55 protein-coding genes and 1 pseudogene (2 of these 56 running past the window's edge) are annotated in these 55895 nt (G+C 69.0%); 21 read left to right on the top strand and 35 right to left on the bottom strand.

What is annotated here, in order from left to right:
- From LK409_RS01370 to LK409_RS01360, 3 genes are all read right to left on the bottom strand, one after another.
- On the bottom strand, window positions 1-897 hold the 5' portion of the coding sequence (locus tag LK409_RS01370) for a LysR family transcriptional regulator (RefSeq protein ID WP_010925920.1). It extends 54 nt beyond the left edge of the window; the window shows 897 of its 951 coding nt (coding positions 1-897); the start codon lies at window positions 895-897; its stop codon lies off the left edge, out of view.
- 68 nt (window positions 898-965) lie between these two features.
- On the bottom strand, window positions 966-3317 hold the full coding sequence (locus tag LK409_RS01365; protein WP_010927639.1) for a xanthine dehydrogenase family protein molybdopterin-binding subunit: 2352 nt from the start codon (window positions 3315-3317) through the stop codon (window positions 966-968).
- Window positions 3314-3778 carry a (2Fe-2S)-binding protein gene (locus LK409_RS01360; protein WP_003808116.1) on the bottom strand — a complete coding sequence of 155 codons (465 nt, stop codon included), beginning with the start codon at window positions 3776-3778 and terminating at the stop codon, window positions 3314-3316. The genes LK409_RS01365 and LK409_RS01360 overlap by 4 nt, the downstream gene beginning before the upstream one ends.
- Window positions 3779-4016: 238 nt before the next feature.
- On the opposite strand from LK409_RS01360, the gene LK409_RS01355 reads away from it, so the two are divergent.
- Window positions 4017-5252 (top strand): benzoate/H(+) symporter BenE family transporter, encoded by a 1236-nt coding sequence (locus LK409_RS01355; protein ID WP_003808115.1) that lies wholly within the window; start codon window positions 4017-4019, stop codon window positions 5250-5252.
- Entirely contained in the window at window positions 5249-6541 is a 1293-nt protein-coding gene (locus LK409_RS01350; protein WP_010927638.1) for a serine hydroxymethyltransferase, read from the top strand. The genes LK409_RS01355 and LK409_RS01350 overlap by 4 nt, the downstream gene beginning before the upstream one ends.
- 14 nt (window positions 6542-6555) lie before the next feature.
- Here LK409_RS01350 and pdxR read toward each other — a convergent pair.
- The 5 genes and pseudogenes from pdxR to LK409_RS01325 form a co-directional block, all read right to left on the bottom strand.
- A pseudogene (gene pdxR, locus LK409_RS01345) lies at window positions 6556-8041 on the bottom strand (MocR-like pyridoxine biosynthesis transcription factor PdxR).
- Between the two features lie 60 nt (window positions 8042-8101).
- Complete coding sequence (locus tag LK409_RS01340; protein ID WP_003808111.1) at window positions 8102-9226, bottom strand: TRAP transporter substrate-binding protein; 1125 nt, start codon at window positions 9224-9226, stop codon at window positions 8102-8104.
- Window positions 9227-9266: 40 nt separating this feature from the next.
- Window positions 9267-10622, bottom strand: a complete 1356-nt coding sequence (locus LK409_RS01335) for a TRAP transporter large permease (protein ID WP_010927637.1) — start codon at window positions 10620-10622, stop codon at window positions 9267-9269.
- Window positions 10619-11143 carry a TRAP transporter small permease subunit gene (locus LK409_RS01330; protein WP_010927636.1) on the bottom strand — a complete coding sequence of 175 codons (525 nt, stop codon included), beginning with the start codon at window positions 11141-11143 and terminating at the stop codon, window positions 10619-10621. The genes LK409_RS01335 and LK409_RS01330 overlap by 4 nt, the downstream gene beginning before the upstream one ends.
- A 99-nt stretch (window positions 11144-11242) precedes the next feature.
- Window positions 11243-11728: a cupin domain-containing protein gene (locus LK409_RS01325; protein WP_003808108.1), complete on the bottom strand. Its 486-nt coding sequence runs from the start codon at window positions 11726-11728 to the stop codon at window positions 11243-11245.
- A gap of 271 nt (window positions 11729-11999) precedes the next feature.
- Here LK409_RS01325 and LK409_RS01320 point away from each other — a divergent pair, with 271 nt between their 5' ends.
- The gene (locus tag LK409_RS01320) at window positions 12000-12683 is read left to right on the top strand and encodes a GntR family transcriptional regulator (RefSeq protein ID WP_010927635.1); all 684 of its coding nucleotides are present in this window, start codon (window positions 12000-12002) and stop codon (window positions 12681-12683) included.
- On the opposite strand, the gene LK409_RS01315 is transcribed toward LK409_RS01320, so the two are convergent.
- Window positions 12680-13066: a WG repeat-containing protein gene (locus LK409_RS01315; RefSeq protein WP_003808106.1), complete on the bottom strand. Its 387-nt coding sequence runs from the start codon at window positions 13064-13066 to the stop codon at window positions 12680-12682. The genes LK409_RS01320 and LK409_RS01315 overlap by 4 nt on opposite strands.
- A 101-nt stretch (window positions 13067-13167) precedes the next feature.
- Window positions 13168-14073, bottom strand: a complete 906-nt coding sequence (locus LK409_RS01310; RefSeq protein WP_003808105.1) for a LysR family transcriptional regulator — start codon at window positions 14071-14073, stop codon at window positions 13168-13170.
- A gap of 141 nt (window positions 14074-14214) precedes the next feature.
- Between LK409_RS01310 and LK409_RS01305 the strand changes: the two genes are divergently transcribed.
- The 6 genes from LK409_RS01305 (at window position 14215) to LK409_RS01280 (ending at window position 19944) form a co-directional block, all read left to right on the top strand.
- Window positions 14215-15261: a TRAP transporter substrate-binding protein gene (locus tag LK409_RS01305; RefSeq protein WP_010927634.1), complete on the top strand. Its 1047-nt coding sequence runs from the start codon at window positions 14215-14217 to the stop codon at window positions 15259-15261.
- Between the two features lie 62 nt (window positions 15262-15323).
- Window positions 15324-15938: a TRAP transporter small permease subunit gene (locus LK409_RS01300; protein WP_003808103.1), complete on the top strand. Its 615-nt coding sequence runs from the start codon at window positions 15324-15326 to the stop codon at window positions 15936-15938.
- A complete protein-coding gene (locus LK409_RS01295; RefSeq protein ID WP_010927633.1) occupies window positions 15938-17230 on the top strand; it encodes a TRAP transporter large permease in 1293 nt (430 codons plus the stop codon). The genes LK409_RS01300 and LK409_RS01295 overlap by 1 nt, the downstream gene beginning before the upstream one ends.
- A gap of 25 nt (window positions 17231-17255) precedes the next feature.
- Window positions 17256-17738 carry an ureidoglycolate lyase gene (locus LK409_RS01290; RefSeq protein ID WP_225665729.1) on the top strand — a complete coding sequence of 161 codons (483 nt, stop codon included), beginning with the start codon at window positions 17256-17258 and terminating at the stop codon, window positions 17736-17738.
- Window positions 17735-18661, top strand: a complete 927-nt coding sequence (locus LK409_RS01285; RefSeq protein WP_003808100.1) for an allantoinase PuuE — start codon at window positions 17735-17737, stop codon at window positions 18659-18661. The genes LK409_RS01290 and LK409_RS01285 overlap by 4 nt, the downstream gene beginning before the upstream one ends.
- A gap of 8 nt (window positions 18662-18669) precedes the next feature.
- Window positions 18670-19944, top strand: a complete 1275-nt coding sequence (locus LK409_RS01280; protein ID WP_010927632.1) for an amidase — start codon at window positions 18670-18672, stop codon at window positions 19942-19944.
- Here the strand turns inward: LK409_RS01280 and LK409_RS01275 are convergent.
- The 17 genes from LK409_RS01275 to amaB form a co-directional block, all read right to left on the bottom strand.
- Window positions 19941-21212: a Zn-dependent hydrolase gene (locus tag LK409_RS01275; RefSeq protein ID WP_010927631.1), complete on the bottom strand. Its 1272-nt coding sequence runs from the start codon at window positions 21210-21212 to the stop codon at window positions 19941-19943. The genes LK409_RS01280 and LK409_RS01275 overlap by 4 nt on opposite strands.
- A gap of 37 nt (window positions 21213-21249) precedes the next feature.
- Complete coding sequence (locus LK409_RS01270) at window positions 21250-22047, bottom strand: IclR family transcriptional regulator (protein WP_010927630.1); 798 nt, start codon at window positions 22045-22047, stop codon at window positions 21250-21252.
- 72 nt (window positions 22048-22119) lie between these two features.
- Window positions 22120-23325: a M20 aminoacylase family protein gene (locus LK409_RS01265; protein WP_010927629.1), complete on the bottom strand. Its 1206-nt coding sequence runs from the start codon at window positions 23323-23325 to the stop codon at window positions 22120-22122.
- Window positions 23322-24098: an amino acid ABC transporter ATP-binding protein gene (locus tag LK409_RS01260; RefSeq protein ID WP_010927628.1), complete on the bottom strand. Its 777-nt coding sequence runs from the start codon at window positions 24096-24098 to the stop codon at window positions 23322-23324. Before LK409_RS01260 ends, LK409_RS01265 begins: the two co-directional genes overlap by 4 nt.
- Window positions 24098-24748: an amino acid ABC transporter permease gene (locus tag LK409_RS01255; RefSeq protein WP_010927627.1), complete on the bottom strand. Its 651-nt coding sequence runs from the start codon at window positions 24746-24748 to the stop codon at window positions 24098-24100. Before LK409_RS01255 ends, LK409_RS01260 begins: the two co-directional genes overlap by 1 nt.
- Complete coding sequence (locus LK409_RS01250; RefSeq protein ID WP_003808093.1) at window positions 24745-25575, bottom strand: ABC transporter substrate-binding protein; 831 nt, start codon at window positions 25573-25575, stop codon at window positions 24745-24747. The genes LK409_RS01255 and LK409_RS01250 overlap by 4 nt, the downstream gene beginning before the upstream one ends.
- A gap of 84 nt (window positions 25576-25659) precedes the next feature.
- Window positions 25660-26895, bottom strand: coding sequence for a pyridoxal phosphate-dependent aminotransferase (locus LK409_RS01245; protein ID WP_010927626.1), 1236 nt, complete (start codon window positions 26893-26895; stop codon window positions 25660-25662).
- Window positions 26896-27786 (bottom strand): 4-hydroxy-tetrahydrodipicolinate synthase, encoded by an 891-nt coding sequence (gene dapA / locus LK409_RS01240; RefSeq protein ID WP_003808091.1) that lies wholly within the window; start codon window positions 27784-27786, stop codon window positions 26896-26898.
- Window positions 27787-28178: 392 nt separating this feature from the next.
- Window positions 28179-28922, bottom strand: coding sequence for an IclR family transcriptional regulator (locus LK409_RS01235; protein WP_003808090.1), 744 nt, complete (start codon window positions 28920-28922; stop codon window positions 28179-28181).
- Window positions 28923-29011: 89 nt separating this feature from the next.
- A complete protein-coding gene (locus tag LK409_RS01230) occupies window positions 29012-29302 on the bottom strand; it encodes a hypothetical protein (protein ID WP_003808089.1) in 291 nt (96 codons plus the stop codon).
- Between the two features lie 2 nt (window positions 29303-29304).
- The gene (locus LK409_RS01225; protein WP_003808088.1) at window positions 29305-30306 is read right to left on the bottom strand and encodes a WD40 repeat domain-containing protein; all 1002 of its coding nucleotides are present in this window, start codon (window positions 30304-30306) and stop codon (window positions 29305-29307) included.
- On the bottom strand, window positions 30303-31325 hold the full coding sequence (locus tag LK409_RS01220) for a CobW family GTP-binding protein (protein WP_003808087.1): 1023 nt from the start codon (window positions 31323-31325) through the stop codon (window positions 30303-30305). The genes LK409_RS01225 and LK409_RS01220 overlap by 4 nt, the downstream gene beginning before the upstream one ends.
- 14 nt (window positions 31326-31339) lie before the next feature.
- Window positions 31340-32452 carry an LVIVD repeat-containing protein gene (locus LK409_RS01215; RefSeq protein ID WP_010927625.1) on the bottom strand — a complete coding sequence of 371 codons (1113 nt, stop codon included), beginning with the start codon at window positions 32450-32452 and terminating at the stop codon, window positions 31340-31342.
- A gap of 24 nt (window positions 32453-32476) precedes the next feature.
- On the bottom strand, window positions 32477-33436 hold the full coding sequence (locus LK409_RS01210; RefSeq protein WP_010927624.1) for a tripartite tricarboxylate transporter substrate binding protein: 960 nt from the start codon (window positions 33434-33436) through the stop codon (window positions 32477-32479).
- A gap of 302 nt (window positions 33437-33738) precedes the next feature.
- Window positions 33739-34089 (bottom strand): RidA family protein, encoded by a 351-nt coding sequence (locus LK409_RS01205; protein ID WP_010927623.1) that lies wholly within the window; start codon window positions 34087-34089, stop codon window positions 33739-33741.
- Window positions 34090-34119: 30 nt separating this feature from the next.
- On the bottom strand, window positions 34120-35283 hold the full coding sequence (gene metC, locus LK409_RS01200; protein ID WP_010927622.1) for a cystathionine beta-lyase: 1164 nt from the start codon (window positions 35281-35283) through the stop codon (window positions 34120-34122).
- Between the two features lie 16 nt (window positions 35284-35299).
- Window positions 35300-36823: an L-piperidine-6-carboxylate dehydrogenase gene (amaB, locus tag LK409_RS01195; protein ID WP_010927621.1), complete on the bottom strand. Its 1524-nt coding sequence runs from the start codon at window positions 36821-36823 to the stop codon at window positions 35300-35302.
- 219 nt (window positions 36824-37042) lie between these two features.
- Here amaB and LK409_RS01190 point away from each other — a divergent pair, with 219 nt between their 5' ends.
- Both LK409_RS01190 and LK409_RS01185 read left to right on the top strand, forming a co-directional pair.
- Entirely contained in the window at window positions 37043-37735 is a 693-nt protein-coding gene (locus tag LK409_RS01190; RefSeq protein WP_226376497.1) for a GntR family transcriptional regulator, read from the top strand.
- 142 nt (window positions 37736-37877) lie between these two features.
- Complete coding sequence (locus tag LK409_RS01185; protein WP_003808080.1) at window positions 37878-38864, top strand: tripartite tricarboxylate transporter substrate binding protein; 987 nt, start codon at window positions 37878-37880, stop codon at window positions 38862-38864.
- A gap of 45 nt (window positions 38865-38909) precedes the next feature.
- Here LK409_RS01185 and LK409_RS01180 read toward each other — a convergent pair whose 3' ends face one another.
- A complete protein-coding gene (locus LK409_RS01180) occupies window positions 38910-39875 on the bottom strand; it encodes a Bug family tripartite tricarboxylate transporter substrate binding protein (RefSeq protein WP_003808079.1) in 966 nt (321 codons plus the stop codon).
- 37 nt (window positions 39876-39912) lie between these two features.
- A complete protein-coding gene (gstA, locus tag LK409_RS01175; RefSeq protein ID WP_010927619.1) occupies window positions 39913-40551 on the bottom strand; it encodes a glutathione transferase GstA in 639 nt (212 codons plus the stop codon).
- Window positions 40552-40803: 252 nt separating this feature from the next.
- Here gstA and LK409_RS01170 point away from each other — a divergent pair, with 252 nt between their 5' ends.
- From LK409_RS01170 to LK409_RS01155, 4 genes are all read left to right on the top strand, one after another.
- Window positions 40804-41838, top strand: coding sequence for a WD40/YVTN/BNR-like repeat-containing protein (locus tag LK409_RS01170; RefSeq protein WP_010927618.1), 1035 nt, complete (start codon window positions 40804-40806; stop codon window positions 41836-41838).
- A 40-nt stretch (window positions 41839-41878) separates the two neighbouring features.
- Window positions 41879-42481 (top strand): amino acid synthesis family protein, encoded by a 603-nt coding sequence (locus LK409_RS01165; protein ID WP_003808076.1) that lies wholly within the window; start codon window positions 41879-41881, stop codon window positions 42479-42481.
- Between the two features lie 25 nt (window positions 42482-42506).
- Complete coding sequence (locus LK409_RS01160) at window positions 42507-43364, top strand: alpha/beta fold hydrolase (protein WP_003808075.1); 858 nt, start codon at window positions 42507-42509, stop codon at window positions 43362-43364.
- Between the two features lie 204 nt (window positions 43365-43568).
- Entirely contained in the window at window positions 43569-44540 is a 972-nt protein-coding gene (locus LK409_RS01155; RefSeq protein WP_226376496.1) for a LysR family transcriptional regulator, read from the top strand.
- Here LK409_RS01155 and LK409_RS01150 read toward each other — a convergent pair.
- From LK409_RS01150 to LK409_RS01140, 3 genes are read right to left on the bottom strand one after another with little or no spacing between them, the layout of a single operon-like run.
- On the bottom strand, window positions 44515-45228 hold the full coding sequence (locus tag LK409_RS01150) for an acetate--CoA ligase family protein (RefSeq protein ID WP_003819353.1): 714 nt from the start codon (window positions 45226-45228) through the stop codon (window positions 44515-44517). The two genes, LK409_RS01155 and LK409_RS01150, sit on opposite strands and share 26 nt — an antisense overlap.
- Before the next feature lie 15 nt (window positions 45229-45243).
- Window positions 45244-46686: a CoA-binding protein gene (locus tag LK409_RS01145; RefSeq protein WP_010927617.1), complete on the bottom strand. Its 1443-nt coding sequence runs from the start codon at window positions 46684-46686 to the stop codon at window positions 45244-45246.
- Between the two features lies 1 nt (window position 46687).
- Window positions 46688-47662: a tripartite tricarboxylate transporter substrate binding protein gene (locus LK409_RS01140; protein ID WP_010927616.1), complete on the bottom strand. Its 975-nt coding sequence runs from the start codon at window positions 47660-47662 to the stop codon at window positions 46688-46690.
- Between the two features lie 266 nt (window positions 47663-47928).
- On the opposite strand from LK409_RS01140, the gene LK409_RS01135 reads away from it, so the two are divergent.
- The 6 genes from LK409_RS01135 to LK409_RS01110 all read left to right on the top strand — a co-directional run bounded on the left by LK409_RS01135 (window position 47929) and on the right by LK409_RS01110 (window position 53435).
- Window positions 47929-49113, top strand: coding sequence for an acetyl-CoA C-acyltransferase (locus LK409_RS01135; protein WP_010927615.1), 1185 nt, complete (start codon window positions 47929-47931; stop codon window positions 49111-49113).
- 18 nt (window positions 49114-49131) lie between these two features.
- A complete protein-coding gene (locus LK409_RS01130) occupies window positions 49132-49932 on the top strand; it encodes an enoyl-CoA hydratase/isomerase family protein (protein ID WP_003808069.1) in 801 nt (266 codons plus the stop codon).
- 46 nt (window positions 49933-49978) lie between these two features.
- Window positions 49979-51205, top strand: coding sequence for an acyl-CoA dehydrogenase (locus LK409_RS01125; RefSeq protein WP_010927614.1), 1227 nt, complete (start codon window positions 49979-49981; stop codon window positions 51203-51205).
- Complete coding sequence (locus tag LK409_RS01120) at window positions 51202-51882, top strand: hypothetical protein (RefSeq protein ID WP_226376488.1); 681 nt, start codon at window positions 51202-51204, stop codon at window positions 51880-51882. Before LK409_RS01125 ends, LK409_RS01120 begins: the two co-directional genes overlap by 4 nt.
- Before the next feature lie 102 nt (window positions 51883-51984).
- Window positions 51985-52605: a hypothetical protein gene (locus LK409_RS01115; protein ID WP_226376487.1), complete on the top strand. Its 621-nt coding sequence runs from the start codon at window positions 51985-51987 to the stop codon at window positions 52603-52605.
- A gap of 8 nt (window positions 52606-52613) precedes the next feature.
- Window positions 52614-53435 carry an enoyl-CoA hydratase-related protein gene (locus LK409_RS01110; RefSeq protein WP_042143145.1) on the top strand — a complete coding sequence of 274 codons (822 nt, stop codon included), beginning with the start codon at window positions 52614-52616 and terminating at the stop codon, window positions 53433-53435.
- Window positions 53436-53480: 45 nt separating this feature from the next.
- Here the strand turns inward: LK409_RS01110 and LK409_RS01105 are convergent, their stop codons facing one another.
- The 3 genes from LK409_RS01105 to LK409_RS01095 all read right to left on the bottom strand — a co-directional run.
- Complete coding sequence (locus tag LK409_RS01105; RefSeq protein WP_003808065.1) at window positions 53481-54464, bottom strand: Bug family tripartite tricarboxylate transporter substrate binding protein; 984 nt, start codon at window positions 54462-54464, stop codon at window positions 53481-53483.
- A gap of 62 nt (window positions 54465-54526) precedes the next feature.
- Window positions 54527-55012 (bottom strand): MaoC family dehydratase, encoded by a 486-nt coding sequence (locus LK409_RS01100; protein WP_010927613.1) that lies wholly within the window; start codon window positions 55010-55012, stop codon window positions 54527-54529.
- 9 nt (window positions 55013-55021) lie between these two features.
- A protein-coding gene (locus LK409_RS01095; protein WP_003819337.1) for a cyclase family protein crosses the window boundary here: on the bottom strand, window positions 55022-55895 show its 3' portion. It continues 146 nt past the right edge of the window; the window shows 874 of its 1020 coding nt (coding positions 147-1020); the start codon falls outside the window, past its right edge — the gene reads right to left on this strand; it ends in the stop codon at window positions 55022-55024.

The following is a 55895-nucleotide window of genomic DNA, read 5'->3' as shown; positions in this document are numbered from 1 at the left end:
GGGCGACAGGGCGCGCGCTTCCTTGAACACCACCGAGGTGCTGCGCAGCACCACCGGGCGCACCAGGCGGCGCGCCACCAGGTTGGTGTAGTGGGTATGGGCCAGGATGGACTGCGGCACCACCGCCACGCCCAGGCCGCTGGCCGCCATGGCCAGCGCCGTGGTCAGCAGCGATACCTCGAAGGCCACCTGCAGCTCTACGCCGGCCTGCTGGGCGGCGCGCTCGATGCTGCGGCGCACGCCGTAGCCGGCCTGCACCACGATGACCGGCAGGCCCGACAGCTGCTTCCAGGTCATCGGCCGGCCGTGCCCGAACGCCGCGTCGGTGGCCACCGCGCACAGGTGATCGCCCAGGAACTGATGCTGCTCCAGCCCCGGCACGGCGCTCTCCAGCGTGCCCACGCCCAGGTCCACCTGCTCGCTCAGGACATGCTCGGCGAACATGGCGGGCGCGCAATCGTCCACGCTCAGCTTCACCCCGGGGTGCAGGTCCAGGAAGCGGCGCACCACCTTGGGCAGCAGCGTCTGCGCCACCGTGGAAGTGGCCGCCACCCGCAGGCGGCCGCGCCGCACGTCGGCCAGGTCCGTCATGCTGGCGCTCAGCGCGTCCAGCTCGCCCAGCACGCGCTCGGCGTAGGCGATGGCTTCGAGCGCGGCGGTGGTGCGCCGCAGCGCGCGCGTGGTGCGGTCGAACAGGCGCACGCCCAGTTTTTCCTCCAGCTCCTTGAGCAGGATGGTCACCGCGGGCTGGGTCAGCGACAAGGCTTCGGCGGCGGCCGACAGGGTGCCGGTGTAGTAGACGGCGACAAAGGCGCGCAATTGCCGGATCGACGGCAGGCCCTTGAGCGAAGGCGCCTTCTTGTAGGCCGTGGCGGGAGAACGGGACGGGCTGGGCATCGCAGCATCGTAGCCAAAACGCCCGCGCCACGCCAGGAAGGCGGCGCCGGCCGGCGCCGCCTTCCCGCTCAGGCCTTGAGCTGGTCGCGTATCGGCAGCGCGCGGATGCGCTTGCCGGTGGCGGCGAAGATCGCGTTGCACAGCGCCGGCGCGAAAGGCGGCACCGCGGGTTCGCCCACGCCGCCCAGCGGCACGTCGAAACCATGCTCGACCAGGTGCACCACGATCTCGCGCGGCGCCTCGGGCATGCGCGCCACCTCGTACTGGTGGAAGTTGGTCTGGGTGGCGCGCCCCTGGGCAAACGAGATCTCGCTGCGCGTGGCCAGGCTCAGGCCCATGATGCAGGCGCCTTCCACCTGGGCGCGCACGCGGTCCGGATGCACCTGCGGCCCGCAATCGACCGCCACGTGCACGCGCGGCACCGCGATCGCGCCGTCCTGGCCCACTTCCACCTCGACCACGGTGGCGATGTAGGTCACGAAGCTGTAGCTCACCGCCACGCCCAGCCCCCTGCCCGCCGCCAGCTTGCGCCCCCAGCCCGCTGCGCCGGTGGCCACCTCGATGACATGGCGCATGCGGCCCGTGTCGAGCGGGTACAGCTCGGGCGATTCGCCGTAGTTCCAGCCATCGGACATCGCCGCCGGCGCGATGCGCCGCGGCGGCCCGATCAGCTCCAGCAGGTAGTCGCGCGGATCGCGGCCCAGCGCATGCGCCATTTCCGCCACGAAGCTCTGCACCGCGAAGGCGTGCGGGATGTTCGACACCGAGCGGAACCAGCCGATGCGCGTATGCGCCGGCACCGGCACCGACTCGACGCGGAAATTGGGAATGTCGAACGGGATGTTGATCGCCGACATGCCCAGCTCGAACGGCTGCTGGCCCTCGGCGCCGGCCGCAAAGGTCGAGCCGATGGTCGGCGCCGCCGTGCGGTGCAGCCAGGCCACCGCCTTGCCCTGCGCGTCCACGCCGGCCTCCAACCGCTCGACCGACACGGTATGGAAGTAGTCATTGGCCAGGTCGTCCTCGCGCGACCAGGTCACCTTGACCGGCTTGCCGTCCATGGCCTTGGACAGCAGGGCCGCCTCGACCACGAAGTCCGACTTCGACTTGCGCCCGAAGCCGCCGCCCAGCAGCGTCTGGTGCACCGTGACCGCGCCGATGTCCAGGCCCAGGTGGCGCGCCACGTTCTCGCGCGTGCCGTAGGGCGATTGCACGCAGGCCCAGACTTCGCACTTGCCGTCGGCCAGGCGCGCGGTCGCCGCCGGCGGCTCCATGGTGGCGTGCGCCAGGTGCGGCAGGTAATACTCGGCCTCGATGCGGCGGGCCGCGCCCGCCAGCGCCTGCATCGCGTCGCCGTCATTGCGCACCGGCTTGGCCGGCTTGCCGGCGCCCTCGCTCAGGGTCTTGCGAAACGCCTCGGAGTCATAGGACGCGTGCGGGCCGTCGTCCCATTCGATCTCCAGCGCCTGGCGGCCCTTGAGCGCGGCCCAGGTATCCGAGGCGATCACCGCCACCCCGCCCAGCGGCGCGAACACCGGCGGCGTGGGCCCGGCGGGCAGCTCCACCACCTTGACCACGCCGGGCACCTTGAGCGCCGCCTCGGCCTTGTAGGCCTTGACCTTGCCGCCCAGCACCGCCGGACGCGCCACCGACGCGTACAGCATGCCGTCCAGGCGCGTGTCGATGCCGAAGTGGGTCTTGCCGGTGACGATGTCCTCGATGTCCACGCTGCGCGCGCCCGGCTTGCCGATGTAGCGGAACTGCGCCGGCTGCTGCAGGCGCAGGGCGGCCTCGGCCGGCACCGGCAGCGCCGCGGCGGCCGTCGCCAGCTCGCCGTAGCCCAGCTTGCGGCCGGACTTCTCGTGCACGACCTCGTGCTGGCGCGCGGCCACCTCGGCCACCGGCACGCCCCACTGGCGCGCGGCGGCGGCCTCCAGCATGGCGCGCGCCGCCGCGCCGACCCGCCGCATGGGCAGGAAGAAGTGCCGGGTGCTGCGCGAGCCGTCGGTATCCTGGTTGCCGTAGCGAGGCTCGTCGCCGGGCGCCTGGATCACGCGCACGCGGTTCCAGTCGGCCTCCAGCTCGTCGGCCACCACCATGGGCAGGCTGGTGCGCACGCCGGTTCCCATCTCGGCGCGGTGCGCCACGATGGTCACCAGGCCGTCGGCGGCAATGGACACGAACACCAGGGGATCGTCCACCGTGCCGTGCGGCATGCCGTCGCCGCCATACTTCTTTGCTTCCTTGGCCGCCTCGCCGGCGGCGCGCACCACCCCGCCGGCCCCCACCACCAGCACCAGGCCGGTCAGGGCAGCGGCAGTCCTGAGCCACTCGCGCCGCGCCGGCGAAGCGGGCGCCAGGCCGCAAGGTTCGTCCGCCAGGGCGGCATGCGACGGCGCAAAACGATCGAACGCGTTCATTTGGCCACCCCCTTGACGGCCACCTGCTTGATGGCGGCGCGGATGCGCGGATAGGTGCCGCAGCGGCAGATATTGCCGCTCATCGCCGCATCGATATCCTCGTCGCTGGGTTTGGGATTGCTCTTGATGAGCGCGGTGGCCGACATGATCTGGCCCGACTGGCAATAGCCGCATTGCGGCACACCGATCTCGGTCCAGGCCTGCTGCACGGCGCGGCCGACCTCGTCCTCGCCCACCGCCTCGATGGTGACGATGCGCTTGCCGGCCGCCGCGGCGACCGGCGTGATACAGGAGCGCACCGGCTGGCCGTCCAGGTGCACCGTACAGGCGCCGCACAGCGCCATGCCGCAGCCGAACTTGGTGCCGGTCATGCCGAGCCGGTCGCGGATGACCCACAACAGCGGCATGTCGTCGGGTGCGTCGACATCCTGGGATTTGCCATTGATCGTCAGTGTGGCCATGCGGACTCCTTGCGTGGGGAAGGCGGATCCGCGCGGCGCATCGCACGGCGCGGCGTCAGGCCATACTAGCGCAGGCGCGCCCGCGCCACCACCCCGGCCCCGCGCCGCGCCCCGGCGGGCCGCAAAGTGGTCTGCCACGATCCAACAATGTGGCATGAATCAACCTGCCATCTCGCTCCTAGAATCGGACACCTGCCGCGGCCGTCCGGCCCGGCATGGCTGATAGCAGGAGTCATCGATGCACACGCCCACGGCAGTCCTTCGGCCCGCCGATTTCCTTGCCCCCATCGTCGCCGCGCTGATTTCGGTGCTGGTGAACTACGGCGGCACCTTCGTCCTGGTCTTCCAGGCCGCCGAACTAGCCGGGCTGTCGGCGGCCCAGACCACCTCGTGGGTCTGGGCGGTGTCCATCGGCGTGGGCGTGACCGGCATCGCGCTCAGCTGGCGCTACCGCGAGCCCATCATCACGGCCTGGTCCACCCCGGGGGTGGCCTTCCTGGCCACCGTCATGCCTTTCACGCCGTACGGCGAGGTCATCGGCGCCTACCTGGCGGCGGCGCTGGGCTTTGTCGTGCTGGGCCTGTCCGGCGCATTCGAGAAGCTGGTGCGCATGATCCCCGCCGGCATCGCGGCCGGCCTGCTGGCCGGCATCCTGCTGCAGTTCGGCATCAATGCCTTCGGCGGCGCCTCGGCCGACCCGCTGCTGGTCATCGCGCTGCTGGTCTCGTACGCGCTGCTCAAGCGCTACACCTCGCGCTTTGCCGTGGTGGGCATCCTGGTCATCGGCCTGGGCCTGCTGGCGGCCCAGCAGCGGGTGGACTTCGCCGCGCTGCACCTCAGCCTGGCCGCGCCGGTGTTCGAGATGCCGCGCTTCTCGCTGCACGCGATGCTGGGCGTGGCCCTGCCGCTTTTCGTCATCACCCTGACCGGCCAGTACATGCCCGGCATGCTGGTGCTGCGCAACGACGGCTTCAAGACCAGCGCCAACCCCATCCTGGTGGCGACCGGGCTGGGCTCGCTGGTCATGGCGCCGTTCGGCGCCCATACCTTCAACGTCGCCGCGATCACCGCGGCCATCTGCACCGGCCGCGACGCGCACGAGGATCCGCGCAAGCGCTATATCGCCGGCCTGGCTTGCGGCGTGTTCTACATCCTGGTGGGCCTGTTCGGCGTCACGCTGGCCACGCTGTTCATGGTGCTGCCCAAGACCTTCATCACCACCCTGGCGGGGCTGGCCCTGCTGGGCACCATAGGCGGCAGCCTGGCCAGCGCCATGGCCGACGCGCGCACCCGCGAGACCGCGCTCATCACCTTCCTGGCCACGGCGGCCAATGTCACGCTGCTGGGCGTGGGCGGCGCCTTCTGGGGGCTGGTGGCCGGGCTGGCCGCGCATGGACTGATCCATTTCCGCCAGCCCGAGCCCGCCGCGGCCCGGCCTGCCCTGCTTTCCCCTACGTCCCAGGACACCCGATGAACGACCTGCTTCCCGCCGCCGCCGCGCCCGCCGGCGCGCGCGCGCTGCCCCTGCGGCATGCCGACCCCGAAATCTGGCGCGCCGTCGACGCCGAGCGCCAGCGGCAAATGCACTCGATCGAACTGATCGCCTCCGAGAACTTCGTCAGCCAGGCCGTGCTCGACGCGCAGGGCTCGGTCATGACGAACAAGTACGCCGAGGGCTATCCGGGCCGCCGCTACTATGGCGGCTGCCGCCACGTCGACGTTGCCGAGCGGGCCGCCATCGAGCGCGCCCGGCGCCTGTTCGGCTGCGAATACGCGAACGTGCAGCCGCACTCCGGCAGCCAGGCCAACCAGGCCGTATACCTCGCCCTGCTCGCGCCCGGCGACCGCATCCTCGGCCTGGACCTCAAGGCGGGCGGGCACCTCACCCATGGCGCGCGCGTCAACCTGTCGGGCAAGTGGTTCGAGGCGCTGAGCTACGGCGTCGACCCCGTGTCGCACCGCATCGACATGGACGAGGTCGAGCGCACGGCCCGGCGCGAGCGGCCGCGGCTCATCATCGCCGGCGGCTCGGCCTATGCGCGCGTGCCGGATTTCGCGCGCTTTCGCGCCATCGCCGACGCGACCGGCGCCCTGTTCGTGGCCGACATGGCCCACTATGCCGGCCTGGTGGCCGGCGGCGCGTTCCCCTCGCCGGTGCCGTTCGCCCACGTGACCACGACCACCACCCACAAGACCCTGCGCGGACCGCGCGGCGGCATGATTCTCACCGACGACGCCGACATCGCCCGGCGCATCGACGCCGCGGTGTTCCCCGGCCTGCAGGGCGGCCCGCTGATGCATGTCATCGCCGCCAAGGCCGTGGCCCTGGGCGAGGCGCTGCAGCCCGGCTTCCGCGCCTACGCGCGCGCCGTGATCGACAACGCCCGTGCGCTGTGCGCGCGCCTGGCCGAAGGCGGCCTGTCCATCGTCTCGGGAGGCACCGACTGCCACCTCGGCGTGGTCGACCTGCGGCCGTGGGGGCTAGCCGGCAACGCCGCCGAACGGGCGCTGGAAGAAGCCGGCATCACCGTGAACAAGAACGCCGTCCCGGGCGACGCCGCCAGCCCCGCCGTCACCTCCGGCATCCGGGTAGGCAGCGCGGCCTGCACCAGCCGCGGCATGGGGCCGGCCGAGTTCCGGCAGATCGGCGACCTGGTCCTGGCCGTGCTGGGCGGCCTGCGCGATGGCGGCCAGGCCGGCGGCCGCGACGCCGTGCCCGCGCGGGCGGCCGAGCTGAGCCGGCGCTTTCCGCTGCCGTACTGACGGCAGCGGCGCGTTCAGGCCTTCAGGGCGCGCCGCGGCCGCAGCACGGCCGCCTCGATCTCGTGCGCGGCCAGGCAGGCGTAGCCGAGAATCCATCCCTGCCGGCCGTCCTCGCCCGCGTACAGCCCGCTCAGGCCGGCCAGGCGCATGCCGGCGGCGGCCGCCTGGGCGATGGTCCTGGCCTCCGACCAGCCGCGCTCGAGCAGGCACGGCACCTGCAGGCCGCCGGGCGGGCGCACCGCGGTGGCGATGCCCCGCAGCGACTGGCCAAGCGAGTCCAGCAGCGCGTCGCGACGCCCCGCATACAGCTTGCGCATGGCGCGCACATGCGAGTTATAGTGCCCGTCGTCCATGAAGCGGGCCAGGGTCAGCTGCGTGATCTGCGGCGTATGCCCGTCCATGATGGCGCGCGCCCGCGTGAAGGCCGGCACCAGCTGGCGCGGCAGCGCCATGTAGCCCAGGCGCAGGCCCGGGTACAGCGTCTTGGCGAACGTGCCCAGGTAGATCGTGCGCTGGTGGCGGTCCAGGCCCTGCACGCAGGCCGTCGTAGTGGAACTCGCTGTCGTAGTCGTCCTCGATGATCCACCGCCCTTGCGCGGCCGCCCACGCCGTCAGGTCGAGCCGCCGCTCCAGCGACAGGGTCGCGCCGGTGGGATATTGGTGCGAGGGCGTCACGTAGACGCAGTTCGCGCCGCTGCGGTCGGCCTTGAGCAAGTCGGTGCGCAGGCCGTGCGCGTCGACGTCGATGGGCACGATCCGGGCCTCGGCCGCCTCGAACGCCTTGCGCGCGCCGAAGTAGCCGGGGTTCTCCATCAGGATCGGCTTGCCGGCGTCCAGCAGCAACTGGGCGCACAGGAACAGCGCCTGCCGCGTGCTGCTGAGCACCAGTATCTGCTCGGCGTCCACCTGGGCGCCGCGCTCCAGGTTCAGGTAGGCGGCAATCGCGCGGCGCAACGGCTGCGCGCCTTGCGGATCGCCATGCAGGAGCACGCCGGCGCGATGGTCTTTCAGGGCCTGGCGCTGCAGCCGCTCCCAGACGTCGACGGGAAAGGTGCGGGTTTCGGGCAGGCCGGTGGCGAACGCCCGGACCTGCCGCTGGTCGGGCACCCCGCCGCTGTCGTGGATCTGCCGGCCGCGCCGGCTCAGGCCCGCCTCGGGAGCCGGCTCGGCGCGCGGCTCGCCCGCCGCCATGCTACGCCGGCGCGCCGCGCCCAGCAGGCGCGCGCCCACCGTCTCCGAGACATAGCTGCCCGAGCCCTGGCGACGCACGATGAAGCCGTCGCGGTGCAGTTGCACATAGGCATTCTCGACCGTGTCGCGCGCCACGCCGAGCGAACCCGCCAGCGCGCGGGTCGCCGGCAAGCGCACGCCCGGCCCGAGCGCGCCGTCGAGGATCAGCGCGCGCAGGGCGCGCTGGATGCGCTGGTGCAGGTCGAGGCGTTCGAGGTCCGCGCTGTTGAGCCGGATCTTCAGCGTCGCAAGCTGGAAAGCCTTGGTCACGCGGTCTGCCATAAGCCCTCGAATCCCTGTCTGTCAGCCCGCCATTCTAGGCCCGGCCGCTCAGCCTCCCAGGCGCGGCCGCCCCGACAGGTTCGCCCGGGCCTGCATGAACAGCAGTTCCGAGTACTCCGAATAGGGCGCGGCCGCGCCCAGGAAGGCGCGCAGGCTGTCGCGCAGCTCGCGCGCCAGCGGGTCGCGCTCGTAGGCGCCGGCCAGCAGGTCGTTGGTGATCTCGTGCATGCGCTTGAGCACGTCGTCGGGCAGCAGGCGCGCCGTCACCCCGTGCTCGGTGCGCAGGTCCTCGAAGGCCTTGCCGTTCTTGGCGACCAGTTCGTTGAGCATCACGCCGTTGGCATAGTAGGCGCCCACCCGCACCAGCTCCTTGTACTCGGGGCTCAGCTTGTTCCAGGCGTCCAGGTTGATGAACAGGTCGAACTGCCCTTCCGGCTCGTGCCAGCCCGGAAAATAATAGTTCTTGGCGATGCGCTGGATGCCCAGCGTGGTGTCGATGTACGGCCCGGTCAGCTCGCAGGCGTCCACCGCCCCCGACTGCATGGCCTGCAGCACTTCGCCCAGCGGCATGCCGACCACCGCCACGCCGCACTCGCGCAGCACTTCGCCGGGCAGGCCGCTGACGCGGAACTTCAGCCCCTTGAAGTCGTCGATCGAGTTGATCTCCTTGCGGAACCACCCCATGGGCTGCACGCCGCAATTGCCCAGCGGGAAGAACTTGGCGCCCAGCCGCTCGTACACCTTGTCCGCCAGCGCCTGTCCGCCGCCGTACTGCAGCCAGGCATTCTTCTCCTGGGCCGTGGTGCCGAACGGCATGCTCATCACCAGGTTCATGGCGATCGACTTGCCCGACCAGTAGCTGGCATAGCCGTGGCCGCAGTCGAGGGTGCCGTCGAGCACCGCGTCGAAGGTCTGCATGGCCGGCACGAGGTCGCCGGCGCCGAACACCTCGATCTGGAACGCCCCGCCGGTCGCCTTGTCGAGGAAATCGGCCAGCGCGACGACCGGCGTCGTGTAGCCGGGCGCCGAGCGGGTCCAGGCCATGCCCATGCGCCAGCGCACGCGCGGCTTGGCCAGCGCCGGCGGCGCGGCGCCGGCCAGCACGGCGCCCAGTCCGCCCACGGTCGCGGCCCGCAGCAGGGTGCGGCGCTTGTTGTCCGAATTCGGGTTCATGTTGTCTCCTTGTGCGTTATGGGAAGGCGCGCACGCGCGCTCAGTAAAGAACGGTGGGCAACCAGGTCGCCAGGGCGGGAAAGCTCAGCAAGGCCGCCACCGCGCCCACCTGCAGGGCGATGTAGGGCAACACGCCGCGGTACGCGGTCTCGGCGCCGATATCCTTGTAGACGCCCTGCAGGTAGAAAATCGCGAACCCGAACGGCGGCGTGAGATAGCTGGTCTGCAGCGTGACGGCCAGCAGCACGCCGAACAGCAGCGGGTCCACGCCCAGCGACAGCAGCGGCGGGCCGAAGATCGGAATGACGACGAAAATGATCTCGAACGAATCCAGGAAGAAGCCCAGCACGAAGGCGATCAGCAGCACCAGCAGCAAGGCGCCATAGAGGTCGCCCGGCACGCTGGACAGCAGTTCGCGCGCCAGGTGCTCGCCGCCCAGCCCCTTGAACACCAGCGAGAAGATCGCCGCGCCGATCATGATCGTGAACACCATCGCCACCAGGTGCCCGGTCGCCATGCAGACCTGCTTGAGCACCGGCCAGGACAGCGCCTTGTACAGCAGCGCGATCAGCACGGCGCCCATCGCCCCCACCGCCGCCGACTCGGTCGGCGTGGCGATGCCGGCCAGGATCGAGCCCAGCACGGCGATGATGAGGGCCAGCGGGGCCACCGCGTCCACCAGCAGTTGCCGCAGGCCGACGCGCTGTCCGGCGCTGCGGGGCAGCGGCGGACAGGTATCCGGCCGCAACAGCGCCCGGTACAGCACATAGCCCAGGAACAGCACCACCAGCAGCACGCTGGGCAGCACCACGCCGGCGAACAGGTCGCTGACGGTCACCGGCCCGCCGGGGCGGTCCGGCGGCGTGACGCCGCGCAGCATGTCGCCGATCAGGATCAGCACGGTGGACGGCGGGATGAGCTGCGACAGCGTGCCCGACGCGCAGATCGAACCGGCCATGTACGACGGCTGGTAGCCGGCGCGCCGCATCGCCGGCACGCTGATCAAGGCCAGCGTGGCCACCGTCGCGGCGACCATGCCGGTGGCCGCCGACAGCAGGGTGCCGACCATCACCACCGTGAAAGCCAGGCCGCCGCTGAGCGAGCCGAACAGGCTGGACGTGGTCACCAGCAGGCGCTCGGCCGCCTTGGACTTCTCCAGCATGATGCCCATGAAGACGAACAGCGGGATGGCCACCAGCATCTCGTTGCTCATGATGCCGTACAGCCGCCCCATCACCCCGCCCATGGTGCGCCACTCGAACACGTCCAGCGCCGAACCCAGCAGGGCGAACGCCACTCCCACGCCCGACAGCGTGAACGCCACCGGGAAGCCGAACATCATGGTGCCCATCACGGTGGCGAACATCAGCAGGCAAAGCACGTCGCTCAGGCTCATGGCGAGGCCTCCGGCGCAACGCCGCGCGCGCCGGCCAGCGTGCGCGCCGACTTCAGCAGCAGCGACAACCCCTGCAGGAACAGCACCAGGCAGAAGACGTACACCAGGCTCTTGTGCACATAGGCGAACGACAGCCCGCCGGCGTTGGGCAAGGCTTCCAGGAAGCGCCACGACCGGGCGATCGGCCGCCAGCTCTGCTGCACGGTCACGAACAGCGTCGGCCACAGCAGCAACAGCACGCCCAGCGCGTTGACCAGCGCCCGCTTCCTGGCGGTCATGCGCGAATAGAACAGCTCGACGCGCACGTGGCGGTCATGCAGGAACGTATTGCCGGCCATGCAGATGAAGAAAACACTGGTCAGCCACACATAGCTGTCCTGCAGCCAGATCAGGCCGATCCCGAATACATAGCGCAGGACGACCACCGCGAAAGTGACGAGCAGGACGGGCAGCATCACCATGCTGGCCAGCCGGCCCATCCTGTCGCTGAACAGGTCCAGGACCTGGATCAGCCTTTCCATTACCGTTCTCCCGATTCATTGCGTGGCGCCGCGCCGGCCGCCCCGTGAGCGGCCGCCGGCTGGCGGCCGCGTATGCGCCCGGCGATCCGCCGCGCGCACTCAGGCTGCCGTCGATTCATCCTCCAGCGGACGGCGCGTCTCCATGTTGAAGCGGCCTTCGTAGATCGCGGGCTGGCGCGTGGTCGGCCCCATGTACTGGACGTACAGGATCTCCCCGTCCTCCAGGGTGTTCAGCGCGTACTCGTAGTGCGGGTCGGGATGGAACATCATCGATCCCTCGCCATAGACCTTGCCTTCGATCTCGAACTTGCCGCTCAGCACGTACCAGATCTGGGCGAAGTAATGGTTGTGCAGGGGGTGGCCCGAGCCCTTCTCGTAGCGGACGATGCCGGCGTTCGGAATGGTGCGGTCGTCCTGCACCGGGTGGAACATCATCTTCGAGAACTGCCCCTCGTAGCGCAGGTTCTCCCATTCGATATCGTCGCGGTGCATGGCCCGCATGGGCTGGTGGGCCTCGGTCAGCGGGCCGCCGCGCCCGCCCGGGTTGAGGATCCTGGCTGAAGTGATGGGGTCGATATCGCTCATGTGGTTCTCCGTGTAAGAATTCCGTATGTCTAAAATGGGATCCCATTTATATAAAAACGGATCCTAAATTACGCGGCCGCGGACCGGCATCCGGGATTACCCGCAAGGCGGCAGCCGGACGCCGGCGCATCCATTTCCGGACCGGGGAGCATCCTCACTACAATCAGTGCCTGTGCCGGCGCGCTTTGCCGCGCGCCGCCCCGCCTTGAACCCGCGCGGACGCGACCGGCAGGCATGCCGGCCCGGCTGTCCCGCATAGACAACGAGACCGATGAGCGCAAGATCCGCCCCCAAGAGCCAGACCCGATCGTCGACGGAAATCTCGGAAGAGATCCTGCGGCGCATCCAGTCCGGCCGCTATCTGCCCGGGAACAGCTTGAGCCAGTACGAGCTGGCCAGCGAGTTCGGAACCAGCCGCACCCCGATCCGCGAAGCCCTGCGCTTCCTGGAAGCGCGGCGCGCCATCTCGCTGACCGACACCGGGCGGGCCATGGTCGCCATTCCCTCGGTGCGCGCCATCCGCGAGGCCTTCGAAGTGCGGGCCGAGCTGGAGGGGCTGGCCGCGCGGCTGGCGGTCGACTGGATCGAGGACAAGCATCTCAAGCTGCTCGCCCAGCACCAGAAGCACTACGCCAGCACGCTACGCTCGCGGGTGCGCAACGAGCGCGGGTCGGAGTGGCTGCAGCACAACTTCGACTTCCACCACCTCATCACCGAACTGAGCCACAACGAGCGGCTGCTGGACATGGTCAGCGAACTGCAAAGCAGCAGCGTCTCGGACGTGCTGGGCTTTGCCTCGAAAATGCCGCCGCGGCTGATGGAAGAGAACATCCAGCAGCACGAAGCCATCATTGCCGCGCTGACGCGGCGCGACGGCGCCGCCGCGCGCGAAGCGATGATCGAGCATGTGCTGCGGACCATGCGGCTGGTCATCGACTGGATGGAGTCGCGCTAGGGCCTGGTCAGCGTCGTCCAGCGCCGGCAGCTCACCGAGCCGTGCTCGCCGTGGCGCTGCACGCGGCAGTCCATGCCCGCCCTGGCCTTGCCGCCCTGGAACGGAAACACGAAATCGTATTCGGCCGGGATGACGATGTTGAGCGCCTCATCGTGGAACCCCATCCTGCCGTGCTCGACGAAGCGCGCCAGCCCCTCCTCGTAGTAGTCGGGGCCATTGTCGTAGATGAAAGGCCGCAGCACCGGGCGGTGCGCGCGGTCGATGTAGACCCAGCCCTGCGCGTCGCGCACCAGCGCGTGGCCGTGGCGGTCGAAGTCCTGGGCGGGCGCGGCGGGCGCATGCAGCAGCAGCGCAAGCGCGCCCATGGCCGGCAACAATCTCATGGGGCGGGCTCTCGGCGACAGGGCGGCGCCGGATGGCGCGCCGGCCTTCATTGTCGCCGATGCGCGCCACGATCCCCCCTCGCGGCGGCGCGAGGCAATGATCAGGCCGGCTGGAAGCGCCGGATGGATTTCTGCGTTTCCTCGACCAGCAGCAGCGCCAGACGCGACGGCACGCGGTTCTTGGCCGAGACGGCGAACGCCTCGACCTCGATGGCCGGCTTGAACGGGATGATCTTCAACCCGCCGCCGTGCCTGGCCTGGGCCATGGCCGAGAACAGGTCGACCACGGTCACGCCGACGCCGGCCTGCGCCAGCAGGCAGGCCGTCTCGGAATAGCGCACCTCCACCGCGGTGCGGTAAGGCGTGCCGGCCTGCTTGAAGGCATTGAGCACCAGCGGACTGAGCCGCGAGCCCAGCTCCAGCCCGATCAACGGATACGGCGAGATGTCCTGCGGCGTGACGGACTTGCGCCGGGCCAGCGGATGGTCGGCCGGCGCCAGGCACACCATCTGGACGCGCGCCACCGGCAGCATGTGCAGCTTCTGCTCCAGCTCGGGCTCCAGCGCGATGGCAAAGCCGATGTCGGCCGCGCGCGACTCGATGATCTCGACCACGTTGTACGAACGGCGCACGTCGAAGAACACCTTCACCTTGGGCCGCTGCTTGAGCAGGTCATTGATGGCCGCCGGCAGCACCGAATGCCCCAGCTGCGGCGTGGCGACGATGCGCAACTGGCCCAGCCGCTCGTTCTTGAGTTCCTCGACCGTGTGGTTGAGAGCCTTGGACAACAGGAAGATCGACTCCGAGTCGCGGAACAGGATCTTGGCCTCTTCGGTCGCGCTCAGGCGATTGCCCACGCGATCGAACAGCGTGAACCCCACTTGCGATTCCAGCTGGCGTATCGCGCTGCTGACCGCCGGCTGCGAAATCTGCAGGGCGCGGGCCGCGCCGACCGTGGTGTGGCTTTGCATCACCGCCCGGAATATCTCGATCAGCCGCAGATTCACTATAAGTCCTGTTTATAGAAATGATCCAAAATTTAATAATTGATTATTTCATCGGACTATTCATAATTCAACTGCAACAAGGAGGCGGCAGGACCTCGGGCCTCCATGACACCTATACAGCCACCCAGGGGGAGATTCATCATGAAGGCAATACTGCAACGGTCCATCGCGCTGCTCGCCTTGGCCGCGGGGATGTCGTCGGTCGCGTGCGCCGACGAGGTCAAGATGCGCGTGCTGGGCTGGTACGGCAACCAGCCGCAATCGCAGCAGGTCGAACGGCCCTTCTGGAAGGACCTGCCCAAGCGCAGCAACGGCGCGTTCTCGGCCAACTTCCGCACCATCGACGAGCTGGGCCTGAAGGGCTTCGAATCGCTGCGCACGCTGCAAAGCGGCGCGTTCGACGTGGTGTCGTTCCAGATCAGCTTCGTGGGCGGCGACGCGCCGGTGCTGATGGGCGCCGACCTGCCCGGCGCGGCGTTCGACTTCGACCAGCTGCAGAAGAACCTGGACGCCTACCGCCCCATCCTCGAAAAGGAGCTCAACGACCGCTTCAAGGCCAAGCTGCTGACGGCGTGGTCGTTCCCGTTCCAGATCCTGTACTGCAAGGGCGACATCAAGACGCTGGACGATCTCAAAGGCAAGAAGGTGCGCGTCAGCGGCACCTACACCGCCAAGATGATGGCCGACCTGAACGCCGCCGGCGCCACGCTGGCCGGCCCCGAGGTCTACCAGGGCCTGATGCAGGGCGTGGTGGACTGCGCCATCACCGGCAGCCAGTATGGCAACAGCAACGACTGGTTCGAGGTCGCGCACTCGCTCAGCCCCATCCCGCTGGGCGGCGCCGGCGTGGTGCTGCAGGTGGCGCGCAACGCCTTCTGGGACAAGCTGTCGGCCGACCAGCAGGCCGCCCTGTCGGCCGAAATGAAGCAGCTCGAAACCGCGCTGTGGGACATCAGCCGCAAGGGCCACGAGGACGGCATCAACTGCAACGTCGGCAAGCAGCCGTGCACCGGCAAGCCCGGCAAGATGCAGCTGGTCGAGCCCACCGAGGCCGACGTGCGCGAAGTCAAACAACTGCTCAAGACCTCGATCGTGCCGATGTGGATCGAGGATTGCTCGAAGTTCTCCAAGACCTGCGGCGACGACTGGTTCCGCACCATCGGCGCGGCAGCCGGCATCGCGCGCTAGCGCAACCTGACCTGGCGCGCCGCCCCGGCCGGGCGGCGCGCCGCATTCACCAGGAACCGATCGTGACTAGACTTCTGGAACTGCTGTGCGGCGCCCTGCGGGCCATCACCAACCGGGCCTGCCTGGCGGCCGGGTGGGCGCTGATCGCCCTGTCGGTGGTCATAGCGCTGAACGTGCTGGCCCGCAAGATCTTCAGCTTCTCGCTGCAGGGCGTGGACGAGTATGGCGGCTACTGCCTGGCCATCTGCGCCTCCATCGGCTTCTCGCAGGCCGCCTACGACCGCGCGCACATCCGCATCTCGGTGCTGACCGACCTGCTGCCGCAGCGCCTGCGCGCCTGCAGCGATGTGTTCGCGCTGGCGCTCTTGACCTCGGTCGCGCTCACCCTGGCGGTCAAGGCCACCGGGGTGGCGTACGACTCGTACTCGATGCAGGCGCTGGCCACCAGCGCGCTGCGCACGCCGCTGGCGATCCCCCAAGCCATGTGGGCCGCCGCGCTGTGCTGGTTCGGCCTGGTGCTGGCCACGCAGCTGCTGCACTCCCTGCTGCTGCTGGCGCGCCGCGACTGGGGCGGCATCAACCGCAACTACGGCAATCCCAGCGTCGACGAAGAGGTCGCCGAGGAATTGCGTTCGGCCAACGAGCGCATGGCCGGCAAGCTCGAAGGAGCGCACTGATGCTGCTCGGAGCCCTTTATTTCGGCGGCCTGGTCCTGTTCCTGATGGCCGGCATCCACGTGGCCAGCGCGATCTTCATGACCGCGGTGGTCAGCGACTGGATGAGCATGCAGGTGCTGCCCAGCATGATAGGCAACACCATGTGGAGCACGATGAACAAGTTCCTGCTGGTGGCCATCCCGCTGTTCATCCTGCTGGGCGAGATCCTGACGCGCAGCGGCGTGGCCGACCGCATGTACAAGGCGCTGGCGGCCTGGCTGCAGTGGCTGCCCGGCGGCCTGCTGCACACCAACATCGCCACCTGCGCGCTGTTTGCCGCCACCTCCGGCTCCAGCGTGGCCACTTCGGCCACGGTCGGCACCGTGGCCCTGCCCACGCTGCAGCGCCTGGGCTACCGGGAACGGCTGGTGCTCGGTTCGATCGCCGCCGGCGGCACGCTGGGCATCCTGATTCCGCCCAGCATCAACATGGTGGTGTACGGCGCGCTGGCCGAAGTGTCGGTGGGCAAGCTGTTCGCCGCCGGCATCGTTCCCGGCATCATCGTGCTGCTCCTGATGATGGCGGTGATCGTGATCATGGCCCTGCTGGGCAAGGTCGCCCCGGACAACGAAAAACTGATCATCCCCCTGGCGATGCGGCTCAAGCTGCTGATCGACGTGCTGCCGGTGGTGTTCATCTTCGGCCTGGTGATGGGCGGCATCTACCTCGGCATCGCGACGCCGACCGAAGCCGCCGCGCTCGGCGTGGTGGGCGCCATCGCCATCGCCGCGGCCAACCGCACGCTTTCGGTCGCCATGCTGCACGCGGCCTTCCTGTCGGCGCTGCGCACCACCGCCATGGTGGTGCTGGTGGTGACCACCGCCTTCGTGCTGAACTTCTCGCTCAGCCTGGCCGGCATCCCGCAGGCGCTGTCCGAGTACATCGGCCAGCTCGGCTGGTCGCCCACCGCCACCATCTGGGTGCTGGTGGCGTTCTACCTGATACTGGGCTGCTTCCTGGAGGCCATCGCCATGATGGTCACCACCGTGGGCGTGGTGGTGCCGCTGATCGTCTCGCTGGGTTTCGACCCGCTGTGGTTCGGCATCTTCATGACCATGATGATGGAGCTGGCGCTGATCACCCCGCCGGTCGGCCTGAACCTGTTCGTGGCGCAGAACATCCGCCTGTCGCGCGGCGGCATCAGCGACGTCTACATCGGCGTGCTGCCGTTCGCCTTCGCCATGATGGTTTTCGTCACGCTGCTGATCTACTTCCCGCAGATCGCGCTGTGGCTGCCCAACCGACTCTTCTGACGCCCATCCCCGACGTATGTCTTCCATGTATCTATCCGCCAGCACACTGAGCGCCGACGCCTTCTCGCAGTATGGCGAAGTGGTCGAAAACCGCGGGGACACGGCCAAGCGGCCGCTGTCCACGCCCTTCGGCTCGGCGCGCCAGGGCGTGACGCTGGGCTTTACCGTCAACCGCCTGCACCGCCAGCCGCTCGATGGCATCCGGGTGCGCACGCTGGAGCGGCATCCGCACTCGGCGCAAACCTTCATCCCGCTGGTGCCGTCGCGCCACGTGGTCGTGGTGGGCCTGTCCGGACCGGACGGCGCCCTGGCGCTGCCGACGCTGCGGGCCTTCGTCACCAACGGCCGCCAGGGCGTGTCGTACCGGACCGGCGTCTGGCACTATGCCTTCACCGCCATCGACACGGATTCGCAGGTCGCCGTGATCCTGGGCAAGACCGGCCGGGACGACGACACCGAATACACCGAACTCGACCAGGACGCCCTGGTTGTCTTCCACGAGGAATGACGATGCAGACCGACCGCTCGCTACTCACCCGCCGCGACTTCGTCGGCTACGGCAGCACGCCGCCCGACCCGCAATGGCCGGGCCAGGCCCGCCTGGCCCTCAATATCGTCGTCAACTACGAAGAAGGCTCCGAAGCCTCGTTCGAGGACGGCGACGGCCGCAGCGAGCTCGGCCTCACCGAAGTCACCGGCAGCAGCTTCCAGGGCCGCGACCTGGCGGCCGAATCCATGTTCGAGTACGGCAGCCGGGTCGGTATCTGGCGCGTGCTGCGCCTGCTGCGCGAGCGCGGCATGACCGCCACCTTCTTCGCCTGCGCCCAGGCGCTGGAGCGCAATCCCGCGGTGGCCCAGGCCATCCGCGCAGGCGGCTACGACGTCTGCTGCCACGGCTGGCGCTGGACGCCGCTGCAGGCCCTGTCCGAAGCGCAGGAGCGCGAGGAAATGCAGCGCGCCGTCGCGTCGATCGAACGCACCACCGGCCAGGCGCCGGCCGGCTGGTACTGCCGCTACGCGCCCACCGTGAATACGCGCAAGCTGGTGCTCGAGCAGGGCAGCTTCCTGTACGACTCCGACAGCTACAACGACGAGCTGCCCTACTGGGTGGACGCCGGCGACCGCCACCACCTGGTCATCCCGTACACCCAGGCGCACAACGACGCCAAGTTCGTGCGCAGCGGCATCGCCACCGCCGACGACTTCTTCGCCTTCCTGCGCGACTCGTTCGACATGCTGTACGCCGAAGGCGCCACCCAGCCGAAGATGATGTCCGTCGGCCTGCACATGCGGCTGGTCGGCCACCCGGGGCGGGCCGCCGGCCTGGCGCGCTTTCTCGACCACGTCGCGGCGCACGAGCGGGTCTGGGTGTGCCGCCGCCTGGATATCGCCCGGCACTGGCACGGCCTGCACCGGCCCGCGGCGCGCTGATCCGCGCCATGCAGCCCCTGCACCTGCTTGGCCTGGACGAGGCGCGCGAACGCCTGATGGCGGGCGCCTGCGACAGCGTCGACCTGGTCCAGGCCTGCCTGGACCGCATCGCCGCGCGCGAGGAGCAGATCCGCGCCTGGGCCTGGGTCGACGCCACGGGCGCGCTGCGCAAGGCGCGCGCCATGACCGGCGCCCGGCCCGACCCGCGGCGCCCGCTGGCCGGCCTGCCGATCGCGGTCAAGGACATCATCGACACCGCCGACATGCCCACCGCCTATGGTTCGCCCATCTACGCGGGGCACCGCCCGGCCTGGAGCGCCTATTGCGTGGCGGCCATCGAAACCGCCGGCGGCATCATCCTGGGCAAGACCGCCACCTCCGAATTCGCCCACTCGGCCCCGCCCGCCACCCGCAACCCGCACGCGCCGCAACACACGCCGGGCGGCTCGTCCGGCGGCTCGGCCGCCTGCGTGGCCGACTTCATGGCGCCGGCGGCGCTGGCCACCCAGACCGGCGGTTCCACCATCCGGCCCGCGGCGTTCTGCGGCGTCGTCGGCTACAAGCCCAGCCTCGGCCTGATCGACCGCACGGGCGTCAAGCCGATGGCCGAATCGCTCGACACGGTCGGCCTGATGGCCCGCGCCGTGGCCGACATCCAGCTGCTGGCCGGCGTGCTGGCCGGCGTGCCGGCCGCGCCGCCCGGGTCGGCCGCGCCGCGCATCGGCCTGTATCGCACCCCGCACTGGGAGCGCATCGACGCGCGCAGCCGCGACGCCCTGCTGGCGCGCCTGCGCCACCTCGAACGGCACGGCGCGCGCGTAGCCGAGGTGCCCGACCTGCCGGCGCTGCATCCGCTATACCAGGACCAGCGCGACATCATGAACCAGCAGGCCTCGCGCGCCCTGCTGCATGAGTACCGGCAGCATCGCGAGCAACTGAGCCCGGCGCTGCGCGCCGCCCTGGAGGCCGGCCGGGCCTGCTCGCCGGGCGCCCTACGGGCCGCCTGGCAGCGCACCCGGCGGGCGCGCCGCGCCTACGCCGAGCTGTGGGCCGACTACGATCTGATCGTCACCCCGGCCGCGCTGGGCGCCGCGCCCGCCGGCATCGCGTCCTCGGGCGATTCGCTGTTGAACCGCAACTGGTCGCTGCTGGGCGTGCCCACCCTGAGCCTGCCCAACGGCGCCGACCCGCGCGGCCTGCCCCTGGCCATGCAGCTGGCGGGCAGCCATGGCGGCGACGCCGCCCTGCTGGGCTGGGCGCGCTGGATCGAAGCCGCCGCCTAGCGGCCTGAGCCGCGCGGCGCGAAGCGGCGCAGGAAAGCGGCAAACACCTCGGCGGCCTGCTGCGCGTCCTCGGCGGACAGCGTCTCCAGCGGATTGTGGCTGACGCCGCCATTGCCGCAGCGCACGAACAGCATGGCCACGTCGGCAATCCGCTGCATCACCATGGCGTCGTGGCCGGCGCCGGACGGCAGCTCATGGACCGCCAGGCCCGCCTCGGACAGCGCGGCGCCGAACTGGTCCATCAGCCAGCGCGCGCACGGCACGCTACCCACCGGCGGCACCGCGTCCAGGCTCACCCGCACGCCGCGGCGGCGGGCGATCTGCTCGATGCCCGCGCGCACGTCGGCCACCGCCGCCTCGCGCACCGGATCTTCGGCGGCACGGATATCGATGGAAAACTGGCAGACGCCCGGGATCACATTGCCCGAGCCATTGGGCACCTGCAACTGGCCCACCGTGCCCACCAGCGTCGGAACCTGGCTGCAGCGCGACTCGACCAGCAGCACCATCTCGGCGGCGGCCGCGCCCGCGTCCTGGCGCAGGTTCATGGGCGTGGTGCCGGCATGGCCGGCCATGCCCTCGACGCGGGCCATGAACCGGCTGCTGCCGGCGATCTGCGTCACCACGCCCAGCGGCAGCCCGTGGTGCAGCAAGACCGGGCCCTGCTCGATGTGCACTTCGACGAAACCCAGCAGCGTGGCCGGATCCAGCGCGGCGGCCCGCAGCGCCGCGGGGTCGCCGGCGCCGGGCAGGCCGCTTGCGGCCAAGGCCTGCGCCAGCGTCACGCCATCGGCATCCTGGCGCGCCAGCAGCGCCGGATCGAAGCTGCCGGCCAGCACGCCGCTGGCCAGGAAACTGGTCTTGAAGCGCAGGCCCTCCTCTTCGGCGAAGGCGACCACGTCCAGGTGGTATGGCAGCCGCACGCCGGCATCGCGCAGCGCGCCGGCCACCGCCACCGGCAGCAGGATGCCCAGCCGGCCGTCATAGCGGCCGCCATCGCGCACCGTGTCGAAGTGCGAGCCGGTCATCAGCACGCGCGGCGCAGGCACGGCGGGGTCGGCGGCGTAGCGGCCGATCACGTTACCGATGGCGTCGATGCGCACCGCCATGCCGGCGGCCTCCATCCATTGCGCCAGCTGCGCCTGCGCCGCGCGGTGCGCCGGCGTCAGGTAGGCACAGGTCAGGCCGCCTTCCATGTCGGAGTGGCTGGCAAGCCGGGCGGCCTGCTCGACGATGGTCTGGCCCAGGGATGCGAAAGCAGCGGTCATGGCGGATCTCCGGAAAGGGTTGGGACAGGGGCGGCCATCAGCTTTCGGCCAGCCGGGCGGTGACCTCGCGCGCGGTCGACATGACCAGCGGGCACCAGTCCTGCACCACCTGTTCGACCGCCGTCACTTCGCTGGAATACGACACGCCGATGGCGGCCACGTCGCCCGTGGCGGGGTCGCTGATCGGGCAGGCAATGGTGATGTCGCTGGCGAAATCCTCTTCCACGCCCAGCACGTAGCCGTCGCGGCGCGCCGATTCGACGCGCTCCATGATGCGGTCCATCTGCCAGATGGAGTTGGGCATCAGCGGCTTGAGATCCGAGCGCTCCAGCACCTCGCGCACCGCCTCGTCGGGCATGGCCGAGAAGATGGCTATCCCGGTGGCCGTGCAGTAGGCGGGAATGCGCGCCCGGTCGCCCAGGTCGTTGTTGAGCATTTCCTGGCTGGTATAGCGCACCGGAAAGACCGTGTCCGTGCCATCGAGCATGGCCAGGTTGACCGAGGCGTTGGTCTTGCGGCGCAGGAACTTCAGGTACGGGTTGGTGCACACGACGAGACGATTGGTCTCGAGATAACGCTGGCCGATGTCCAGGCAGCGGCGCGACAGGCGGTACTCGCCGTCGCGGCCCACCTTGTCCAGGTAGCCCAGCCGCCACAGCGTGTGTGCGGCGCGCTGGGCGGCGCTCTTTTCCATGCCGATCTCGCGCGCGGCCTGCGAAAAGCCGCTCATGGGCCTGGATTTGTCGAACGCCTCGAGCAACCGAAAGGCTTTGGCCACGCTATTGACGAACAGATGATCCTTGTCCGCCTCGCCAGCGGCCTTCTTGGACGCCATAGATCCCTCCAAAATTCCGAATGCCGCCCTGTCCAGGCGCGGCAGTGTGTTCCGCAGGCCGGGTAGCCGGCGCTATGCCAGCGGGCCCGCCCCGCCGCGGGGCAGGCAATGGCCGGCCAGCCTGACCCAATAGGCGGCGCCGACGGCGGCGATCTCGTCATTGAAGTCATAGCCGGGGTTGTGCAACCCGCATACCGTCGCCGTTTCACCCTCGCGCCCGCCGCCATTGCCCAGCATCAGGTAGCAGCCGCGCAATGCCTGCAGCATGAAGGCGAAATCCTCCGCCCCCATGGTCGGGATGAACCCGTCATTTAACCATTTCGGCCCCAGCCATTGCACGATCGCGTCGCGGCACAGCGCCGTGGCGCCGGCGTCGTTGATGGTGGCCGGCACCGCGTGTTCGATCTCGATCCGCGCCGCGCAGGAAAACGCCGCCGCCACGCCCTGGGCGATGTCCCGTATGCGCGCGCAGGTCCGTTCCAGCACCGCTGGCGACAGGGTGCGCAACGAGCCCGCCAGCCAGGCCTGGTCGGGAATGACGCAATGATTGTCGCTGCCGCCCAGCTGCGTTATCGACAGCACGACGCTGTCGTGCGCGGCGGTATTGCGCGTCACCACCGTCTGCAGCGCCTGGTGCAGCGCCGCCACGGCGGCCACCGGATCGATGGCCTGCTCGGGCAGGGCGGCGTGGCCGCCCTTGCCGGTATATGTCACCTTCACGCGCGAGGACGACGCCATGATGGGCCCGGCCGTCAGCGCGAATTTGCCCGCCGCCAGGCCAGGCCAGTTGTGCAGGCCGAATACCGCCTGCATGGGATGGTCGCGGAAAAGCCCGGCCTCGATCATGGCGCGCGCCCCGCGGCCGTTCTCCTCGGCCGGCTGGAAGATCAGGTAGATCGTGCCGTCGAAGTCGGGATGGCGCTGCAGGTACCGCGCCGCGCCCAGCAGCATGGCCGTGTGGCCGTCATGCCCGCAGGCATGCATGCGGCCCGCATGGCGCGACGCATGCCCGAACGTATTGGTCTCGTGAATCGGCAAGGCGTCCATGTCGGCGCGCAGCACCCCGACCACGGCCGTCTCGCCCAGCCCGTCGAGCACCGGTATGCCCCACTCCTGCAGGCAGGCGCGCACCCGGCCGGCCGTGCGATGCTCCTCGAAGCTGAGTTCGGGGTGGGCGTGCAGGTCATGGCGGATGCCGCGCATGAGCTCGCCCGTCTCGCGCCCGACCGCCTCGACCAGCGGATCGGCGGCCCAGCCGGGCCGCGCGCCGGCCGTCATTGCACCCTCCGCAGGAATTGCCGGATGCGCTCGCTGGCCGGCGCATCGAAGAAGCTGGCCGAGGGCGCATCCTCGAGCACCACGCCGCCCTCCATGAAGATCACCCGGTCGGCCACGTCGCGCGCGAAACGCACTTCGTGCGTCACCACGACCATGGTCATGCCCTCGTCGGCCAGCTTGCGCATGACGCTGAGCACTTCGTCGCGCAACTCCGGATCCAGCGCCGAGGTCGGCTCGTCGAAGAAGATCACTTCGGGCTTCATGGCCAGCGCGCGCGCAATGGCTACCCGCTGCTTCTGGCCGCCGGACAGGCGGCTGGGGTATTCGTTCTCCTTCTCGGCCAGTCCCACCTGGCGCAGCAGCGCGCGCGCCTGCTCGATGGCCTGGTCCCTGGCTGCGCCCTTGACCTGTACCGGGCCTTCGATGATGTTCTTGATCACCGTCATGTGCGAGAACAGGTTGAACGACTGGAACACCATCGCCGTCTTCTGGCGGATCTCGCGCACCCGGCGGCGCTGCTCGCGCTTGAGGCCGGCGCCGGCCTGCACCGCCACCTGCGTGCCGCAGATCGTGATCGCGCCCTCGTCCGGCACTTCGAGGAAATTCAGGCTGCGGATGAAGGTCGTCTTGCCGGAACCCGACGGCCCCATCACCACCACCTCGCCGCGCCGGATCGTCAGATCCACGCCCTTGAGGACCGCGTTGGCGCCAAAGGACTTGCGCAGCCCTTCGACCTGGACCACCGGCGCCCCGGCTGCTTGGTCGTGTTGCATCATGCCACCCCCTTGCCCAGCTTGCTCTCCACCCAGACCTGGATGAACGTCAGCATCTGGTTGATCACCCAGTACAGCGCGCCGGCGATGATGAACATCTCCATGTAGCGGAACGTATTGGAGCCGATCTGCTCGGCCATCTTGGTCAGTTTGACCACGGTGATGGTCGAGGCCAGCGACGTGTCCTTCATCAGCGCGATGTAGCGCGTGCCCATGGTGGGCGCGGCGATCCGGATCGCCTGCGGCAGGATGATGCGGAACAGGCTGCGCGCCGCCCCCATGCCCAGCGACTGCGCCGCCTCGATCTGGCCACGGTCCACGCCCAGGATGCCCGAGCGGAAATTCTCGCTCAGGTAGGCGGCCGAGCACAGCAACAAGGCCAGGATTGCCGTCGGCACCGGCTCGAGCTCGATGCCGTAGTGCGGCAGGCCGAAATAGATCAGCAGCAATTGCAGCAACAGCGGCGTGCCGCGAAAGATGGACACATACCAGAACGCCAGCCAGCGCAAGGGCGCGACCGGCGACAGCCGGAACAACGCCAGCACCAGCCCCAGCGCGGTGCCCAGCACCGCGGAACTGAGGCCGAGCAGCAGCGTCATCAGCAAGGCGCCCTGGATGATGGGCGCCGCCTTGTGCAGCAATTCGATCATCGCGCGTCCTTGGGCAGCTTCTTGAGCTCCTCGCCCATCTCGATGCCGGCCAGCCACTTGCGGGAGATCTCGTTCAGCGAGCCATCATCCACCATTTCCTGGATGACCTTGTTGACGATGGCCGCCAGATCGTCCTGCCCCTTCTTGTAGGCGATAGCCCCGATGTCCTGCGACAGGTCCGGGCCGGCGATCTTGACCGGGAAGCGCCCTTCCTTGGCCGCCGTCATGCCGGTCACGCGGTCGGTGATGCGCGCATCCACGCGGCCGATGGCCAGATCTTGCAGAGCCAGGAAGAAGTTGTCGTACACGCGGATCTGCGCGTCCTTGACATGCTGGCGCGCCCACGCCTCGTCGGTGGTGCCGGCGGCCACGCCCAGGCGCTTGCCGGCCAGGTCTTCCAGCGAACGGATGGAGGTGTTGTCGTCGCGCACGAAGATATTCTTCGACACGACCATGTACGGATTGGAAAAATCGGCGGATTTGCGGCGCTCCTCGGTGGGCGTGAGGATGGCCACCACCATGTCGTAGCGGTCGGCGTTGAGCCCGGAGATGAAGTTCTTGTACGAGTCGGTCACGAACGTCACCTTCCCGAACCCCATGCGCTTGCCCATCTCGCGCGAGACATCCAGATTGAAGCCGATGGGCTTGTTGGTGTCGTCCATGTAGCCCCAGGGCTTGAGCGAGTCGGACGTGGCGATCCGGATCTCGTTCTTGGCCCGGGCCTTCTCCAGCACGGTCTCGGCATGGGCGTGGGCCAGGCCCAGCGCGAGCGGAACGGCCATCAGCCACTTGAGCATGGCGGGCATCTTGCGGATCACTGCATTCATGTCTGTAACTCCCCGTTGGATGGACGGCCTGGTATGCGGCCGCCCGTGTTTTCAATCACAGTCGCTGCACGATGAAAAGCGCGGCTAGCAATGCGCCGCCGCGTCCAGAAGGCCGGTCAGGCCCCGTTCTATGGTCTGCTCGTCGGTCGCGAAGGAAATCCGCACCGAACCCGGCGCGCCGAACACCGACCCCGGCACCGCCGCCACGTGGCGCGTCTCCAGCAGCCATTCGCAGAAGGCCTGGTCGGGCTCGGGATCGCCGCGAAAGCGCTCGCCGCCGGCCAGCGCCTCGGACAGGTCCAGCATGGCGTAGAACGCGCCGTCCGGGCGCTGCAGCCGCACGCCGGACTGGCCGCCGGCGATCTGCATGACCAGGTCGCGGCGGCGGCGGTAGGCCGCCGCCATCGCATCGATCGATTCGCGCGGGCCATTGAGCGCGGCCACCGCGGCAGCCTGGCTGATCGAGCATGGCGCCAGCGTCGTCTGCGCCTGCAGGTTGGCCATGGCCTCGATGATGTCGGCCGGGCCGCCCGCGAAACCCAGGCGCCAGCCCGTCATCGCATAGGCCTTGGAGACGCCGTTGACCACCACGATCCGCTCGGCCAGGTCCGGGCACAGCTTGCGCAGCGACGCCGGCGGCTCGGCCGTGTAGTTGAGATGCTCGTAGATTTCGTCGGTCAGGATCAGCACGTCGGGCCGCTCGCGCAGCACCTCGCCCAGCGCGCGCAGCTCGTCGCTGCCGTAGACCAGCCCCGAAGGATTGCTCGGCGTATTCAGGATCACCCAGCGGGTACGTGGACCGAGCGCCGCGCGCAGGGCCTGCGGCGTCAGCTTGTAGCCGTCCTCGGCGCGCGTGCCCACGAACGTGGGCACGCCGCCGGCGGCGTAGACCATGCCGGTATAGGCCGCCCAGTACGGCACCGGCAGCAGCACTTCGTCGCCGGTCTCCAGCGTCACGGCCAGGGCGTTGGCGATGACCTGCTTGGAGCCGGTCCCGACCATCACCTCTTCGTCGCGAAACGCCAGGCCATTCTCGCGCTGGAACTTCTGGCGCACCGCCTCCCGCATGGCAAGCGAACCGCGCACCGGCGTGTAATGCGTATCGCCGCCGCGCATGGCCTGCACGGCGGCTTCGATGACGTGCGCCGGCGTGTCGAAATCGGGTTCGCCGGCGGTCAACGATGCCACCTGCATTCCCTGGGCCTGCATATCGGCCACCTTGGCGATGGCCAGGTAGATCTTGGATGTGGTCACCCGCGCCATGCGCGCGGCGACACGCCGCCCGGCGGCAACGGCCGCGCTGTCGGAGATCGTATTCATTCAGGACTCCAGTGCTTCGAATGCCTGCTGCAGGCGCAGCAGGGTTTGCGGGCCGGCCGGCTGCAACGGCAGCCGCGCCTCGCCGAACGCGAAGCCCTTCAGTTGCAGGGCGGCCTTCAGGCCCACGGGGTTCATTTCGGAATAGACCGCATCGGCCAGCGCGCCCTGGCGGTGATGCAACTGCAAGGCCTGCGCCATTTCGCCGGACTCGACCAGCGACTGGATGCGCGCCCAGGGCGCCGGATCCAGGTTGGACATCGCCAGCACGCCGCCGACCGCGCCCAGCGCCACCGCGGCGGGAAACAACGGCTCTTCGCCCGACAGCACGGCCAGCGTGTCGCCGGCCAGGTGGATCAGGCGGGTCAGCTTGGCGAAATCGGAACCGCTGTACTTGATGCCGACGATGGTCCCGTCGCCGGCCATCGCCGCGATGGTTTCGGCGCGCAGCTCCACGTTCGTGCGGCGCGGAATCTCGTACAGCACGATGGGCAGGTCCACGGCCGCGCGGTAGCGCTCGAAATAGGCGCGCACGCCTGCGTCGCCGGCCAGCGCGTAATACGGCGTGACCACCATCAGCGCGTCGGCGCCGGCCTCCCTGGCCGCCAGGCCCGCCTGCACGGCGTCCTCGTAGCCGGTGGCCAGCACGCCGGCGACGACCGGCACGCGGCCCCGGGCCGCCTCCACCGTCCAGCGCACCACGTCGGCGCGCTCCCGCGCGCAGAGGGCGGGATACTCGCCGGTGCCGCCCAGCGGCGCCAGCCCGGCCGCGCCCCGGCCGATGAGGAACTCGATATGCGATCGCAGCACCTCACGATCCACGCCGCCTTCCCGCGTAAACGGGGTGGGCGTGGCCGTGATGATGCCGCGCAAAGTCCTGGCACTGATCAACATCTTCCACCTATCAATGAATTGCATTACAATTTATATGAATCACAATATAATGATAGATGATTGAAATAACCCGCCTCAATGCGGGTTTTCCCTTTTCGTGGGCGCGAGCCGGCGCGCGGACGCGCCATGGCGCATTCCCGCGTCGGGTGCTTGTTCATGAGGGGATCGCGCGCGTGCCGCATGGACGACGGGCGCATCGGGCACGCCCGCCTTCACGCAAGGATTCGCTTCTGGAGCCGGCCCCTGCTTGGGGCCTGGCGCCTGCAAGATTTCATGGCGTCTGTCAGTGCGTGTGCCTGTCCCCGCTGGGACAGGCACACTGCCGTACGCCATCGGCGCTTGATGGCCAAGACGGTATCTGTCCCGCGGGGACAGGCACCGGATGGCATGCCCTACCCCCGGTAGCCCAGCTCGCGCGAGATGATGCGGGCGGTCTCCTGCAGCATGGGCCGCACGCGCGCCACCACGGCGGCGTCCATGCGCGCCAGCGGGCCGGAAATGCCGATGGCCGCCGACACCTTGCCGGTGGCGTCGAACAGCGGCGCGCCCATGCCGTAGACGTCCTCGCGCCATTCGCCTGCGTTCTCGGAGAATCCCTCCTCGCGCACGCGCCGCAGCTCGGCCTTCAGGGCCGCGTGGCTGGCGATGCTGCGGGCGGTATGCTTGACCAGCTTGGCCGGCAGCGCGGCCGCCAGGTCATCGCAATAGGCCAGCAGCATCTTGCCGGTGCCGGTGCAATAAGCCGGCGCACGCCCGCCCACGCGGGTATACGAGCGTACCGGCTGGGGGCTGTCGATCTTGTCGATGTACAGCACGTCGGCGCCGTCCAGGATGGCCAGATGCACGGTTTCCTGGCTCTGCTTGACCAGCGCCTGCATGTGCGGGCGGGCGATGCGCGACAGGTCCATGCGGTCGGCGATCTGCGTGCCCATCTCCCATAAGCGCATGGTGCAGCGGTAGCGGCGCGTCAGCGCGTCCTGCTGCACATAGCCGCTTTCCATCAGCGTCTGCAGCAGGCGATGCACGTTGCTCTGCACCAGATCGAGATCGGCGGCCAGTTCCGTAATACCCATGGGCTCGGGGCTGGCGGCCAGCCGCTCGAGCAAATGCAAACCCTTGACCAGTGTCTTTCCCATAAGATCCCGCAGCGCGCCATGCCGCGCGCCGATGCTCAGTGTCCGGATAGCGGATTCTACAAGATGGAATCGTCTCCCACTTTGGCCCGTCAATCGCCGATGCAGCGCAGCCCGGTGCCGCCGCCGTGCCGGCGCGCATAGCGGGCGCGCTGCATCGCCAGGTACGACAAGGCGATGCGGCGCGCCTCGAACATGCGCTGGAAGCTGCCCATGTCCATCACGCCGCACGACACCGCGAAGAACGTGCCCCAGGCCTGCTCGGGCACGCGCTCGCCGGGCATGCCGGCCTCCACCTGGCGGGTGCGCTCGACCAGCGCCTCCGATGGCGGCGGCACCTTGCGATAGGTGCCGCGGTCTTCATAGTCCACTTCCGCGCACATGTTCAGCCCTCCTCGCCCGTATCGGCCTGGATCACGCCGCACGCCCCCGATGGCGTGCCATAGGCCAGCCGCGCGCCGGCCCGATCCCAGGCCAGGCAGGCGACACGGTCGCGCCCGGCCTGCCCCAGTATGCGCCGCAGCGCGCCGTCGGTGCTCTCCAGCACCATCAGCCCGTCGGCGTAGCCGACCGCGACCCAGGGCCGTGCCGGATGGCAGGCCACCGCGCTCACCTCGCCGTCGGGCCGCTCGCCCAGGGCCAGCGGCGTACTGCCGATGGGTCCTTCCTCTCCCTCGAACGGCCACAGGACCGCCCCGGCCGAGCCGTCGGTGGCCAGCCATTGCCCGCCGGCCAGCCACGACCAGCTGCCCACCGCGCGCGGATAGCCGACCATGCGGAAATGCCGCAAGGTATCCAGCCGCCAGCCATGCAGCACGGCATCGCGCGTGGCCACCAGCACGAAACGGTCGTCCGGCGAGAACGCCACCCGCGTGGGCATGCCTTTCCAGTCCAGGCGCTGCGGCTCGCCGCCGGCCTGGCGGTCGTACAACGCCAGGCCGTCGTAGCCGGCAACGGCCAGCCAGCGTCCGCCATGGCTGAATCGCAGCGCCTGCACGGGCCGCTCCTGCGGCAGGGCCGCCGCCTCCCCGCCGCCCCCGGCCAGCCACACGGTGCGTCCGCTGGCGTAGGCCAGGGCGCCATCGGCGGCCACGGCCAGCGCCGTCACCCATTTGTTCGGCACGCTGGCCACGCAGTCCGGCTCGCCCGCGCCGGCCCGCATCACGCGCCCGTCCTCGCCCGCGCTCAGCAGCCAGGCGGCCGCATCGGCCTGGCCCGGCGCCGCGCACGCCGACAGCACATCGCCGTCATGCAGCGCGACGACGCGGCGCTGGTCGCCTTGCTGCACGTGCAGGCGGCCGTCCATCGCCAGGAAAAACGCCTGTTCGCCGGCGAACCCGGCCCGCAGGCACGGCACGCCGAGGTCCAGGCGGTTGAGCATCTTCATTGCGATCTGCACGCCTCGAATCCGGCGCGCAGCGCCTGGGCGTCCAGGCCACGGCCGATGAAGACCAGCTTGCTGGCGCGCGGTTCGTCGTCGCGCCAGGCGCGCTGGTGCTCGCCCTCGACGATCATGTGCACGCCCTGGATGATGTAGCGGCGCGCGTCGTCATCGAGCGCCAGGATGCCCTTCATGCGCAGGATGTCCGGCCCCTGCTTTTCCACCAGGCTGTGTATCCAGGGAAAGAAGCGCCGCCCATCCAGGGCGCCGGCCTGCAGCGACACCGACATCACCGAGATCTCGTGATGATGGTGGTGGTGGTCGGTCCCGCCCTGGCAATGCGCGTCGTGCTCGTGCTCATGGCCGCAACCGGCCGGCGCGGCCCGCGCCTCCAGCTCGACGCAGCGCTGCAGGTCGAACGCGCCGATGGACAGGATGCGCGCCAGGTCGATCTCGGCGCGCTGCACGCGGTGGCAGGCCGCGTACGGATTGATCGCCGCCACCCGGCGCTGGACCTGGTCCGCCTCGCCGGCCGACACCAGGTCCACCTTGTTGATGAGCACCACGTCGGCGTAGACGATCTGGTCCTCGGCCTCCTGGCTGTCGGCCAGCCGCAGCGGAAAATGCTTGGCGTCGACCATGGTGATGACCGCGTCCAGCTCGGTCTTCTCGCGCACCTCCTCGTCCATCATGAAGGTCTGCACCACCGGCGCCGGATCGGCCACGCCGGTGGTTTCCACCACGATGGCGTCGAAGCGGCCGGGCCGGCGCAGCAGCTTGTGCAGGATGCCGATCAAGTCGCCGCGCACGGTGCAGCAGATGCAGCCGTTGTTCATCTCGTAGATTTCCTCGTCGGATTCCACGATCAGATCGTTGTCGATGCCGATCTCGCCGAACTCGTTGACGATCACGGCATACTTGCGCCCGTGCTGGCCGGTCAGGATGCGGTTGAGCAGGGTCGTCTTGCCGGCCCCCAGGTGTCCCGTCAACACCGTCACCGGCACCTTGCGCGTGGCTTCCGACATGACTGCCCTCCTCCTCAGATGCGCTCGAGAATGTGCATGCCGCGGTTGCGGTCGATGATGTACATCAGCCCCTCCTTGGTCAGGAAGACGTCGTTGGTCTGCGCCCGGTCGAAGCCCGGGATGTCCGGCTCGAAGTGCGCCACCTCGCGCGGCGCGTGCGGGTTCTTCACGTCGACCACGCGCAGGCCCTTGGCGAACCACGCCACCGGGATCTCGGTGCCGTACACCTGCTCGGCCGGCTGGTGGCAGCCCGTGAACTCGGGCATGTTCTTGTCCATCAGCTCTTCGATCTGGTAGGTGGAGATCGGCACCGGCTGGGTTTCGTCGGTAATGTCGAACAGCCACATGAACGGCGGCGGCGACGGGCGCACCTTGCGCACGTCCTCGTCGGCCACGATGGCGATCTTGCGGCCGGCCAGCTCGAACGGCAGCGGCAGCACGGTATGCGTGGGGTGCGCGAAGGCCGGGCTGTACGCGAACTTCGACACCAGCTTGGGCTTGCTCATGTCCTCGATATCGAGGATGACCATCCCGCCGTGCCAGTACGCCACGTACAGGCGGTTGCCGCGTCGCAGCACCTGGTGGCACCACGTCATGCGATAGCCTTCGTCGGGCGTCTCGCCGCCCGCGACCCACTGGCCCGGCATCCACCAGCGCCCCACCTCGCGCGGCTTGGCCGGATTCTCCAGGTCCAGGATCATCGCGATGTTCAGGTGATAGCCCTCGACCTCGGGCGTGATATAGGTGTGGCGGCCGTCGAAGTCGAAGCGGTGCACGCCGGTGCCGGCGGTCTTCCAGAAACAGATCTGGCGCGGATTGGTGGGATCCGACACATCATAGATGGCCAGGCCGCCCTGGAAGTTCTCGCCCAGGATGTACGGCGGCGGACACTCCCAGTTGACCAGCATCAGGTCGTTCTCGACGCGCACCTTGTGCGTGTGCACGCCGTCCGGAATGGGAATGTGCGCCACCTGCCGCGGATGCCGCGGATCGCTGATGTCCACGATCGTCGTGCCCGCCGGGGCGTCCATGTGCGCGATGTAGGCGTAGTTGCCCTGCACGTAGACCTGCCCCCCGCCGGCGCAATCGAAATACGCCACTTCCCGCAACCCCTTGATGCTAGCCATGAATATCCTCCAGGTAACCGTGCATCACTGCTTTGCCAGCAAACCCAGCGAGTCCAGCAGCTTGGTGTGCTGCTTGTACTCCGACCACAGCATGGCCTTGGTCTGGGCGCCGTCCATGTAATCCACTTCCACTTCGCGCGAGGCGATGAACTTCTTGAAATCGTCGTTCTGCATGGCCTGCTTGAAGGCGTCGTGGATGTATTGCTTCACGCCGGCGTCCATGTTCCTGGGGCCGAAGAAGAAGAACTTCAGGCCCACGCCCACGTCGTAGCCGATCTCCTTGAAGGTGGGCACGTCGGGGTGGTAGGGCACGCGCTGGGCCTGGAACACGCCCAGGATGCGCAGGCGGCCCTCGTCGACCAGCGCGCGGCCCTCGCCGGCATTGATGACGATGGCGTCGACATACCCGCCCAGCAGCGCCACGCTGCTTTGCGCCCAGCCCTTGTACGGCACTTCCAGCACGTTCAGCTTGGCGGCCTGCACCAGCTGCGCCATGTTCAGGTGCGAGGCGGTGCCGTTGCCCGTGTGGCCCAGGCTGTACTTGCCGGGCGACTGGCGCACGGCCTTGATGAAATCCTGCGCCGTCTTCCAGTCCGCGTCGCCGCGCACCGCCAGCATCTGGTACGACGAGAACACATTGATGATGGGATCGATGTCATCGGGCGTCTTGTACGCCAGGCCCTTCATCATCTGCGGCGCATCGACCACGGCGCCGGTGGGCGTGAAGCCGATGCTGCTGCCGTCGGGCCGCGCATTGACCACCGACGCGATGCCGATCGACCCGCCCCCGCCGGGCCTGCTCACCACCGCCACGCCGTCGGGAAACTTGGCATGCGCTTTCTCGGCCACCATGCGGGCGACCAGGTCGGTCAGTCCGCTTACCGTGAATGGATTGACGATAGTCATGGTTCCCCTGGGCGCCTGCTGCGCGCCCACCATGCTGGGCAGAACGGCGAACAGCGCCGCCACAATCAGCTTCTTCATACCACCACCTCCTGGTCTTTCGATGATCTTTGCGTGCCGGCGCGCTCGACGATGGACCTGGCCTTGCGTGCACGGGAGTGGTTGCTGCGGGTGCTGCTGCGGGACGGTTGTCGGCCGCCTCGATAATTCTATTTTATGGAATTAAATTCCAAATTAATCGATCGATGCGAGATGATACGAGCCGGTTTTTGCCGCTGTCAAGACGCGGTTTCCACGACTTTCCGCGCGGCGCGGCGCACGCGATGCGCAGCGCCGAAAGCCGCGCTGGGCGGCTGGAAAAAGCAGGCCGCAAGAGGCGGCGCTCAGCGCGCGGCGGTCACCTGCACTTCCACCAGGTAGCCCGGCAAGGCCAGCCGCGCCTCGCTGGGCGTGCGGGTCGGCGCCCGGCCCGGCACCACCCAGGCGTCCCACAGCGGATTGATCGCCTCGAGATCGCGCATGTCCTTGAGCAGCACCATGGCCGACAGCAGGCGCGACTTGTCCGTGCCGCAACGCGCCAGCAGCGCGTCTATCTGCGCCAGGATCTGCCGCATCTGGTCCTGCACCGTACCGCCCGGGTCGTCGGCCACCTGGCCGGCCAGGTACACCGTGTCGCCGTGGATGACCGCCTTGCTGTAGCACGGGCTGGTCTCGACATACTGGATATCGCTCATTTGCTGCATTCCCCTCATCGTTATTGATAGTCAGCCGCGCGCCGCCGCCATATGGCGGTCCAGCGCGCGAGCCAGGTCGGCAATCAGGTCGTCCGGGTCTTCCAGGCCGATGTGCAGGCGCACCAGCGGCCGGCCGCCCAGGGCCGCCGCCGACGTATTGCGCACCGGATGGCTGGGCAAGGCAAGGCTTTCGAACCCGCCCCAGCTCACGCCGATGCCAAAGAGCCGCAGATCGTCCACGAAGCGCGCCAGCGCGGCGTCGTCGCCGGCGCGAAAGGCCACGCCGAACAGGCCGCTGGCCCCGGAGAAATCGCGCCGCCACAAGGCGTGGCCGGGGCTGTCGGGCAGCGCCGGATGCAGCACCTGCTCGACCTCGGCGCGCGTGCGCAGCCACTGCGCCACGCGCAGCGCGCTGGCCTGGTGGCGCTCCAGCCGCACCCCCAGCGTGCGCAGCCCGCGCAGCGCCATATAGCAATCGTCCGGGCTGACGGCGTTGCCATACTGCGCGGCCGCGCGCCGCAGCGCCGGAAACTGTGCCTCGTTGGCCACCGCCACGCCCAGCATCGCGTCCGAATGGCCCACGATGTACTTGGAGGCCGACTGGATGCTGATGTCTATGCCCAGCGCCAGCGGCTGGCAGAACCACGACGTGGCCCAGGTGTTGTCCACCACCGAGACCAGGCCGTGGCGGCGCGCCACCTCGGCCAGCGCGCGCAGGTCCTGCATTTCGAAGGTCAGCGAACCGGGCGCCTCGCCGTAGATCACGCGCGTGGCGGGCCGCACCAGCGCGTCGAGGTCCGCGTCCGGCGCGTACCAGGTGGTCTCGACGCCCAGCCGGGCCAGCTCCTGTTCGCAGAACGCCCGCGCCGGCCCATACACCGTGTCGGCCATCAGCAGATACTGGCCCGGTTCGAGCAGGCTGCCCAGCACGCGCGTGATGGCCGCCAGCCCGCACGGGAACAGCATGGCGCCATGGCCGCCGTCGAGCTCGGTGCAGGCGGCCTCCAGCGCCCGGCTGGTCTGGCTGCCGAAGCGGCCGTAGTACAGGCTGTCCTGCTTGCGCGACGCCGCCGCCTGGTAATCCGCCACCGACGCGTGCAGGAAGGTCGAGGTCCTGCACGGCGGAATGTTCACCAGCCCCTCGAACCGCTCGGGATCGCGGCCCAGGTGCACCAACCGGGTATCGGGTTTCATGGCGCGGGCTTCCCGGTCAGGCCACGTCGAACTTCACGCCCTGCGCCAGCGGCAGCGCATTGCCATAGTTCACCGTATTGGTGGTGCGGCGCATGTAGGCCTTCCAGCTGTCGGAGCCGGCCTCGCGCCCGCCGCCGGTCTCCTTCTCGCCGCCGAATGCGCCGCCGATCTCCGCGCCCGAAGGCCCGATGTTGACGTTGGCGATGCCGCAATCCGAGCCCTCGGCCGACACGAAGCGCTCGGCCTCGCGCAGGTCGTTGGTGAAGATCGACGACGACAGCCCCTGCGGCACGTCGTTCTGCAGCGCGATGGCCTCGTCCAGGTCGCGGTAGCGCATCACGTACAGGATGGGCGCGAAGGTCTCGCGCTCGACCACCTCGCTCTGGGCCGGCATCTCGACCAGGGCCGGCCGTGCGTAATAGGCCTGGTCGTGCCCGCCGACCGGCTCGCGCGCGCCGCCGGTCACCCGGCCGCCCGCCGCGCGCGCATCGGCCAGCGAACGCTGCATGGCGTCGAAGGCGGCCTGGTCGCGCAGCGGACCGATCAGGGTGCCGCTGTCGCGCGGATCGCCGATGGCGACCGATTCGTAGACCTGCTGCAGGCGCGCCACCAGGTCATCGGCGATCTGCTCGTGCACGAAAATGCGGCGCAGCGAGGTGCAGCGCTGGCCGGCCGTGCCCATGGCCGAGAAGGCGATGCCGCACAGCGCCAGGTCCAGGTTGGCCGACGGGCAGATGATGGCGGCATTGTTGCCGCCCAGCTCCAGGATGGAGCGGCCGAAGCGTTCGGCCACCTTCGGCCCCACCTTGCGGCCCATGGCCGTCGAGCCGGTCGCCGACACGATGGGAATGCGGGGGTCGTCGACCAGCGCCTCGCCGACCTCGCGCCCGCCGATCAGCACCTGCGAAAGATGGGCCGGCGCGTCGCCGAACCGAGCCAGGGCCCGCTCCAGCAGCGCCTGGGTCGCCAGCGCCGTCAGCGGCGCCTTCTCCGAAGGCTTCCACAGCAGCGAGTCGCCGCACACCAGCGCGATGGCCGCGTTCCAGGCCCAGACGGCCACCGGGAAGTTGAAGGCCGAAATAATGGCCACCGGGCCGGCCGGATGCCAGGTTTCCATCATACGGTGCTCGGCGCGCTCGGTGGCGATGGTCAGGCCGTACAGCTGGCGCGACAGGCCGGTGGCGAAGTCGCAGATGTCGATCATTTCCTGCACCTCGCCTTCGGAGAGGATCTTGCCGGTCTCGATGCTGACCAGCCGGCCCAGCTCGGCCTTGGCGGCGCGCAGCTCCTCGCCCAGCAGGCGCACCAGCTCGCCGCGCCGCGGCGCCGGCACCTTGCGCCAGGCCAGGAAAGCCTGGCGCGCATCGGCCACGCGGGCGCGCGCCTGTTCGGCCGTCAGCTCGGGCAGGCGCGCGATCGCCTGCCCGTCGATCGGCGAGCGCACCTCCAGCGTGCCGCCGTCGTACCGCGCCGGGTCTACGCCCAGCTGCTGCAACAGGCGCCTGGTTTCCTCGGGAGTCGCGCTATGCACTGTCGTCATGATCTGGATCCTTTCAGGTGATGGTCGCAAGCGGCGGGCGGCGCGGGCCGCGCCTCCGGCAGATGGCTGCCGGACCGCCAGTTTTCTATTTTATGGAAATCAATTCCAAAAATATGATAAATGAAAAATCGGCTTCGGCACAACACCGGCGCACGAGACGGGCGCGGACCCGTTGCACTACTATCTGCCGGGCTGCCCCCTTGATGCGAGTAGATGAGAATGATGGAACCCGACGTGCCCCACGACGGCGCGACCGACGACAAGGCCTCGATGCCCCTGCGGCGCCAGGCCGAGGACGCGTTGCGCAAGACGATTCTTTCCGGGCGCTTCATGCCGGGAGAACGGCTGAAGGAACGCGAGCTCATGGAATTGCTCAACGCCAGCCGTACCCTGGTGCGCGAAGCGCTGCGCCAGGTCGAGGCCGAGGGCCTGATCGAGATCGTGCCCAACCGCGGACCGGTGGTGGCGGTGCTCAGCTACGAAGAGGCCGAGGAAATCTACGAGGTGCGCGGCATCCTGGAAGCGCAGACCTGCACCGGCTTCGCGCTGCGCGCCGGCAGTGGCCACATGAAAACGCTAGGCGCCGCCTTCGACGCGCTCAGCGAGGCGGCGCGCCAGGGCGACATCCCGCGCACGCTGACGCTCAGCGATACGTTCTACCACACCATCGCCGCCGGCTGCGGCAACCGCCTGCTGGGCAACATGCTGCGCCAGCTGCACAACCGCATCGTGCTGCTGCGCCGCACGTCGCTGTCCGAGCCCAGCCGCCTGCCCGAGACGCTCTACGAACTGACCCAGATCTTCGAGGCCCTGAAAGCCCGCGACGAAATCGCCGCCGGCAAGGCCGCGCTGCACCACGTGCGCCAGGCTTCGCGCACCGCCTTGCAGGTGCTGCGCAGCCGCCAATCCTGAGGCTGGCAACTTAAATCGTAGTACCAAATAGATTTTTTTATTAATTTCGTAGTACGATTTGGCCGCCAAGCAACATTCTTGGCGGCCAGCGCGCGGGCGCATCCCGCTCGGGCCGCCACCCTGCCCAAGGAGCATTGCGGTCATGAAGCGAAGAACATTCAACATCGGGCTGTTGGGCCTGATGGCAAGCGGCGCCCTGGTGCGCACCCGGCCCGCCATGGCGCAGGACGCCGCGCTGCCGTCCCTGGTCACCCTGGTGGCGCCGTTCGCCCCGGGCGGCGGCGCCGACCAGCTGGCCCGCGAATTCGCCCACTTCGCCCAGTCGCGCGCGCCCGGCACGACCTTCGTGGTCGAGAACAAACCCGGCGCCAATGGCGCCATCGCCGCGCGCCACGTCGCGCGCCAGCAGCCCGACGGCGCGACCCTTCTGCTGGGCACCTCCAGCACCCACGCGCTCGGCCCGCTCATCGCCAAGGCCGATCCGGCCCTCATCGTCAAGGAATTCAGCCCCGTCACGCTGCTGGCCACCACGGCCAATGTGCTGGCGGTCGCCAGCACGTCGCGCTGGAAAACGCTCGATGATTTCGTCGCCGACGCGCGCGGGCAGGCCCTGACCTACGGCACCTTCGGCACCGGTTCCTCGGCGCACCTGTATGGCTTGCTGCTGGCGCAATCGACCGGCGCCAGGCTCTCGCACGTGCCCTACAAGGGTTCCAGCCAGGCGGCCACCGATCTGCTGGGCGGCCATATCGACGCGGTGTTTCTCACCAGCAGCGCGCTGGAAGGGCTGGCGCGCGAAGGCAAGGTCCGGGTGCTGGGCGTCACCGGCAAGACGCGCACGCGCGTGTTCCCCGACGCCAGGACCTTCGAAGAGCAGCGCGTGGCGCAACTGGACTTCAGCGGCTGGTTCGGGCTGTTCGCGCCGGCCGGCACGCCGGCCCCGCGGCGCGAGGCCATCGCGGCGCTTGCCGCCAGCCTGGGCAAGGATGCCGCCGCCAGCCAGCGCATGACCGGGCAGGGCTACGACTGGGTCGGCTCGTCGCCGCAGGCGCTGCAGGATTCGCTGCTGGACACCCTGGGTATCTACCAGAAGGTGCTCGCCACCCGGCCCGACGGCCTGGGCGGCTGAGCGCACGTCCATGGGCCGCGCCTGCGCGGCCCATGCGGCACGCCGCTATTCCAGCGAGATGCCGGAGTCCTGCGCCACCTGGCGCCACTTGCGGCTCTCGGTCGCCAGCTTGTCGCGGTACTGCTCGGGCGAGCCGCCCACGATGCCCACGCCGCGCGCCGCCAGCTTGGCCCGCACATCGGGCAACGCCAATACCTTGGCGAACGCCGCGTTCAGGCTGGCGATGTCCTGCGGCGGCGTGCCCACCGGCGCGAAGATCCCCATCCAGCCTTCGGCGGTCAGGTCCGCGTAGCCCAGCTCGCGCAGCGTCGGCACCTCGGGCAGCTCGGCCAGCCGCGCCGGCGACGGCGTGGCCAGCGCGATCAGCTTGCCCGACTGGATGTGCGGCTGGGCCACCGCCACCGTGTCGAAGGTGAAATTCACGTCCCCGGCCAGCAGCGCGGTCATGGCCTGGGCGCTGCCCTGGTACGGGATGTGCGAGGCCGAGATGCCCGTGGTCGACAGGAACAGTTCGCCGATCAGGTGATTGGTCGAGCCCATGCCGAACGACGAGAAATTCAGCTTGCCCGGCCGCGCCTTGGCCGCGGCGATCAGGTCCGGCACGCTGCGCACGGTCGAGGAGGCCGGCGCCACCAGCACGAACGCCACGCTGCCGACTTCGGTGACCGGCATGAAGTCCTTCTGCACATCGTAGGGCGCGGTCTTGCGCGTGATCGGGTTGATCAGCAGTTCGGCGCTGGTGCCGAAGAACAGCGTATTGCCGTCCGGCGGCGCGCGCCGCACCGCCTGCGCGCCCAGCGTGCCGGCCGCGCCGGCGCGGTTCTCGACCACCACCGGGCGGCCGAGCTGCTGCGGCAAGTGCTCGGCCACGATACGGGCCGCCCCGTCGGTGCCGCCGCCAGGCGGAAAGCCGACGACCAGCTTCAACGGCGCGGCGGGATCGGCCGCCAGGGCCAGCGGCGCGGCCGCCAGGCCGGCCAGCACAATGGCAATGCGTTTGGTCCAGTTCATGCGCTACCTCGTGTCATCCAGGGTTTGAAAAATGGCCTCATCGGGCGGCGGCCGCGCGCTGGCGCTCGCCTTCGTCGCGCGCGGCCTGCTCGGCGGCGCGCACGCTGGGCCGGGCGCCCACGCGCGCCAGGTAGGCTTCCAGGTGCGGCCATGCGCTCGTGTCGATGTCGTGCGCGCGGGTCCACATGGCGATCGTGTAGCAATGCGCGTCGGCGATGGTGAACGTCTCGCCCATGAGGAATTCGCGGCCCGCCAGCTGATCGTTCAGCCACTGCAGGCGGCCGTCCAGGTACTGGCGGGCGATGCGCCGGTACTCGGGCGGCGTGATCGCCTTGAACAGCGGCATGAAGCCGCCCTTGTGCAGGTCGGCGGCGATGAAGCTCATCCACTCCAGCACCCGGTAGCGCGCCAGCGTGCCGGCGGCCGGCAGCATGCCTTGCTGCGGCCGCTGGTCCGCCAGGTACTGCATGATCACCGCGTCTTCGCTGAGGAACTGCCCATCGGGCAGCTCCAGCGTCGGCACCGTGCCCTTCGAATTGACCTTCAGGTAATCGGACCCGTCGGCCAGCCGCTTATTGGCCATGTCGACCCACTGCAGGTCCAGCGCCAGCCCCAGCTCGCGCGCGACGATATCGACGGCCAGCGAGCAGCCGCGCACCTCGTGATAGAACTTCATGCCCGTGCATCCTCAAGAGTGTTGGAAAAGCCCTGCGTCCACCCGAACGATGAAAAATCCGCTCTGGTAGTACGATATAATCACTTTAAACAAATTCAGTACTACAATTCTGTCAGCGATGCACGATTTGTCCTACTAGGGGAAACCTGGGCGCGCGGCCCTGCCGCCACGCCCAGGCGCATCCATCACGTCACGCCCGAGGCGCCGCGCACGGCGCCTTCATGAACACGACCGCATCGACAGGAGACCGATATGCAGGGAACCATTCTGGTAGGCACGGCCGGCCAGGGCATATTGCGCAGCAATGACAATGGCGCCAGCTGGCACCGCCTAGGCCTGAAGGAAGCCATCGAATTCGACGGCACCGTGCGCAGCCTGGCGGTCGACCCCGCCAATCCCGCCCGCGTGCTGGCCGGGGCCGACGCGGGCATCTGCCTGAGCACCGACGGCGGCGCGCATTTCAGCCTCGTCGACTCGCCCGCCAACGGCCAGACGATCTGGTCCGTCGCCTTCAGCCCGCGCGATCCGCGCCTGGTGTTCGCGGGCTCCGGCGCGCCCTCGCGCGCCCGCATGTACCGCTCGCGCGACGGCGGCCAGAGCTGGGAGCAGCTCAGCCCCGAACTGCCGGAGTTCTGCAGCGGCGTGCACCGGCCGCGCATCCTGACCGTCTGCGCCCACCCCGAACAGGCCGAGGAAGTCTGGTTCGGCGTGGAGGAAGGCGGCGCCTGGCGCAGCACCGATGCCGGCGACACCTGGGAGCGCATCGATGCGCCCGGGCGCGGCATCAACAACTCGGACATCCACAGCATCACCCTGCTGCCCGCCGCCTCGGGCCAGCCGGCCACGCAGATCGTGGTGACGGTGAATTCGGTCTGCCAAAGCGTCGACGAGGCGCGCAGCTTCGACTGCCAGGCATCCAGGGAGCGCTTCGACGGCCTGTACTACACGCGCGCGGTCTATCCGCTCGATGCCGCCGGCCAGACCTTGCTGCTGGCGGTAGGCGACGGCACGCCCGGCACGCGCACCCGCATCTACCGATCCGAGGATCGCGGCCGGAGCTGGGCGCCCGCGCTGCTGCACACCGCGCCCAACTCGACCGTATGGGCGTTCGGCGCCCATCCCAGCGATCCCGCGCTGGTGTTCGCCGGCACCAAGTACGGCCACCTGCTGCGCTCCACCGACGGCGGACGCAGTTGGTACAAGGAATGGCGCGATTTCAGCGAGATCACCTCGGTCGCGTGGACGCCCCACGTCGCCCCGGTGCATGCCCATCCCCAATCGATCTGACCGGGCGGCCACGCCCCCTTCCACTTTCATCAGAGCAGCAATGAAAACGCCCAACTTCAGCGTCTACCACATCCGCAAATGGTATCTGCAGGTCGAGGACACCCTGGCCGGCGAGACCGGCGCGCCCGCAGACGGCGAGCCGCTGCGCAAAATCGTCCTGGCCGCGTGCATCCACAATCCGTACGCCGGCAAATACGTGGAAGACCTTACGCTGTGGATCGACGCCTCGCCCGGGCTGGGCGCCGAGTTCGGCCGGCGCGTGCGCGAGGCCGCGCAAGGCCAGGCCATCGCCAGCTACGGCAAGGCCTGCCTGGTCGGCGCCGACGGCGAATACGAGCACGGCAACGCCCTGCTCACCAACCCCGCCGCGAACCCCGTGCGCGACGCGCTGGGCGGCGCGAAATCGTGGGTGCCCTCCACCGGCAAGCGCGGCGGCCCCGGCACCATCATCGACATCCCGCTGGCCCACAAGGATGCGCTCTACGTGCGGTCCCACTACGATACGGTCAGCGCCCAGTTCAACGACGGCCCCAACCGCGACGAGGTCGTCCTGATCTGGGCCTTCGCCACGCGCGGCCGCCTGAACGCCCGCCTGGGCGGACTCGCCGCCTGCGACGTCCAGGGCCATGACGGCCTCAACTGAACACGCTCGCCGGAACCCGCCCGCCATGCAACGCCGCGATTACCGCCTCGCCCACGCCGGGCTGGACTTCCACGTCACGGAATGGGGCAGCCCGCAAGGCCTGCCGGTCGTGATGCTGCACGGCATCCGCGGCTACGCGGAGACCTTCGCGGGCATCGCGGCCGCGCTCCAGCCGGAATACCGCGTCATCGCCTTCGACCAGCGCGGGCGCGGGCGGACCGACTGGGACGCGGACTGCAATTACTACACCGATACCTATGTGGCTGACCTGGCCGCGGTGGCCGACCAGCTGTCGCTGGCGCGCTTCGACCTGCTGGGCCACTCCATGGGCGGCATCAACGCGATCGTCTACGCCGCGCGCCATCCGGGGCGCGTCGGACGGCTGGTGGTCGAGGACGCCGGACCGGGCGCCTTCGAGGACAGCGACGGCGCGCGCCGCATCCGCCGCGAACTGGCCGAGACCCCGGCCGGCTTCGCCTCCTGGGACGCCGCCAGCGACTTCATGCGGTCGCTGCGCCCCAGCGTGTCCGAGCAGGCTCGGCAGCAGCGCCTCGAAAGCATGCTCAAGCCCGCGCCCGAGGGCGGGTACGTCTGGCGCTACGACCATGCCGGCATCGCCCGCACGCGCCTGCACCCCGACCCCGCGCGCGTGGTGGACCTGGCCGCCTACGTCGCGCGCATCGGCTGTCCGACCCTGCTGCTGCGCGGCGGCCGCTCCGACTACCTGCAACCGGCCATGGTCGAACGCATGCGCGCCCTCAACCCGCGCATCGAAGCGGTAGAGATCGCCGACGCGGGCCACTACATCCACGACGACCAGCCGGCGGCATTCGCTCGCCACGTCTGCCGGTTCCTGAAGCCGCACGCGCCGGCCGGCGCGTGATCGCGGCGCTCGCGCGCATGCCGCTGCGCGAGCGCATTGCGGCCCTGCTAAGGGTTTCCACTATTCAGCGCGCATCGACGCAAAAGCGCGATGTTGCTACCATGTTTTCGAGCTGTATCGCGGCTTTCCGTTGCCGTACGTATCATTCCTGCGAATCACCTTCAGTGGTCGCCCAGCCAGTGCTCGTTAGGCGAATTGACGTACATGAATACGACCCGTATGCAGCGCATGCCGCCGCTGAACGCATTGCGAAGTTTTGAAAGCGCGGCGCGGCACGAGAGTTTCCTGAAGGCCGCCGCGGAGCTGCACGTCACGCCAGGAGCCGTCAGCCGCCTGGTCAAATCGCTGGAAAGCTACCTGGGCGTCGAACTGTTCATGCGTTCGCACCGCGGCGTGGCCATCACGCCGCAAGGCAAGGCGTTCGCCGAAGACATTCTCGAAGCGTTCAACAAGATCGGCATCGCCACGGACCGCGTCCAGCAGCATCCCGGCGACCGCGGGCTGAGCATCTGCTGCCATCCGACCTTCGCCGCGCACTGGCTGACCCCGCGCTGGGCGCAGGTCCAGGCGGCGCTGCCCAGCACGCAGATAAACGTCAAGACCACCCTGGCGCCCGAACTCGAAAGCACGGACGACTACGACTTCGTCGTCAAGCTGGGCCCCGATCCCGCCGCCGAGCAGGCCTGCAGCGGCGGCGTGGCCGCCGAACGCGTACTGGATGTCGAGACGTTCCCGATCTGTTCGTCGGCCTTCCTGCAACGGCATGGCGGCGAACTGGGGCTCGACGATATCGAGCGCTATCCGCTCATCCACGCGCAGTTGCGCCCGCAGGACTGGAACCGCTGGCTCCAGTCGGTGGGGCAGCCCGCCTTGCGCCAGGCGCCCGCGCTGGTGTTCGAGAGCCTGACCCTGGCCTACAACGCGGCGATGTCGGGCGCGGGCATGGCCATCGGCATCCACGCCTTCATCGCCGACGACATTGCATCGGGCAGGCTGGTGGCGCCGTTTCCCCAGGTACGCAAAAGCCACATGGGGTTCAACATCTATTTCAACGCCCAGCGGGCGGCGCGTGTCCCGCGCATCGAGCAGATCCGCCGCTGGATGGTCCAGGAGCGCAACAAAACGCGCGCCACCGACACCGCCGCCGCGCTCAGAAAGTCGGCTTTTGCAGAATGATCGATGCGTCGGCGACGACCATGCCCGGGTCCAGGTGGCGGCCGCGCACCATGACCGGGTTGAGGTCCAGCTCGGCGATCAGGTGGCTGCGCCGGTAGTAGAACTCCGAGACATCCGCGATCAGCCTGGCGAACGCGCCGATATCGGCGGGCTCCCTGCCCCGGGCGCCGTCGATGATCGGAAACGCCTTGTGATGGCGCAGCGCACGCTCGGCATCGCGCGCTGACAGCGGCGCCATGCGGATCTCGGGCGCGCCCAGCAGCTCGGCATAGATGCCGCCCGCGCCCACCACGACGACGGGGCCGAAGGTATGGTCGGTGCGGCAGCCGACGAACCATTCCATCAGAACGTCGCCCACCATGGATTCGACCAGCACTTCCCCGCCGGCCACGCCGGCCCGCCGCGATCGCTCCTGCAGCTCGCGCCGCGCGCGCTCCACGTCGCCCGGCGCCACGTCGAGCGCCACCAACCCCAGTTCCGACTTGTGCAAGGCCTCATCGGCGCACAGCTTGACGACGGCCGGCCCGCCGCGGGCCTCGCCCGGCACGGGAAACCCCGCCATGGCCAGGATGCGCTTGCTGTCCGCCTCGTGCACCACCTGCCGTCCGGCATCGATCCATTGCTGCAGCAGCAAATCGATCTCGTCCAGTTTCGTACCCGCCCCTGCCATGGAAATCGCTGTGCTCATGTCTACGCCTATTCCTCAGGAGATGTCCGTGTCGCCACGTATGGCCCGCAATGCCAGGGCCACCCGGCCGGTGTCGCCATAGATCGGAATGCCGCTGCGGGTCAGTATCTCCAGCGACTCCGGCGTCTGCTCCGGCGTGCCGGTCCAGCAGACCACCACGGGTTTGTCGGTGCTGCGGTACATGCGGACGATGGCGTGCGCGAACGCCGGATTGCGGATGAACGTCGAGATGATCGCGAACCCGTCGAGGTTCCTGGCGCGCGCGAACAGGTTCAGCACCTCCTCGAACAGCGACTCCTGCGTCAGGATCGCGCCGGACAGGTCGATGGGATTGCGGCTGGCGCCGAACTCGGGCACCTTCGCCTTGAGGCGCTCGAGCGTGTCCGGATCGAACCGCGGCACGGTAAAACCGTCCATCTCCAGCAGATCCGACAGCTCCACGGCCAGGCCGCCGGCCACCGACAGGATGCCGACCGCGCCGCCCTTCATCCGCCTGCCGTTGGCCAGGGCCATGGCAACATCGATGGCCGTCGCGCTGTCGCGCGCCCGCACCACCCCGAGCTGGCGGAACACCCCGTCGATGACGCGGTCGTCCGACGCCATGGCGCCGGTATGGCTGCTGGCCGCGGCCACGCCGGCGGTGGAACGCCCGCTCTTGACCACCACGATCCGCTGCTGGGGGCCCAGCCGCTGCACGCTGCGGGCGAAATGCCGGCCGTTCTTGATCTGCTCGATATAGCACAGCACGACCCGGCACTCCGGCTTGTCGGCCAGCGCATGGATATAGTCCGCGGCGGTCAGGACGGCTTCGTTGCCCGAGCTGACGACGCAGCACAGGCCGACGCCGCGGCGCATCAGGTTGTTGGCCATGTAGCCCGCCATCGCGCCGGACTGCGACACGATCGCGACCTTGCCCTCCAGCATCCGGTTGTACATCGGGCTGAAGGTCATCTGCAGCTTGACGCCCGGCACCACCACGCCCTGGCAGTTGGGGCCGACGACCGGCAACTGGGTCTCCAGGCAGTACTGACGCAGCGCGGTCTCCAGCAACGCCCCGCGCTCGCCGGTTTCGGTAAAGCCCGAGGCCAGGATGACGGCCAGGCGCAGCCTGCCCAGCGGCACGGACGCCAGCGCCGTCACGACCATGTCGGCTGGCACGGCGAACAGCGCCACATCGACCGGTTCCTCGATCTCCGAGAACGCCTGCACGAACCGCACGCGCTCGTAGCCGGCCTCGAAGACGCCGGGCTCCACCGGAGCCCGGCACACGCCGTAGATATTGCCGGCAAAGCCATTCTTGACGACGTTGCGCAGAATGACGTTGCCCAGCTTCGCGTGGTCGGCCGAGATGCCGACCACGGCGACGGTCCTGGCCTTGAACAGCGCGCCGATGGCGCCCTGCAGGTGATCGGCGTTGACCGTAAGCTGCGTCACGGATTTCATTGCCACGGCGTCCATCTCATTGAGCCTTCAATCCGAGTTCCTTGACCAGGGCGCCCCACTTCACGGTCTGCGAAGCCAGGACTTCGTCCATCTCCTTGGGCGTGGACGCCGGCAGCTCCCAGCCCAGTCCCTCGATGTAGCGCGTACGGGCCTCCGGGGTGCTGAGCGCCGCCTTGATGGCGGCCTGCAGCTTGTCGGCGATCGCCGGCGGCACGCCCTTCGGCCCGGCGAGGCCGAACCACTCGGTGGCCTGGAAGTTCGGAATCACCTCGGCGATGGTGGGCACGTCGGGAAACAGCGGCGAACGGGTGTCGCTGGTCACCGCCAGCACCTTCAGGCTGCCTGCCTGCACGTGCGGCAGCACCGAGCCCAGGTCCAGCACCCCGATGGGCAGCCGTCCGGCCACCAGGTCCGCCTGCGTGGCGCCGCCGCCCTTGTAGGGAATGTGCACGAACTTGGTGCCGGCCAGCTTGTTGACCAGTTCCATGGAAAGGTGCGCCATCGAGCCCACGCCCGACGTCCCGTAGCTGCCGTACTTGCCCGGTTCCTGCTTGACCTTCTCGATCAGCTCGGCGAACGAGGCCACCGGAACCGAGGGGTGCACGACCACCAGCTTGGGCGCGCGGTTGACCACGGTGATGCCGGTGAAGTCCTGCGGCATCCGGTAAGGCATGCTCGCCTGCATGCCGGGCATGATGGTGTGGCCGGTCACCAGCAGCACCAGGTGATAGCCGTCCGGCGCGGCGCGGGCCACGGCCTCGGCCCCTATCATCCCGCCCGCGCCGGTGCGGTTCTCGACCACGACCTGCTGGTTCCAGGTCTTGCCCAGCTGGTTGGCGATATAGCGCGTGACATTGTCGGCCGGACCGCCGGCGGAAAACGGCACGATGATGGTGATGGGTTTGGACGGATAGCGGTCCGGGCTTTCGGCGGCCTGAGCGGCCGCGGGTCCGAGCGTAAGCAGCAGCCCGACAAGTAACGAGCGGATCATGGTTGTCTCCTGTCACTGTTTTATGGATTGCGGGCTTCCCGTCGGAAGGTCTCGCGGTGGCAGCTTGGCCGGCGCACACATGTTCGGCGAGCGCCATCCCGGCCGGCAAACGACTTTTTTTCCCGCTGGCCTACAAAAACTCAACCAGAAGAAACCTGGCTGAGAAAAACTGAGCCACCGCTGCGAAATAGTCGGTTGCCGCCCGATTTCGGCCGTCGATATAGTCGTCTCCATCCTCACATCCCAGGCACAACAAGGAGACAGCGATGAGAGAAGCCGTAATCGTTTCAACCGCCCGCACCCCGATAGGCAAGGCCTACCGCGGCGCCTTCAACCAGACGCACGGCGCCGAACTGGGCGGCCATTCGCTGCGGCACGCCATCGCCCGGTCCAAGGTCGACCCGGCCGAGATCGAGGACGTCATCATCGGCTGCGGCATGCCGCAGGGCGCCACCGGCTACAACATCGGCCGGCAGATCGCCATATGCGGCGGCCTGCCGATCGAAACGGGCGGCACCACCGTCAACCGCCTGTGCGCCTCGGGCCTGCAGGCCATCGCCATCGCCGCCCAGCGCATCATGGTGGACCGGGTGCCCGTCATGGCCGCCGGCGGCCTGGAGTGCATCAGCATCGTCCAGGACGAGCACCACAACGGCGTCAAGAAAAGCCCCTGGATCGAGGCCCACAAACCGCACACCTACGACGCCATGCTGCGCACGGCCGAAGTGGTGGCGCAACGCTACGGCGTCAGCCGCGACGCGCAGGACGATTACGCCTTCCAGAGCCAGATGCGCACGGCCGCGGCGCAGCGCGACGGCCGGTTCGACGACGAGATCGTCCCGATGACGACCGTCAAGCTGAGCAAGAACAAGGAAACCGGCGCCACCTACGAAGAAGAAGTGACCTTGCTGCGCGACGAGGGCAACCGTCCCGACACCACGCGCGAAGGCCTGGCGACCCTGCAGCCGGTGATGGAGCCGGACACCTCCATCACCGCCGGCAATGCCTCGCAGCTCTCGGACGGCTCGTCGGCCTGCATCCTCATGGAAGCCAAGGAAGCCGAACGCCGCAACCTCGAACCGCTGGGCACGTTCCGCGGCTTCGTGGCCACCGGCTGCGAACCGGACGAGATGGGCATCGGCCCCATCCTGGCGGTCCGGACGCTGTTCCAGCGCTTCGGCCTGCGCATGGAAGACATCGACCTCTGGGAGCTCAACGAGGCCTTCGCCAGCCAGACCGTGTACTGCCGCGACCAGCTCGGCATTCCCAACGAACTGCTCAACGTCAACGGCGGGGCGATCTCGGTGGGGCACCCGTACGGGATGAGCGGCGCGCGCATGGTCGGCCACGCCCTGATCGAGGGCCGCCGCCGCGGCGCGCGGCTGGTGGTGGTCAGCATGTGCGTAGGCGGCGGCATGGGCGCGGCCGGACTGTTCGAAGTGTATCGATAAGACGGGAAGGAGAAACCCATGTCCGAATTCACGCCCAAGACCATCCTGGTGGAAGTCCGCGACCACGTCGCGTGGATCACCATCAACCGCCCCGACGCCATGAACGCCCTGGCGCGCGAAACCGTCATCGAGATCGACCAGGCGCTGCAGCTGCTCGAGGCGCGCGCCGACGTCCATGCGCTGGTGTTCACCGGCCAGGGCCGCGCCTTCTGCGCCGGCGGCGACCTGAAGTACTTCAAGGAAACCGTGGGCAGCGGCGACATGAACAAGTTCCGCGCCTACCTGAACCTCTGCCAGAACATGTACCGCCGCGTCGAGAACTTCCCGCACCCGACCATCGCGGCCGTCAATGGCGTGGCGGTGGCCGGCGGCATGGAACTGATCATTTCCTGCGACCTGGTCATCGCCGCCGAGTCGGCCAAGATCGGCGACGGGCACGCCAACTTCGGCATCATCCCGGGCGGCGGCGGGGCGATCCGCCTGCCGCGCAAGATCCCCATGGCCCTGGCCAAGCGCCTGCTGTTCACCGGCAACCTGCTGCCCGCCCGGGAGCTGGCCGAGTACGGCCTGGTGAACCAGGTGGTCCCGGACGAACAGTTGACCGAGGCCGTCCAGGCCTTGCTAGCCCAGATCACCAAGAATTCGCCGCTGGGCGTGCGCCTGATCAAGCAGCTGATCAACGACGGCTACGAGCAGCCCCTGGACACGGCGCTGCGGCTCGAAGTGGTGGCCTGGGAAAGCTATGGCCTGAGCAACGACATCAAGGAAGGGCTGCAGGCCTTCCAGGACAAGCGCAAGCCCAGGTTCTCCGGAACCTGACGCCGGATGGCGCCGCAACCACACCGATACGCCCGAGACGGACACCATGGACACGCAGACCTCATCGCCCGACACCAAGCAGCACTACCAGCCCTTCGTCTGGGAGGATCCCTTCCTGCTCCATGAGCAGCTGACCGAAGACGAGCGCATGATCCAGGCGACCGCGCACGCCTACGGCCAGGAGCAGCTGCTTCCCCGCATCGTGCATGCGCACCGCACCGAGACCTTCGACCGCAAGATCATCCTGGAACTCGGGCAGCTGGGCTTCCTGGGCGCCACCCTCGAGGGGTACGGCTGCGCGGGCGTCAACCACGTCAGCTACGGCCTGATCGGGCGCGAAATGGAGCGCGTGGACAGCGCCTACCGGTCGTCGGTCAGCGTGCAGTCGAGCCTGGTCATGTACCCCATCCATACGTTCGGCTCGGAAGAACAGCGGCAGACATACCTGCCCGGCCTGGCCTCGGGCGAACTGGTGGGGTGCTTCGGCCTGACCGAGCCCGACCATGGCTCCGACCCCGGCGGCATGGCCACCCGCGCGCGCGGCGTCGCGGGCGGCTACCGCCTGTCCGGCGCCAAGAGCTGGATCACCAACTCGCCGATCGCCGACGTGTTCCTGATCTGGGCCAAGGACGACGCCGGCGATATCCGCGGCTTCATCCTCGATCGCGGCATGCAGGGCCTGTCGACCGAACGCATAGACGGCAAGTTCTCCCTGCGCGCCTCGATCACCGGCACCATCGCCATGGACGAGGTCTTCGTGCCGCAGGACCGCATGCTGCCCCACGTCAAGGGGCTGCGCGGCCCCTTCTCGTGCCTGAACAAGGCGCGCCTGGGCATCTCGTGGGGCGCGCTGGGCGCGGCCGAAGCCTGCCTGCACCAGGCGCGCGACTACGTGCTGGCGCGCACGCAGTTCGGGCGGCCGCTGGCCTCGAACCAGCTGGTCCAGAAGAAACTGGCCGACATGGAAACCGAAATCGCCATCGGCCTGCAGGCCAGCCTGCAGGTCGCGCGCCTGATGGACCAGGGACGCGTCTCGACCGAGGCGATCTCCATCATCAAGCGCAACAATTGCGGCAAGGCCCTGGAGATCAGCCGCGTGGCGCGCGACATGCTGGGCGCCAACGGCGTGTCCGACGAATATCACATCATCCGGCACATGATCAATCTCGAGGCCGTCAACACCTATGAAGGCACGCACGACATCCACGCCCTGATCGTCGGGCGTGCCATCACGGGCATCCAGGCGTTCTACGACTCCGGGAGCACGCAATGACACGGCAGCGAAATCGCGAAGGGCTGGAATTCACGGCCGCCAACGCGCAGGCGGTCGAGGCCTTCGACGAAACCGTCAAGCGCTATCTGCAGTTCCACGGCGACATCGGCGGCGCGCTCAAGGCCACCTTCGCGCACGACGCGCAAATGCCGATGGCGCTGATCCTGCGCGGCTACTTCTACCTGCTGATGGGACTGCGCCCGCTGGCCGACAAGGCCGCGCAGCTGGCGGCCGGCCTGCAGCCCGGGCGCGCCGCGCTCACCGAACGCGAACAGCGGCACCTGGACGCCCTGGCCTGCTGGTCGCGCGACTCGCTGCAGGCGGCGACCGAGCACTGGGAGCGCATCGCCCGCGCCCATCCCCGCGACATTCTGGCGGTCAAGATGGCGCATTTCGGCTACTTCTACCTGGGCCGCTCCGCCCGCATCCGCGACGGCATCGCGCAAGCCATCGATTCCTGGTCGGAGGACGACGCGCTGTATCCCTACATGCTCAGCATGATGGCCTTCGGCCAGGTCGAGGCCGGCGAGCTGGCCCGGGGCGAGGTCAGCGGCAGGCGCGCGCTCGAACTGACGCCGCACGATCCGTGGGCGGTGCATGCCGTCGCGCACGCGCTGGAGCCGACCGACCGCAAGGCCGACGCGCTGGCGTGGATCGCCCGCCACGAGCGGCACTAGAGCGAAGCCAACAACTTCCGCCACCACATCCACTGGCACCGCGCGCTGATCCATCTCGAACAGGGCGACGCGCAGGCCGCGCTGGACTGGTACGACCGCACCGTGTTCGCGGCCAATTCGGTGGAATACCTGGATGTCTGCAACGAAGCCTCGCTGCTGATGCGGCTGGAACTGAGCGGCGTCGATGTCGGCCGGCGCTGGGAAGCCGTGGCGCAGAAAAGCGCCGCGCGCATCGACGACCAGGTCATGGGTTTTGCCGACGTGCACTACGCGATGGCGCTGTGCAGCAGCGCGAACCCCGAGCACCGGCAGCAGGCCCAGGCCCTGGCCGAGCGGCTGGAGCGCTACAGCCACGGCGGCACCGACAACGCCCAGGCCTACCGCCAGGCCGTCGTGCCGATCGTCGGCGCCCTGCTGGCGTTCCGCCAGGGCCGCTACCGGGAAAGCGCCGACGCGCTGCTTGCCTGCGCCGACGCGGCGCACGCGGCCGGCGGCAGCCACGATCAGCGCGATGTGTACGAATACCTGACCGCCGAAGCGCTGTTCCGGGCCGCCCCCGCCCATCCCGACACCATTGCGTACCTGGCGCGCCGCTCGTTCCGCGCGCCCCACAACCCGCACAACTGGCGCCTGTACCTGCAGTCGCTGGAACAGTCCGGCCAGGACCGGACCCTGGCGGCGGCGACCGCGCGCCGCCAGGCCGCCGCCCACGCCACCGCATGAGCCCGCCCATGACGACGCCCGCCCCCGCTTCCCCTTGCTACGCCAGGTTCTCGGTCGACGAAGCAGGCATAGGCCTGCTGACCCTGGACGACCCGGCCACCCAGAACGCCATGAGCCTGGCGATGATGGACGCCCTGGCCGCCATACATCCCGTGATCTGCGCCACGCCGCAACTGCGCGTGCTGATCGTCACCGGAGCCGGCAAGGCCTTCTCGGCCGGCGGCAACGTGCACGACATGCTGGAGCGGCGCGGTGTTTTCGCCCCCGAAGATCCGCTGGCCGCGCGCGACCTGAACCTGGAGCGCGTGCACGCCATCCCGCGGGCCATCCACGGGCTGCCCATGCCCACCATCGCGGCCGTCAACGGCCACGCGGTCGGCGGCGGCTGCGACGTCGCCCTGATGTGCGACATCCGGATTGCGTCCGACCAGGCGGTGTTCGCCGAATCGTTCCTGCGGGTCGGCCTGTTGCCCGGCGATGGCGGCGCCTGGTTCCTGCCGCGCGCGGTGGGCCTGTCGCGCGCCATGGAAATGGCCCTGACTTGCGATTTCATCGACGCGCGCGAGGCCGAACGAATCGGGCTGGTATCCCGGGTGGTGCCGCACGCCACCCTGCTCGACGAAGCCTACGCCCTGGCCCGGCGCATCGCGCGGCATCCCCCGCGCATCGCCCGCATGACCAAGCGCCTGATGCAGTTCGGCGCGCATGCGACGCTGCACGATACGCTGGAGATGACGGCCTCCATGCAGGGCATGGTGCAGACGGCCGACGAGCACAAGGACGCCGCCCGGGCGATCGCCGACGCCGTCGCCAGCCGAAGCCGGCGTTGAAACATGCGGGCGCCGGGCCGCCCGCAGGGGCAGCCCGGCCGCCGGCTAGTCGATGCGCGCGCCGGCCTGCTCCACCACCTTGCCCCAGCGGTCGTATTCCGACTTGATGTAGGCGCGGTACTTGTCGACCGAGCCGCCCAGCACGATGGTGCCCTGCTGGTCCAGCTTCTGGCGCACGTCGGGCGAGGCCAGGGCGTCGTTGATGGCCTTGTTGATCTTCGCCAGCACCGGCTCGGGCGTGCCGGCCGGCGCCACGATGCCCTGCCAGGCCAGGCTCTCGAAGCCCGGGATCAGCGTTTCCGCCACGGTCGGCACGTCGGGCATGCCCGACCAGCGTTCGCGGCTGGTGATCGCCAGCGCGCGCAGCTTGCCGGCCTGCACCGGCGCAATCACCGTGTTCAGCGTGGTCGTGGTGAACTGCGTGGCCCCGGAGATCAGGTCCACCTGGGCCGGCGCCGTGCCCTTGTAGGCCACGTGGGTCGCCTTCAGGCCCAGCGTGCTCAACAGTTGCGCGGCGGTCAGGTGCTCGATGGCGCCCACGCCCGAGGACGCATAGTTGTACTTGTCCGGCCCGGCCTTGACCATATCGACCAGCGCCTTGGGCGTCTGCGCCGGCACCTGCATGTTGGCCGCCAGCACCAGCGGCACGGCCGCCGTCAGGCCGGCCGGCGCGAAGTCCTTCAAGGGGTCGAAACCGGGCGAGCGGTAGACCCAGGGCGCGATGACGATGGACGAGGTGTTGTAGAGCAGCGTGTAGCCGTCGGCGGTGGCCTGCGTCAGCGCGGTGGCGGCGATATTGCCCGCCGCCCCCGCCTTGTTCTCGACGATGACCGGCTGGCCCAGCTCCGTGCCCATTTTCTCGGCCAGGATGCGCGCCACGTTGTCGGTCGGCCCGCCCGGGGCGAAGCCCACCAGCAGCCGGATCGGCTTGGACGGCCAGTTGTCCTGGGCGAACGCGTGGCCGCCGGTGGCCAGGACGGCAACGCCGCACAGCAGCGTGGCCCGCAGGATTCCGATTGGTTTCTTCATGTCTCTCTCCTTGTAGAAATCGTCGTTGTTATACGATGCCCGGCATCTTGCGCCGGGCCATGCTACTGCCGCCTGACGAAACGCATGGGGGTGTACACCATCACCACCTCGCCGCGCTGGTTGACGACATGGTTGCGCGTGCGTACCAGGCCGCGGTCGGCGCGGCTCTTGCTGTGCCGCGCCTCGATGACCTCGCAGCGCACGTGCAGCGTGTCGCCCACGTACGTCGGGCCCTCGACCTTCAGCTCCATCTCCAGGAAGGCGAAGCCGGTGTGCTGCATGCAGGCCTGCATCAGCAGGCCCTCGACCATGGAAAACACCAGCGCCCCCGGCACCACCCGGCCGCGCATGTCCGACTGCGCCTGGACGAACTCCGTATCGGTGAACAGCACCTCGGTAAAGCCGGTGGCGTTGACGAAGTTGACCAAGTCCGCCTCGGTGATGGTGCGCCCCACGGTGCGGAACCGGCGGCCCAGCGGGAACTCGGCGAAGTGCAGGCCCAGGCCCACGTACGGAACGCCATCGGCGTCCTCGATTTCCAGTGCCATGGCGCGCTCCTATACGGTGGCGATCGGATTCAGCGGCGAGCCCACCGCGCCGGGCAGGTGCAGCGGCGGCGCGGTCAGCAGGAAGGCATGGCGCTCGTGCCGCTCCAGCCATTCGGCCAGCGGGCTGAGATGCCACAGTTCGCCCAGGTGCAGGCCCAGCTTGAACAGGCAGCGCTCGTGCAGCGGCAGCAAGGCATGGCAGCCATCGCCCTTGAAATCGTAGGGCCGGTCCTCGACCGCATAGTTGTCGGCGATCAGCGCGGCGATGCCGCTGTCGTCGATCCAGTCCAGCAGGCGGCTGTCCGAACCATCGAGCACGGCGCACGAACGCGCCAGCCGCTGGGCGTCGGGCTTGCCGCCCATGCCCAGCACCACGTCGGCAAAGCCGGTGTGCAGGCACAGCATGTCGCCCTTGCGCACCTCCACGCGGTCATGCTCGATCACGCGCATCAGATCGTCGTAGCCGACGCGCTTGCGCTCGTCGCCGAAATGGCGCCGCAGGTCCAGCAGCACGCCGCGCCCCTGCACGCCCTTGGCCGCCATGTGCTCGATCCCCAGGCGATGCGCGCGCGACGGGCTGTCGCGGTCCTCGCGCCGGTGCGAGAAGTTCTCCTTGCCGGTATAGCCGTTGTAGAACACGATCTCGGCCACGCCGTCGCCGTCGGCGTCGAAATGCGAACCGATGTGCGACAGCGCGTCCCATTGCGTCGAGTACTGCAGGCTCATGGCCACCATGTCGTCGCACGCCACGTCGGTGGTGTTGTGGTCGTGCTCGAAGGCGTGCAGGTACATGGGCTTGTCGTCGCGCCGCGTCGGCATCAGGCGCGGCGGATGGCGCGCCGGGTTCAGCACGTTGCCGCCCGGCATGTCCAGCGGCAGGCTC

The organism is Bordetella parapertussis, assembly GCF_020735925.1.
In the GTDB taxonomy this organism is placed as follows: Bacteria; Pseudomonadota; Gammaproteobacteria; order Burkholderiales; family Burkholderiaceae_B; genus Bordetella; species Bordetella pertussis.
This window is presented reverse-complemented; position numbering and strand designations above follow the sequence as displayed.

Coding starts and splice junctions, on each gene's coding strand:
- LK409_RS01365 (WP_010927639.1), bottom strand. CDS start 3,317: ATGAACGCGTTCGATCGTTTTGCGCCGTCGCATGCCGCCCTGGCGGAC.
- LK409_RS01360 (WP_003808116.1), bottom strand. CDS start 3,778: ATGGCCACACTGACGATCAATGGCAAATCCCAGGATGTCGACGCACCC.
- LK409_RS01355 (WP_003808115.1), top strand. CDS start 4,017: ATGCACACGCCCACGGCAGTCCTTCGGCCCGCCGATTTCCTTGCCCCC.
- LK409_RS01350 (WP_010927638.1), top strand. CDS start 5,249: ATGAACGACCTGCTTCCCGCCGCCGCCGCGCCCGCCGGCGCGCGCGCG.
- LK409_RS01340 (WP_003808111.1), bottom strand. CDS start 9,226: ATGAACCCGAATTCGGACAACAAGCGCCGCACCCTGCTGCGGGCCGCG.
- LK409_RS01335 (WP_010927637.1), bottom strand. CDS start 10,622: ATGAGCCTGAGCGACGTGCTTTGCCTGCTGATGTTCGCCACCGTGATG.
- LK409_RS01330 (WP_010927636.1), bottom strand. CDS start 11,143: ATGGAAAGGCTGATCCAGGTCCTGGACCTGTTCAGCGACAGGATGGGC.
- LK409_RS01325 (WP_003808108.1), bottom strand. CDS start 11,728: ATGAGCGATATCGACCCCATCACTTCAGCCAGGATCCTCAACCCGGGC.
- LK409_RS01320 (WP_010927635.1), top strand. CDS start 12,000: ATGAGCGCAAGATCCGCCCCCAAGAGCCAGACCCGATCGTCGACGGAA.
- LK409_RS01315 (WP_003808106.1), bottom strand. CDS start 13,066: ATGAGATTGTTGCCGGCCATGGGCGCGCTTGCGCTGCTGCTGCATGCG.
- LK409_RS01305 (WP_010927634.1), top strand. CDS start 14,215: ATGAAGGCAATACTGCAACGGTCCATCGCGCTGCTCGCCTTGGCCGCG.
- LK409_RS01295 (WP_010927633.1), top strand. CDS start 15,938: ATGCTGCTCGGAGCCCTTTATTTCGGCGGCCTGGTCCTGTTCCTGATG.
- LK409_RS01290 (WP_225665729.1), top strand. CDS start 17,256: ATGTATCTATCCGCCAGCACACTGAGCGCCGACGCCTTCTCGCAGTAT.
- LK409_RS01285 (WP_003808100.1), top strand. CDS start 17,735: ATGACGATGCAGACCGACCGCTCGCTACTCACCCGCCGCGACTTCGTC.
- LK409_RS01280 (WP_010927632.1), top strand. CDS start 18,670: ATGCAGCCCCTGCACCTGCTTGGCCTGGACGAGGCGCGCGAACGCCTG.
- LK409_RS01275 (WP_010927631.1), bottom strand. CDS start 21,212: ATGACCGCTGCTTTCGCATCCCTGGGCCAGACCATCGTCGAGCAGGCC.
- LK409_RS01270 (WP_010927630.1), bottom strand. CDS start 22,047: ATGGCGTCCAAGAAGGCCGCTGGCGAGGCGGACAAGGATCATCTGTTC.
- LK409_RS01265 (WP_010927629.1), bottom strand. CDS start 23,325: ATGACGGCCGGCGCGCGGCCCGGCTGGGCCGCCGATCCGCTGGTCGAG.
- LK409_RS01260 (WP_010927628.1), bottom strand. CDS start 24,098: ATGCAACACGACCAAGCAGCCGGGGCGCCGGTGGTCCAGGTCGAAGGG.
- LK409_RS01255 (WP_010927627.1), bottom strand. CDS start 24,748: ATGATCGAATTGCTGCACAAGGCGGCGCCCATCATCCAGGGCGCCTTG.
- LK409_RS01250 (WP_003808093.1), bottom strand. CDS start 25,575: ATGAATGCAGTGATCCGCAAGATGCCCGCCATGCTCAAGTGGCTGATG.
- LK409_RS01245 (WP_010927626.1), bottom strand. CDS start 26,895: ATGAATACGATCTCCGACAGCGCGGCCGTTGCCGCCGGGCGGCGTGTC.
- dapA (WP_003808091.1), bottom strand. CDS start 27,786: ATGTTGATCAGTGCCAGGACTTTGCGCGGCATCATCACGGCCACGCCC.
- LK409_RS01235 (WP_003808090.1), bottom strand. CDS start 28,922: ATGGGAAAGACACTGGTCAAGGGTTTGCATTTGCTCGAGCGGCTGGCC.
- LK409_RS01230 (WP_003808089.1), bottom strand. CDS start 29,302: ATGTGCGCGGAAGTGGACTATGAAGACCGCGGCACCTATCGCAAGGTG.
- LK409_RS01225 (WP_003808088.1), bottom strand. CDS start 30,306: ATGAAGATGCTCAACCGCCTGGACCTCGGCGTGCCGTGCCTGCGGGCC.
- LK409_RS01220 (WP_003808087.1), bottom strand. CDS start 31,325: ATGTCGGAAGCCACGCGCAAGGTGCCGGTGACGGTGTTGACGGGACAC.
- LK409_RS01215 (WP_010927625.1), bottom strand. CDS start 32,452: ATGGCTAGCATCAAGGGGTTGCGGGAAGTGGCGTATTTCGATTGCGCC.
- LK409_RS01210 (WP_010927624.1), bottom strand. CDS start 33,436: ATGAAGAAGCTGATTGTGGCGGCGCTGTTCGCCGTTCTGCCCAGCATG.
- LK409_RS01205 (WP_010927623.1), bottom strand. CDS start 34,089: ATGAGCGATATCCAGTATGTCGAGACCAGCCCGTGCTACAGCAAGGCG.
- metC (WP_010927622.1), bottom strand. CDS start 35,283: ATGAAACCCGATACCCGGTTGGTGCACCTGGGCCGCGATCCCGAGCGG.
- amaB (WP_010927621.1), bottom strand. CDS start 36,823: ATGACGACAGTGCATAGCGCGACTCCCGAGGAAACCAGGCGCCTGTTG.
- LK409_RS01190 (WP_226376497.1), top strand. CDS start 37,043: ATGATGGAACCCGACGTGCCCCACGACGGCGCGACCGACGACAAGGCC.
- LK409_RS01185 (WP_003808080.1), top strand. CDS start 37,878: ATGAAGCGAAGAACATTCAACATCGGGCTGTTGGGCCTGATGGCAAGC.
- LK409_RS01180 (WP_003808079.1), bottom strand. CDS start 39,875: ATGAACTGGACCAAACGCATTGCCATTGTGCTGGCCGGCCTGGCGGCC.
- gstA (WP_010927619.1), bottom strand. CDS start 40,551: ATGAAGTTCTATCACGAGGTGCGCGGCTGCTCGCTGGCCGTCGATATC.
- LK409_RS01170 (WP_010927618.1), top strand. CDS start 40,804: ATGCAGGGAACCATTCTGGTAGGCACGGCCGGCCAGGGCATATTGCGC.
- LK409_RS01165 (WP_003808076.1), top strand. CDS start 41,879: ATGAAAACGCCCAACTTCAGCGTCTACCACATCCGCAAATGGTATCTG.
- LK409_RS01160 (WP_003808075.1), top strand. CDS start 42,507: ATGCAACGCCGCGATTACCGCCTCGCCCACGCCGGGCTGGACTTCCAC.
- LK409_RS01155 (WP_226376496.1), top strand. CDS start 43,569: ATGAATACGACCCGTATGCAGCGCATGCCGCCGCTGAACGCATTGCGA.
- LK409_RS01150 (WP_003819353.1), bottom strand. CDS start 45,228: ATGAGCACAGCGATTTCCATGGCAGGGGCGGGTACGAAACTGGACGAG.
- LK409_RS01145 (WP_010927617.1), bottom strand. CDS start 46,686: ATGGACGCCGTGGCAATGAAATCCGTGACGCAGCTTACGGTCAACGCC.
- LK409_RS01140 (WP_010927616.1), bottom strand. CDS start 47,662: ATGATCCGCTCGTTACTTGTCGGGCTGCTGCTTACGCTCGGACCCGCG.
- LK409_RS01135 (WP_010927615.1), top strand. CDS start 47,929: ATGAGAGAAGCCGTAATCGTTTCAACCGCCCGCACCCCGATAGGCAAG.
- LK409_RS01130 (WP_003808069.1), top strand. CDS start 49,132: ATGTCCGAATTCACGCCCAAGACCATCCTGGTGGAAGTCCGCGACCAC.
- LK409_RS01125 (WP_010927614.1), top strand. CDS start 49,979: ATGGACACGCAGACCTCATCGCCCGACACCAAGCAGCACTACCAGCCC.
- LK409_RS01120 (WP_226376488.1), top strand. CDS start 51,202: ATGACACGGCAGCGAAATCGCGAAGGGCTGGAATTCACGGCCGCCAAC.
- LK409_RS01110 (WP_042143145.1), top strand. CDS start 52,614: ATGACGACGCCCGCCCCCGCTTCCCCTTGCTACGCCAGGTTCTCGGTC.
- LK409_RS01105 (WP_003808065.1), bottom strand. CDS start 54,464: ATGAAGAAACCAATCGGAATCCTGCGGGCCACGCTGCTGTGCGGCGTT.
- LK409_RS01100 (WP_010927613.1), bottom strand. CDS start 55,012: ATGGCACTGGAAATCGAGGACGCCGATGGCGTTCCGTACGTGGGCCTG.